The organism is Promicromonospora sukumoe (genome assembly GCF_014137995.1).
GTDB classification, from domain to species: domain Bacteria; phylum Actinomycetota; class Actinomycetes; order Actinomycetales; family Cellulomonadaceae; genus Promicromonospora; species Promicromonospora sukumoe.
In genome coordinates this window covers 285759-341933 of record NZ_JACGWV010000002.1, presented here as the reverse complement: position 1 = coordinate 341933, position 56175 = coordinate 285759, and the positions used below count along the sequence as shown (strand labels likewise).

Below are 56175 nucleotides of genomic sequence, written 5' to 3'. Positions count from 1 at the left end.
GTGGCCCATGGTCGCCGCCGGCGTCAGCAACGACGACATCCAGTACGCACGCGGCATCTCGCCGGCGTGGGAGCGAGAGGACTGACCCCCATGTCGAGGCACACCCTGTCCGTGCTCGTGGAGAACAAGCCCGGCGTGCTCACGCGCGTCGCCGGCCTGTTCGCCCGTCGCGCGTTCAACATCCACTCCCTGGCCGTCGGCCCCACTGAGCACGAGGAGATCTCGCGCATCACCGTGGTCGTCGACGTCGAGGAACACCCCCTGGAACAGGTCACGAAGCAGCTCAACAAGCTCATCCACGTGATCAAGATCGTCGAGCTCGAACCCGAGTCGTCGGTGCACCGCGAGCTGCTGCTCGTCAAGGTGCGGGCCGACGCCGCCACCCGAACCGGGGTGCTGGAAGTCGTCGAGATGTTCCGGGCGCGCGTGGTCGACGTCGTGCCGGACTCCGTGGTCATCGAGGCCACGGGACCGGCGGCGAAGCTCGACTCGCTCCTCGCGGCGCTGGAACCGTACGGCGTCCGTGAGATCGTCAAGTCCGGCACCCTGGCCATCGGCCGGGGCGCCCGGTCCATCACCGACCGCGCGTTCGAGCGCGCGGTCAGGTCCGCTTGAGCGCGCGACCCACCGATACGTCTTTCCACCCGAGTAATCAACTGAGGAGCAAGAACCGTGGCTGAGCTGTTCTACGACGACGACGCTGACCTGTCGATCATCCAGCAGAAGAAGGTTGCTGTGGTCGGCTACGGCAGCCAGGGCCACGCGCACGCCCTGAACCTGCGTGACTCCGGGGTGCAGGTGACCGTCGGCCTGCGCGAGGGCTCCGCCTCCCGCGTCAAGGCCGAGAACGAGGGCCTCGCCGTCGCGACCGTGCCGGACGCCGTGCGCGACGCCGACGTGGTCGTCATCCTCGCCCCCGACCAGGTGCAGCGGCACCTGTACGCCGAGGACATCGCGCCGAACCTCAAGGAGGGCGCGGCGCTCGTCTTCGGGCACGGCTTCAATATCCGCTACGGCTACATCAAGCCGGAGGCCGGCCACGACGTCCTCATGGTCGCCCCCAAGGGCCCGGGCCACATCGTGCGCCGCGAGTTCGCCGACGGCCGCGGCGTGCCCGTGATCGTCGCCGTCGAGCAGGACGCGTCCGGCGCGGCCTGGGGCCTGGCCCTCTCGTACGCCAAGGGCATCGGCGGCCTGCGCGCCGGCGGTATCAAGACGACGTTCACCGAGGAGACCGAGACCGACCTGTTCGGCGAGCAGGCCGTGCTGTGCGGCGGTGCCTCGCAGCTGGTCCAGTACGGCTTCGAGACGCTGACCGAGGCCGGCTACCAGCCCGAGGTCGCGTACTTCGAGGTGCTGCACGAGCTCAAGCTGATCGTCGACCTGATGGTCGAGGGCGGCATCGCCAAGCAGCGCTGGTCCGTCTCGGACACCGCCGAGTACGGCGACTACGTCTCCGGCCCGCGCGTCATCGACCCGCGCGTGAAGGAGAACATGAAGGCCGTGCTGGCCGACATCCAGAACGGCGCCTTCGCCGAGCGCTTCATCGCGGACCAGGACGCGGGCGCCCCCGAGTTCAAGGAGCTGCGCGCCAAGGGCGAGCAGCACCCGATCGAGACCACCGGGCGCGAGCTGCGCAAGATGTTCTCGTGGATCAAGCCGTCCGACTCGGACTACGTCGAGGGCTCGGCCGCTCGCTGAGCCGTGGCCCACGGGCCGTCGGCGCGCTGAGCGCGTAGCGCGAGACAGAGCGGCGCCCCACCCTCCGCACGGAGGGTGGGGCGCCGCTCTTCTTGTCCGGTTGCCCGACGGCGGTCCGGGTCAGCCCTTGAGGGTCTCGACCCAGTCCTGGTTGTCCGCGAGCCAGGCCTCGACGCCGGCGGCCGGGTCGCCCTCGTGCTCGTTGACGACGAGGTCCTCCAGGCTGCCGTACTGCTCGTCGTCCAGCTTGGCCTTGCCCATCATCTCGGCGACCTCGGGGAACTCCTCCGAGAAGCCGAGCGTCGCGATCTCGTGCAGGCCCTCCGCTTCGCCGAGCGCGCCCTCGGGGTCCTCGAGGTCGCGCACCGGGAAGGTGTTGTTGGCCCAGAAGGGGCGCCACAGCGTGACGACGATGTCCTCCTGCGCCTGGACGGCCTCGTCGAGGGCGTTCAGCATGGCCGGCGTCGACGACGTCTGCAGCTCCCAGCCGTCCTCGTCCAGGCCGTACTGCGGGATGACCTGCTCCTGCGTGGCCTTCGTCAGGCCCGCGCCCGCCTCGATGCCGACGATCTTGCCGTCGTAGTCGGCGCTCTTGCCCACGAGGTCCTCGATCGACTGGAGCTCGGAGTACTCGGGGACGGCGATGGTCAGCTTGGCGCCGTCGTAGTAGGTGCCGAGGTCCTCCAGGTCGTCGCCGTACTCGTCCATGTAGGCGGCGTGCGTGACCTCGGGCCACGCGGACGGGAAGACGTCGATGTCGCCTTCGGCCAGTCCGGTGTACAGCGGTGCTGCGTCGTTGATCTCCGTGATCTCGACCGTGTACCCGTCCTCCTCGAGGACGTTCTTCCACAGGTATGCGGTGCTCAGACCGTCCGTCCACGACGGGATGATGCCGAGGGTGATGGTCTGGTCGCTGCTGCCGCCGTCCTCGCCCGAGGCGCATGCCGTGAGGCTGAGGCCCAGGCCGAGGGCCACTGCGGCCGCTCCGATCCGCTTGCCGGTCGTGCCGATCATCGGTGTCCTTCCGTTTCGTATCACTGGGGTTCGTTGTGTATGTGTGGGTACGTCTAGGGGTACTTCTTGGGGATACAGCTGGGTTACCGCTGGAGTTACCGCTGGGTACTTCGCTGGGGGGAGGTCAGGCCGCGGTGCTGGTCGCCGGGGTCCGCGTGAACCGCTCGCGCAGCTCGCGCAGGCGGCCGTGACCCGGACGGCGCGAGCCGATCGACGCCGTCAGACGGTCCAGGAAGATCGCCAGGATCACCACGGAGATGCCGGCGTCGAAACCGCGGGCGAGGTTGAGGGTCGAGATGGCGCCGACCACCTCGTTGCCCAGGCCGCCGCCGCCGACGAGGCCGGCGATCACGGCCATCGACAGGGCCAGCATGATCACCTGGTTGACGCCGGCCATCACGGTCGGCAGGGCCAGGGGCAGCTGGATGTCCTTGAGGATCTGCCGCGGGCCCGCGCCGAAGGCCTGCCCGGCCTCGACGACCTCGCCGTCGACCTGGCGGATGCCGAGCTCGGTGAGCCGGACGGCGGGGGGCAGGGCGAAGATCACCGTGGCGACCAGGGCGCCGGCCACGCCGATGCTGAACAGCTTGAGCACCGGCAGCAGCCAGACCATGCCGGGCATGGTCTGCATGAAGTCCATGACGGGCTTGATGATGCGGCTGACCACGGGCGAGCGGGCCGCGAGGATGCCCAGCGGGATGCCGACGACGAGCGCGACGACTGTCGCCACCACCACGAGGGCGAGGGTCTCGACGGCGGGCTCCCACATGTCCATCCCGATGATCAGGACCAGGCCCACCAGGGTCCCGACCCCGAGCTTCCAGTTGCGCAGCAGCCAGCCGAGCAGCGCCAGGATGACCGCGAGGACCAGCGGGTCCACGGCCAAGAGGGGGTCGGCGATCCCGTTGATCGCGCCGGTGATCAGGTCACCGATCACGTCGAAGAGGGCGTCGAAGGTCTGCTTGAACCAGGTGAACCCGGTCTCGAGCCAGGTGCCGATCGGGATGGACGGCACGATCGACAGGGGGGCGGCGCTCTCAGGCACGGGCGGCCTCCTTGGTCTGGTCGTCCTTGTCGGTCCGGTCGTCCGTGACGTCCGTGGGCTCGTCGTCGGTCGGCACGGGAGCGTCCGCGACGTCCGGCTCCGCGTGCGCGGCGAGCGCCGAGAGCAGCGTGATGCGCGGGACGACGCCGACGAGCCGTCCGGCGTCGTCGACCACGGCGATGGCCGGGGTCTCGGCCGCCGGGCCGAACAGGTCGGCGAGCGAGGTCTCCGCGGACACGCGGGCGACGTCGGGCACGGGGCGCAGCAGGCCGGTGAGGTCCTTCTGGTCCAGGTGCCGGCCCACCTCGTCCTCGGAGACGTACCCCTTCAGGGTGCGGTCACGTCCGGTGACGAACATGGCGGGGATCTGGTGCTCGCGCATCAGCTTGTGCGCGGCGCGCGGTCCCTGCTCGGCCCCGAGGACGGCGGCCGGCGGTTCCATGACGGACGCCGCCGTCAGCACGCGGGTACGGTCCACGTCGGCGACAAACTGCGCCACGTAGTAGTTGGCCGGGTCGGTGAGGATCTCCTCGGCGGTGCCGACCTGGACGATCCGCCCGTTGCGCATCATCGCGATCCTGTCGCCGATGCGCATGGCCTCGTTGAGGTCGTGGGTGATGAACAGGATCGTCTTGCCGAGCTTCTGCTGCAGCTCGATGAGCTGGTCCTGCATGTCCCGCCGGATCAGCGGGTCGAGGGCGCTGAACGCCTCGTCCATCAGCAGGATGTCCGTGTCGGCCGCCAGCGCGCGGGCCAGGCCCACGCGCTGCTGCATGCCGCCGGACAGCTCGCTCGGCAGGTGCTCGTCCCAGCCGGTCAGGCCGCACAGCTCCAGGGCTTCGTGTGCACGCGCGCGACGCTCCTCCTTGCCGACGCCCTGGGTCTCCAGGCCGTAGGCGGCGTTGTCGATGACCGAGCGGTGCGGGAACAGCGCGAAGTGCTGGAACACCATGCTGATCCGCTGGCGGCGCAGCCGCCGCAGGTCCTTGCCCGTCGCGGCGGTGATGTTCTCGCCGTAGAGCTCCACGTGCCCGGAGGTCGGTGGGTGGAGCCCGTTGATCATGCGGATCAGCGTCGACTTGCCGGACCCGGACAGGCCCATGACGACGAAGATCTCGCCTTCTTCCACGGTGAACGACGCGTCGATGACCGCGGGTGTGAGACCGGCATCCTTCAGCTCGTCGGTGCCGGCGCCGGCCTCGAGGCGCTTGACGCCCTCGCGGCCCTTTCGTCCGAACACCTTGTACAGGTGGTGTGCCTCGATAGCTGGCACAGAGCCCCCTCGTCTTGGCAGGAAAATTGGTCTCGGCAGGAAAATTCTCGAAAAAACACGCCTCTACGGCGTGAACCGTCCTTCACCCGACCATGACTGGTCACACACATGCAAACTGCGTAAGCGTTCGTTATCGGATCGTTCAGTTTTCGTCACTGGCCCCCGAGCGCCGCCCGACGGCGTCGTTAGGGCAGGATGTCCCCGTGACCAACGACGTGAATCCGCAGGCCGCGGACGACAGCGAGCCCGAGTCCGAGCACGGGTCCGAGCACGGGTCCGAGCCGGCGTTCGAACCCTCGACGTTCGACCCCGAGTCGGTGCCGGTGGAGGACGCGGAGCTCGCCGCCGAGGTCCTTGACTTCTGGGCCGCGACCCGCCAGTACGCCGGCATGGCGAAGGCGAGCGTCGTCGTCGGGCACACCGTGAGCGAGACGGTGCCGCCGCAGGCCTGGTCGTTCGGCGACGAGCCCGAGCTCGCGGAGACGCTCCTGGCGGCGGTCCTCGCGGGGGACAAGACGGCGACGTCGTCCGCGCTGTGGGACTACGACGACGAGGGCGTGCCGCTCCCGCTGGTCGGCGAGCTGTCGATCCTGCTGGACGGCGACCGCCACCCGCGCGCGCTGATCCGCACCACGAGCGTCGTGACCACCACGTTCGACGAGGTCGACGACGACTTCGCGGCCGCGGAGGGCGAGGACGACCGCACGCTCGAGTCGTGGCGTGCCGGGCACGAGGCGTACTTCCGCCGCACCCTGGGCGAGGGCCGCGAGTTCTCGGAGGACATGCCGATCGTGTGCGAGCGGTTCGAGCTGCTGTACCCGAAGCGCTGACCTACCTGGGGTTCTGACCTGGCTGGGTCTTGCGCGGCGCGATGTTGCTCCCCGTGTCAGACGTACAGGTCACCCGAGGGACCTGTACGTCTGACACGGGAGAGTGTCAGTGGCTCGTCCTACGGTGTGGGCACTGGTCCTGACGAGAGGTGAAGGCGATGGCGCTGCGCTGGTACTCGACCGTGGTGGAGTCCACGGACCACAAGACGCTGGCCCGCTGGTGGGCGGAGGCCCTGGGCTGGGCGGTCATCTTCGAGCTCGACTCGGAGTCGGTCGTGGTGCCGCCATGGGCGCTGGAGCTCTCGGACAAGCTCGACTTCCACCAGGTCCCGCCGGGCATGGTGTTCGTCCCGGTCGAGCACCCCAAGACGGGCAAGAACCGCCTGCACTGGGACTTCGCCCCGCACACGAGCGACGACCGGGACGCCGAGATCGCGCGGCTGGTCGAGCTCGGGGCGACGGTGATCGACGTCGGGCAGCCCGCCGACGCGACCTGGACCGTGCTGGCCGACCCGGACGGCAACGAGTTCTGCGTGCTGTCGGCCCGGGACCAGTAGCGGGGGACGTGCCGGGGGCGGCCGATGAGTTCGGGTCCGCGGGGTCGTCCACCGAGGTATGGACACTCAAGGTGTGAAGGCCAAGAATCTCGCGGGTCTGTACGACCTCCCGACGCTGGACTGGGCGCCGGTCGCCGCCGACCTGGTCGGGCTCACCCAGGCGCCGGGCACCGGCGGGCCGGACCGGCACTCGCACTGGCTCACCACGGTCAACGCGGACGGCAGCCCCCACGTCACCGGCATCGGCGCCATCTGGTTCGACGACGCGTTCTGGGTGGTGTCCGGCCGCTCCGCGCTCAAGGCCCGCAACCTCGAGCGCGAGCCGCGGTGCACCATCGCGGTCGCGACCAGCAACTACGACACCGTGGTGGACGGCACGGCGGAGCTGGTCACCGACCCCGAGGCCGTCGCGACGGTCTCGCGGCGGCTCAACGAGGGCGGCTGGCCGTGCGCGCCGGACGAGTCCGGCACGGCGCTGACCGCTCCCTACAGCGCGCCGTCGGCGGGACCCGCACCCTGGCACGTCTACCGGATGACGCCCACCCGGGCGACCGCCCTGTACGTGCGGGAGGAGGGCGGGGCGACGTCCTGGACGTTCGACTGAACGACGCTGCAACAAGTCGTCCATTGGGTGAGACCCGCGTCTCAGCACGACGGCCGCGCGCGTAGGCTCCGGACATGGCACAGGTGGGTACGACAGACGGCATCAACCTCGCGGTGGTCGCAGGTGACGGCATCGGTACCGAGGTCGTGGAGCAGGGTCTCTCCGTCCTCGAGGCGGCACTGGCGCCGTCGGGTACCAAGCTCTCCACCACCGAGTTCGACCTCGGTGCGCGGCGCTGGCACGCGACGGGCGAGACCCTCACCGACGAGGACCTCGGACGGATCAAGAGCCAGGACGCGATCCTGCTCGGCGCGATCGGCGACCCCTCGGTCCCGAGCGGCGTCCTGGAGCGCGGGTTGCTGCTCAAGCTCCGCTTCGCGCTGGACCACTACGTGAACCTGCGCCCGACCAAGCTCTACGAGGGCGTCTCCAGCCCGCTCGCGAACCCGGGCGAGATCGACTTCGTCGTGGTCCGCGAGGGCACCGAGGGCCCGTACGTCGGCAACGGCGGCGCGCTGCGCGTCGGCACGCCCGCCGAGATCGCCACCGAGGTCAGCGTGAACACCGCGTTCGGCGTCGAGCGCGTGGTCCGGGACGCGTTCGCGCGTGCCGCGGCCCGCCCGCGCAAGCACCTCACGCTCGTGCACAAGCACAACGTGCTGGTGCACGCCGGCCACCTGTGGCGCCGCACGGTCGAGGCGGTGAACGCCGAGTTCCCCGACGTCACGACCGACTACGCGCACGTCGACGCCGCGACCATCTACCTGACGACCAACCCGAGCCGGTTCGACGTGATCGTCACCGACAACCTCTTCGGCGACATCCTCACCGACCAGGCCGCCGCGATCTCGGGCGGCATCGGGCTGGCGGCGTCGGCCAACATCAACCCGGACCGCACCGCGCCGTCGATGTTCGAGCCGGTGCACGGCTCGGCCCCCGACATCGCGGGCCAGGGCAAGGCCGACCCCACCGCGACGATCCTCTCCGTCGCGCTGCTGCTGGACCACCTGGGCTTCACGGCCGAGTCCGCGCGCGTCCAGGACGCCGTAGCCGCCGACCTCGCGTCGCGCGGTGACGTCGTACGTACGACCGACCAGGTAGGCCGCGAGACCGACCAGGTAGGCCGCGACATCGCGGCCCGCGTGACCGGGTAGAGCACGCTGCACGACGGCGGCGCCCGGGTCTCGCAGACCGATCCCGGGCGCCGCTCTCGTATGTCGGGGGCCGTCCGGGCAAGTGCCCGGCTCGGAACGCTCCGCCGCCTTGCCGGGCGTGGAAGACTGACCACAGCATTCCGGTGAAAGGCATCGACATGACAACCACGACGGACCCCATCCTCCCGACCAGGCTCGAAGACCTGGTGGCCCTCTTCGACGTGCGGCCCACGGACGCGCCCACGCCGGACGACGAGCGCGTCGAGGCGCTCCGTGCCCCCAAGTTCGGGACCAAGTTCTCCGACCACATGGCGCGGATCTCCTGGACCAGCGCCGACGGGTGGAAGGACCGGCGGATCGAGAAGTACGGTCCGCTGCTGCTGGACCCGGCCACGGCCGTGCTGCACTACGCGCAGGAGATCTTCGAGGGGCTCAAGGCCTACAAGCACGCCGACGGCTCGGTCTGGACGTTCCGCCCCGACCAGAACGCCGCGCGCTTCGCCCGGTCCGCGCACCGCCTCGCCCTGCCCGCCCTGAGCGTCGACGACTTCATCGGGTCGCTCGCCGCCCTGGTCCGCACGGACATCGACTGGGTGCCCGACGGCGACGACTCGTCCCTCTACCTGCGGCCCTTCATGTACGCGTCCGAGGCGTTCCTCGGCGTGCGCCCGTCGCTCGAGGTCGAGTACCTGGTCATCGCCTCGCCGGTGGGCCCGTACTTCGCGGGCGGCGTGCGCCCCGTGTCGATCTACGTGTCGCAGGAGTACCACCGCGCCGGGCCGCCCGGAGGCACCGGCGACGCGAAGTTCGGCGGCAACTACGCCGCGAGCCTGCTGCCGCAGCTCGAGGCGCAGAAGGAGGGCTTCGACCAGGTCTGCTTCCTGGACGCCGCCACCAACACCTACCTCGAAGAGCTCGGCGGCATGAACGTCTTCCTCGTGATGGACGACGGCACGCTGCACACCCCCGAGCTCGGCTCCATCCTGGAGGGCATCACGCGCAGCTCGGTGCTCCAGCTCGCGGCCGACCGCGGGTACGACGTCGTGGAGCGGCGCATCCCGCTCGCCGAGGTCGTGGCCGGGCTCGAGTCGGGCGCCGTCAAGGAGTTCTTCGCCTGCGGCACCGCCGCCGTCGTGACCCCGGTGGGGCGCCTCGCGGGCTCGACGTTCGACCACGAGGTCAACGGCGGCGAGCCGGGCGAGCTGACCATGGCGATCCGCCAGGAGCTCACCGACATCCAGTACGGCCGCGCCGAGGACCGGCACGGCTGGATGCGCCGTCTGGCCTGAGCCCGGCCGGAGCACTGCCGCACCATAGCCGGTGCACCGCGGACGCGGTCGGTCAGCCCCAGAGGCGACCGACCGCGTCGCGGGCCACGAGGAAGCCCACGATCCCGACGACCCACGACGTGGTGGTCGCCGCGTTGCGAGTCAGCCAGCCGTCCAGCCGGCCGAGGGGGCGCTCCACGAGCCGCGACGCGAACACGCGCGCGGCCGTGAGCACGAGGGCCGGCGCGATCATGACCAGGCAGTACCCGAGGATCCACAGCCCCGACGTCGGCCACGCCGGACCCTGCGTCCCGATCAGGCCGAGCGCCGCGAGGTACGGCAGCATCGTCGCGACCTCGACCAGCCCGGCCCCGACCGCCAGCCCGGCGAGCGCCGTCCGGCTCCCGGACTCGCTCCCGAGCACCCGCTCGCGCCAGCGGCTCAGCCTGCCCGGACGCGCCATCGGCTCGGCCGCAGGGCTGTCCGCGCCGGTCGCTGTACCTGTTGCCGTTCCGCTCGCTACCGCGCCGCCCGCTCCCGCCGCGTTCGCTACTGCCCGGGCCGCCGCCGCGTCGGCCGCCTTGCGTTCCTTGGACGGTTCCAGCTTGAAACTCCACGCGAACAGCCCGATACCCACCAGGAGCTGCGCGATCAGGAACGGGCGTGCGGAGGAGAGGGAGGAGAGCGTGTCGCTCAGCGCTCCCGCCCCGAGGAGGATCGCCAGCCCGACCAGGGCGTAGAAGCCGGCGATCGACCCGAGGTAGACGACCATCCGGGCCACGCGCACTCGTCCGGGCGACATGAGCAGCCACACGGGGATGAGCAGGGTGCCGAAGCTCGTCGAGTCGATGAGGGCGAGCACGGCCAGCGCGCCGACCAGCGCGGCACCCGTGAGCTCCCCGGAGATGAGGTCCATGCCGCCCAGCATGGGGCGGGTTCCGCCGGGGCACATCGGCCGAACCGCCGAGATGCCGATACATCCTTCGGATGACCCGCGCGGCGCCGGCCCGTGCTGAGATGGAGCCATGCCCCGCCTGCTCGACGTCATCGCACCCGTCGCCAAGGTCGTCATGGCCGAGGACCGGCGCGGTGACGTCATCACGGCGGCGAGCCTCTTCGTCCTCGCCCTCGCCCTCGACGCGCTCGGCCTGATCCGCACCTCGTGGAGCGGCCTGCCCGACGCGCCGTCCTGGTGGTTCGTCATCCCGGCCGTCGTCGGCTGCACGGCGCTGGTCTGGCGCCGGGTCCACCCGCTCGGCGCCCTCGGGGTCGCCACCGTCGCCTTCGTCGTCGACATCGTGCTCGGCGGCAGCGTCGGCCTCGTCGTCATCGTGTGGGAGGCGCTGTACGCCGTCCACCTGCACGGCACCCGCACGGCCCGCCGGGTCGCCATCGTCGGCGTCACGATCGCCGTCGTCGGCCTCATGACCGCCATCGCGATCCTCATCGGGGGACTCCGGCCGACGGTCCTCATCGGGCTGCAGGCGGTCACCCTCCTGGTCATGCCGATGTGGTGGGGCACGAACGTGCGGCAAGGCCGTGAGCTCACGGCTGCTGCCCACGAACGCGAACGGCTCGAGCGCGAGCGCGGCAACGCACTGCTCCGGCTCGCCGAGTCCGCTCGGCACGACGCCGTCCGTGCCGAGCGCACCACCGTGGCCCGCGACCTGCACGACGTCGTCGCCTCGCACCTCTCCGCCATCGCCATCACTTCCGGCGCGGCGCTCGCGGGTGACGACGACCCCGAGCGGGACCGCGCCGCGCTGCGCAGCATCCGCGCGGAGAGCCTGGCCTCGCTGCAGGACATGCAGTCGATGATCCGGGTGCTGCGCGCGGACGCGCCGTCGGACGGGCAGGGGAGACCTGGGCGGGATGGCGCTGGGGCGGGTGCTGGGCCGGGTTTCGCTGGGTCGGACGCCGTGGGGTCGGACGCCGTCGGGCCGGGCGTCGCCAGAGCGGACGCCGCTGGAGCGGAAGATGCCGGGCCGGACCTCTCCGGGCTGGGCGCGGTCGCCGCACCCCGCGGCGCGCAGCTCGGGCCCGTGATCGAGCAGGCCCGGATCGCCGGGCTGGACCTGAGCATCACCGATCCCGTGGGCGTGCTGACCGGGTCCGCCGACCTGCCGGTGTCGGTGGACCAGGCCGTGTACCGGGTGGTCCGGGAAGCGCTGACCAACGTGCACCGGCACGGCGGCGGCAGCGTCGACCTGAGCTTCGCCGGAGGACAGGACCTCGCGATCGAGGTCCACGACCACGGGACCCACCAGGGCGGCGAGGTCCGCCGCGGCGCCGACGCCGCGGGCACCGGGCTGGGCCTCGTCTCGATGCGGGAGCGTGTCGAGGCGCTCGGCGGCTCCCTCACCGCCGGGCCGGAGCGGGGCGGCTGGCGGGTCCGTGCCGTGCTGCCGCTCCAGGGCTGGGTGCGGACCGCCACGCAACAGTCCGCCGTGGAACGAGGCGACGCGCGACAGTCCGACGCGCGACAGCCCGACGTCGGGCAAGCAGCCGGGAGACAGCCCGACGTCGGGCAAGCCGCCGGGGTTGCGGCTGACCAGCCGGCCCCGGAGGTCCGCGCGTGATCCGCGTCCTGCTCGCCGACGACCACGCGGCGATCCGCGCCGGCCTGCGCATGCTGCTCGCGACGGCCGGCGACATCGAGGTGGTCGGCGAGGCGGGCGACGGTGCGGTCGCCGTCACCAACGCGCGGGCGCTGCGCCCCGACGTCGTGCTGATGGACGTGCGGATGCCCGGCACCGACGGTGTGACCGCGACGCGGCAGATCGTCGACGAGGGGCTGTCGGAGGTCCTGGTGCTCACGACCTTCGACCTCGACGAGTACGTGTTCGGCGCGCTGCGCGCGGGGGCGGCGGGTTTCCTGCTGAAGACCGCGGAGGCGTCCGCGCTGGTGGACGCCGTCCGGCATGTCGCGGCAGGCGACGGAGTGGTGGCGCCCGAGGTGACCCGGCGGCTCATCGCGGAGCTGTCCGCGCCCCGGCCGGGTGGCAACGGCGTCGGCCGCCGGAACGGGAACGGGGCGGTGCCGCTCCCCGCCGACCTGACGCCCCGCGAGCGCGACGTGCTCGCGGGCCTGGGCTCGGGTCTGTCGAACTCGGATCTCGCCGCCGCGCTGACCATCAGCGAGGCCACGGCCAAGACCCACGTGTCGCGCGTGCTCGCCAAGCTCGGCGTGTCGTCCCGGGTCCAGGCCGCCATCGCGGCCCGCGACGCGGGCCTGGCCTGACCAGACCTGGCCTGACCGAACCCCGCCACGCTCGCCCCACCCACCCCACCCGATCCCGCCTCGTTGAGTGCTGGATATTCGCCCTTTCGAGCTGCTCAGAAGGACAAATATCCAGCACTCAACGAGTCGGGCGGGAGGGAAGGGGTCAGACTGTCGTGCGCTGGACCACCGTGCGGCTCAGGGTGCCGGTGAGCAGGGAGAACACGGCCGAGCCGATGATGATCCAGACCACGGCGGCAAGGATCGCCGGAACCAGGTCGGCCTGCCCCGCGAAGGGCACGGCGGCCAGGATCACGGTGGCGAGAGTGACCACCCAGCCGAAGAACGACCGGGGGCGCGGCGTGCTCAGCACCAGCAGGTAGAGCACCACCGCGGCCAGGAGCGCGAACAGGGCGCCCGCGACGACCCACGCCATGGTGTCGGAGCCGGTTCCGAGCAGGTCCGCCTGCGGCTGGATGTCGAGACCCAGGACCTGCTCGAGAATGACGCTCGCGGTGAGCCCGATCAGTGCGGCCACGAGCGTCGTCGCCAGCGCGCCGGCCCAGTAGCGGCCGACCTCCAGCGCGAGACGCGGGTTCTCGGTGCCGGTGGTGACGGGCTGTGCCCGCGCGTCGGCGGGCGGCTGGCCCACGGGCTGGTTCGGCACACCGGGGGTCTGGCCCGGCGGCGGATAGGCAGGTGGCGGCTGCTCACCGTAGTCGCCGTCGTAGGGGCGGTTCGGGTCGCTCATCGCGTTACCTCCCGTTTTGTGTAGCCCTAGGTCCACTAGACCACGAATTCGCCCGCGTCGCACGGCACATGTCAGACCCTCAGGTCCCCCGAGGGACCTGAGGGTCTGACACGTGCGGAAGCGTGCGGGGGGCGCACAGGGCGCTGGGGTCAGCGGGCGTCCTGGAGGTCCAGCACCAGGTTCTTCACGGCCGACGCCGGCACCTGGCCGGAGTCGTCGTCCACCCAGTGCGCCACCCCGGCGGGGATCTCCGCGGCCGAGCACAGCACGAGCGGCGTGTCCTCGGATGAGTCCGGCAGGCGGCCGTGGGTGCCCCGCACGTACGAGGCGTCGAGCGGCGTGGTGCCCATGGCGTACCGCAGGCCCAGCTTCTTGCGCACGAGGTTCAGGCCGGCCTTGGCCTTGGCGAGCGGGTCGGCCGGGTTGAAGAACAGCTCGGCGGGGTCGTAGCCCGGCTTGCGGTGGATGTCGACGCCGCGCGCGTACTCGGGCGCCTTGTCGTCGTCGAGCCAGAAGTAGTACGTGAACCACGCTCCCGGCTCGGCCACGACCACCAGCTCGCCCGCGCGCTCGTGGTCCAGGCCGTACTTGGCCTGCGCCTCGCGGTCCAGCACCTCGTCGACGCCGGGCACCTCGCGCAGCAGGCTCGTCACCCGGGCCAGGTCCGCGGGGTCGTCCACGTAGACGTGCGCCACCTGGTGGTCGGCGACGGCGAAGGCACGCGACGTCCACGGGTCGAGCTGCTCGCGCCCGTCCTGCACGTAGACCTCCAGGAGGCCCTCGCGGCGCAGGACCCGGTTGAGGTCCACCGGCCGGTTGGCCGGCCCGATGCCGTACTCCGAGACGGCGACGACGGTGATCCCCGCCGCCTCGGCGTCGTCCAGCAGGGGCGCGAGCGCGACGTCGAGCTCGGCCGCCGCGCGGTCCGCCTGGGGCGACTGCGGCCCGAACCGCTGCAGGTCGTAGTCGAGGTGCGGCAGGTACGCCGTCGTCAGGTTCGACGTCCTGGTCCGCAGCAGGTGACGGGTCACGTCGACGATCCACCTCGTCGACGCGATCGAGGCCGTCGGACCCCAGTACTGGAAGAGGGGGAAGTCGCCGAACCGGCCCACCAGGTCGTCGTGCAGCGCCGCGGGCCGCACGTACCCGTCGGGCGACTTGCGGCCGTCCGCGTGATAGATCGGGCGCGGCGTGATGGTGACGTCGGTGGACATGCCCATCGCGTACCACCAGCACACGTTGTCGGCCTGGTATCCCGGGTCGTGCCGGCGGGCGGCCTCCCACACGTTCTCGCCGCTGACCAGCTTGTTGTGCTGCCGCCACAGGTACACGTCGCCCAGCTCGCGGAAGTACCAGCCGTTGCCCACGATCCCGTGCTCCGCCGGCGTCAGCCCCGTGAGCATCGTCGACTGCACGCTGCACGTCACCGCGGGCAGCACGGTCGCCAGCTCGGAGTGCCAGCCGGAGTCCGCGAGCCGGCGCAGCCGCGGCATGTGCGCCAGGGCGCGGGCGGTCAGCCCGACGACGTCGAGCAGCAGGACGGGCTTCATGCGGTGACTCCCTCGGCAGCGGTTGCAGCGGTTGTGGCAGCGCTTGTGGCGGTGGCAGCATCGGCGGCGGCGGTAGCGGCGGCAGGCGCAGCGCTCAGCAGGTGCTCGGAGGCCCAGCGCAGCTCGGCGGCGATCCCCGCGACGAGCTCGCCAGTTCCGTTGGGCAGCGCGCCGGGCGGCAGCACCGACCACGTGTACGTCTCGACGTCGAGGTGCGCGTCGGTGCCGTGCGGCGCCGCGCGCACCGCCGCGACGGCGTCGCGCAGCACGTCGGTGGTCGCGGCCAGCGGGGCCGCGGGCTCATGGTGCAGCGGCACGTGGAAGTGCACGCGCCAGGGGCCCTCGCCCGGCAGGCCGGGCCGCCGGGCCTCGTCCCCGAGCGCCACGGGCAGGTCGTCGGAGGCCAGCACGTCGCCCGACGCCGTGAGCTCGCGCACCTGGTGCAGGTACCGCTGCTCCACGAACCGCCCGACGGCGTCCCGCGCACCCGGCGCGGACGGGTCCGCGACCTCCAGCGCCGCGGACGCCTGCACCTTGACCACCCGCAGGCCCGCGTCCGTGATCCTGCGGACGGCGCCCGCGGGGTCTGCGAACGAGACTGCGAGGTGGCAGGTGTCCAGGCAGACGCCCACGTGCTCCGGGTCGATCCGCCGGTCCTCGGGGTACTCGGGGCCGGTCCGGGGGGCGAGCCACGCGACGACGTCCTCGACCGTGTCGAGCACGCAGCCGGGCTCCGGCTCGACGGCGACCCGCACGGTCCGGCCGGTGCGCCGCCGCAGCTCGCGCAGCTCGGCGGACAGCGTGGCGAAGGCCCGCGTGGCCTCGTCGTCGTCGGCGCGGGTCCAGGGCGCGCGCCACGCCAGCGGCAGGGTGGAGATCGACCCGTCGGTGCCCTCGGGCAGCAGGTCGGCCAGCACCCGCGCGCACGCGAGCACGTACTCCAGCCGGGCCCGCTCCGCCCACGTGGGGGAGTAGACCGCCAGCTTGACGACCTCGCGGTGGAAGCCGCCGTACGGGAAGGCGTTCAGCGTGTGCACCTGGAGCCGGTGCTCGGCGAGCGCCGCGCGCAGGCGCTCGCGGTCCGCCGCGGACGCGTCCAGGCGGTGCGCCAGCTCGGCGGGCAGCCACAGCCCGACGCCGAGGGTGTCGAGGCCGGCCGCCTCGCGCACCGGCCCGGCGTACCGGGCGAGCTGGTCGATCACGCCGTCGAGGTCCTCGGCGGGGTGCACGTTGGTGCAGTAGGAGAGCAGCATCTGAGTCATCCCTTGTCCGGTCCCGTCCCAGGTCCCATCAGGCCCGCGCGCCGCGCAGCACGGACGAACCCTCGAACTCCACGCCCGGCGCCGGCGGCTCGTCCGCGCTGAACCCGGGGACCGGGTCGAGCACGAGGTTGCCGGACTGCCCGTAGAACGCGACGGGGTTGCGCCACAGCACCTGGTCGACGTCGTCGTCCGTGAAGCCGGCGGCCAGCATCGCCTCGGCGGTCCGTACTGTCTTGAGCGGGTCGGAGCGGCCCCAGTCCGCGGCGGAGTTCACGATCATCCGTTCGGTCCCGTACTCCTGCAGCAGCGCGACCATGCGGTGCTCGTCCATCTTGGTGTCGGGGTAGATCGAGAACCCGGCCCAGGCGCCGGCGTCGCGCACCAGGGCCACGTTGGTCTCGTTGAGGTGGTCCACGAGCACCCGCTCCGGCGCCAGCCCGGACTCGCGGACGACGTCGAGCGTGCGGTGCGTGCCCGCGAGCTTGTCGCGGTGCGGGGTGTGCACCAGGACGGGCAGCTCCGCCTCGTCGGCCATCTGGAGCTGGGCGGCGAACACCTCGTCCTCCTCGGGCGTCATCGAGTCGTACCCCACCTCGCCCACGGCCACGACGCCGTCCTTGAGCAGGTAGCGCGGCACCTCGGCGAGCACCTCGCGGCAGCGCGGGTCGTTCGCCTCCTTGGGGTTCAGGGCGATCGTCGCGTGGTGCCGGACGCCGAACTGGGCCGCCCGGAACCGCTCCCAGCCCACCAGGGAGTCGAAGTAGTCGGTGAACGAGCCCACGCTGGTGCGCGGCTGCCCCAGCCAGAACGCCGGCTCGACGACGACGCGCACGCCCGCGGCGTAGAGCGCCTCGTAGTCGTCGGTGGTGCGGCTCGTCATGTGGATGTGCGGGTCGAGGATGCGCAACGTCACTCCTTCGTGCTGTTGGTGCTGGTGCCGGTGTTCATCGGCGCGGGTTCGTTAGCGCGGTTTCAGGGGCGCGGGTGCGTGAGCCGGTCGAGGTCGTCGGGCACGGACCGGCCGGCCGCCCGGCGCTCCGCCGCGAAGTCGCGGGCCATGCGCGACAGCTCGTCGTCGGCCCGCCGGTCCAGGCCGCTCGCCGCCTCCAGGCTCACGCCCTGGAAGACGAGCTTCAGGATCGCGTGCCGCCAGGTGTGCTGGTCGAGGTACCGCGCCCCGAACGGGCCGACGGCGGCCGCGACCAGGCTGGGGTCGTTGGCTCGTAGCGCGTCGGCGGCCAGGTCGAGGCCCGCGGTCACGGGGACGGCGGGGTCGCTGGCCGGGCCGAGGTCGCCCCGTTCCGTCAGCGCGTCGAGCCCGCGCAGCACGCCGCGCCGCTCGGCGCCGTCGCCCTGCCGGTACAGGAGCACCAGGCGGTCCGCGTAGTCGCGGTCCGTGTCGACGCCGACGGCGGTGGCCCCGCCCATGCCCACGCCCACGGCGTCCGCCAGCCCGACGACGAGCGCGGCCCGGGCGGCGTCGTCCACCGTCCCGTGCACGACGCCGCCCGGGTCGCTGTCCGGGCGCAGCGGCGCGCGCCCCACCTTCCGGGCCGCGAACGCGAACGCGCGGGTCACGCTGTCGGGATCGCGCGCGACCCCGGCGAGCGCCTCGTTGAGCCAGGTGGCGCCGGGCGTGCCCGCGGGTATGCATGTGGTGACGGTCATGACAGAACCCCTTCGCTGCTGGTCGAGCCGGTGTGGGTCAAGTCGGTGCCGGTGACGTCCGCCCACGCACGCAGCAGGGCCGCCCGGCTGTCGCGGGCGAGCCGGGGCGCGTCGTGGGAGTGGCGGGGCAGCTCGACGGCGGCGACCCCCGAGTAGCCGATGTCGGCGAGCGTCGCCAGCACGAGCGGCAGGTCGAGGTCCCCCTCGCCGAACGGGCGGTGCTCGTGGTGGGTGCTCGGCATGTCGTCGAGCTGCACGTTGCTCAGGTGGGGCGCCGCGGCACGCAGCGCCCCCTCGACGCCGCCGGGCTCCACCACGAGGCAGTGCCCGACGTCGACGGTGATCCCCAGCTCCGGCGGCGTGCCCAGGTCGCCCAGGAGCCGCAGCGCGTCGTCGACCGTCTCGACGTGCATGCCCGGCTCGGGTTCCAGCGCCAGCCGCACCCCGCGCTCGCCGGCGAACTCGACCAGGGCGCCGACGCGGCCGCGCAGGCGGGCCCAGCCGTCGGCGGCGCTCGCGTCGTCGGGCAGGATGCCGGAGAAGAACGAGACGCACCGCGCGTCGAGGTCGGCCGCGATCTCGACGGCGCGCTCCAGGTACCGCATGCGCAGCGTCGCGTCCCGGTCCACGAGCGTGGGCCGGTGCTTGTGCAGCGGGTCGAGCAGGTACCGCGTGCCGGTCTCGACGACGGCGGCGCCGCCCCTGCCCCCGCGCATCCGCCCGAGGTGGGCGCGCAGGGCCGTGACGTCGTCGCCGGCCAGCGGCGCGAACGGGTCCAGGTGCGGGAAGCCGAGCGTGAACGCGACGGCGTCGTACCCGACGTCGTCGAGCACGTCGAGGGCCGCGTGCAGGGGATGGTCCCCGAAGCCGTTGGTGCCGTAGCCGAGCAGGAAGGGGGGTCTCACGTGATGCTCACCCCGGCCCGGCCGCGTGCGCGGCCCAGCAGGCGCAGGCCCTGGCCGACGGCGGCGACGCCCGCCAGGACCACCACCGTGCCCAGGCTCCCGGAACGGGCCGCCCACGCGGCCTGCAGCGGGACCATCGCCTGGATGCCGGACCGGGTGGCGGTCCGGGCGTTGGCGGCCGTGGGCCGGGCCGCCGCGCGGACCTGGCCCGGGAGCACGGCCGCCGCGTAGGCGGCCGCGGCGGCGACCGTGGTCCAGCGAGCGGCAACGGAGACGGTCCGGGCGACGCTGAGAGTGCTGGCGGGAGTGCTGGCGGGAGCGCCGGCGAGAGCAGCGACCCGAGTGGCGGTCGGGACCGTGGCGGCCACCGCGACGGCGCCCGCGACCGTCCCGGCGGCGACGACCCCCGCGACCTCCGGCGTCGTGCCGTGCACCTCGCCGCGCGAGAGCACGGTGACGCCCAGCGTGTGCGCGGTCAGGCCCGCGGCGGCCGGCAGCGCCGACCGCATCCGCCCGGGCGTGGCGCCGAGCAGCACGTCCAGCCCGCGGCACGCCGCCATGACGAACGGCCCGGAGGCACGGTCCTTGGCGACCAGGTCGTAGGTCCAGACGCAGGCGGCGAGCGGCAGCGCGACGGCGACCGCGCGGCGACCGCCCGCGAGGCCCGCGGCGGCCACACCGCCCGCGGTGAGCGTCGCGCCGACGGCGAGAGCCGTCCGCGGCGTCACCCGACCGGAGGGGATGGGGCGCTCGGGCCGCTCGACGGCGTCGACGTGCCGGTCCCCGTAGTCGTTCAGCGCCATGCCGCCCAGGTAGAGGCACGCGGACGCGACGGGCAGCAGCAGGTGGCGGGCCCGGAACGGGACCGCCGTGCCCGCGCGCGCGGCGGCCAGCCCGGCCAGGGTGTCGCCCACGACGCTGAGCGCGGCGGGGGCCCGGATGAGCTCGGCGAGGTCCGCGAGGCCGGGCGGCTGTGCCCGCTGCCGGACGTTCGCCGGCCGGGGCGTCATCGGCCGACCTGCGCCGAGGCGCCGAGCACCCACTCCTCGACCGCGCGGGCCTGCTCGGCGGCGTCGTGCACGTCCGAGCCCCACGGGTCCTTGAAGAAGAAGCCCAGCTCCGGCACGGGCCCGCTGATCCCGGCGGCGTGCGCCAGCGCGAGCAGCCGGGCCAGGTCGAGCACGAGCGGCGCGGCGAGCATCGAGTCGTGCGCGCTCCACGTGGTCTGCAGCGTCAGCCGCGACCCGAGGAAGCCCTCGACGTGCACGTGGTCCCAGGCCACCTTCGTGTCGCCCAGGTCGGGCACGTTGTCGATGTGCAGGGGAGTGGTGTCGCTGCCGGTCAGCGCCGTCAGCCCGCGGTTCTTGCTGGCGAGCTTGCTGCGCACGGCGTCCGGGTCGGCGAGGGTGGCGCCGTCGCCGCCGCCGAGCAGGTTGGTACCGGCCCACGACAGCACCTTCAGCCCGCGTGCCGCGAACGCGGGCGCGAGCACGGTGCGCAGCCACGTCTGCCCGGTCTTGCCGTCCTGTCCCGCGACCGGGATGCCGCGGTCGCGGGCGAGCCGGGTCAGCGCGGGCAGGTTCATGCCCGCCGACGGCGTGAACGCGGCGTACGCGGCTCCGGCAAGGATCGCCGCGTACGCCGAGACCGAGGACGCCGGCAGCACCGCGCGCGCCGGGTCGGCGAGCGCGCCGAGCAGCGCGTCGACGTCGTCGTGCTCGGGTACCGGGTCGACGGGCGGCTCGGTCGAGGACAGGTCGACGACGACGACCCGCGCGAGCTCGTGCCGTTCCTGGAACGACGCGATGTCGGCGGCGAGCCGTTCGGCGACCGCCTGCTGGGACTCGGGCTCCTGTCCGTCCTGGAGGTGAGCCGTGCGCGGGTCGTAGCCGGGGCGCACCTCGGCGTCCGCCCGTTCGAGGGCGTCGTGCGTGGCGGCGAGCAGGCGCGGCCCGATCATGCCGGTCTCGACCAGGCACTCCGCGCGCTTGGTCATGGTGACGGCGGAGATGTCGTGCCCGCCGACGACGAGGTCGGCGAACGCCGGGAGGCCCGCCGAGGCGAACGGCTCACGCGCGGTCACGCAGCCTGTCGGTGGTGACTGGCCCTCCGCGATGGCCGCGAGGCCCAGCGTGGCCGTGCTGGCCACGGAGCCGCGAGCTCCGACGAACCAGATACCGGTCCGTTCAGAGGGTTGGTGGCGTGCAGAGGCGTGGTGCATCATCGCTCCCCAGTCCGACGACGTCGTCGCGAGCACGCTAGTCCCACTTATGGCGATTGGCAAACAAAAGTTCTGAGATCGTCGGTTGAAGAGAGATTTCCGACATGGTCTGACAAGGGAACGTCCGACAGGAGACGGTACCCCGACCGGTTGCGGACCGGTTGCGGACCGGCTGCGGACCGGCTGCCGGACGGGCCGCGCACGGGATCTGGACGCCACTACCGCGGGCCATCATGCTGTGGCACTATGACCCGCATGACTGAGTGCCTCACCCCGAGCTCCACCCTGCGACAGGTGATCATCATTTCGTAGCGCGTCCGGCGACACCCCACCGGACGCGCAGACCTTCCACACCCGGAGGGTCTTTTTTTGTTGGCCTGAGATTTGTTGGCCCGATCGACCGGCTCCGGGCCGGGCCCTCGGACACATCGCCAGACACATCGTTGGGAGCATCGATGACCACCGCCTCGTTCCAGGTGTACGACACGACGTTGCGTGACGGCGCGCAGCAGGAGGGTATGAACCTCTCCGTCTCCGACAAGCTCGCCATCGCAGCACTGCTCGACGAGCTCGGCGTCGGGTACATCGAGGGCGGCTGGCCGGGTGCCGTTCCCAAGGACACCGACTTCTTCGCCCGCGCCGCCACGGAGCTCACGCTGAAGAACGCGGTGCTCGCGGCGTTCGGCGCCACCCGGCGGGCCGGCGTCCGCGCGGGCGACGACCCGCAGGTGCGGGCCCTGCTCGACGCCGCGACCCCCGTGGTGACGCTCGTGGCCAAGTCCGACGTCCGGCACGTGGAGCGCGCGCTGAAGACGACCCGGACCGAGAACCTCGCGATGATCGCCGACACCGTCTCGTTCCTGGTCGCCGAGGGGCGCCGCGTGGTGCTGGACGCCGAGCACTTCTTCGACGGCTACCGCTACGACGCCGAGTACGCGACCAGCGCCGTCCGCACCGCGTTCGACGCCGGGGCCGAGGTGGTCACGCTCTGCGACACCAACGGCGGCATGCTGCCGACCTGGGTCGGCGAGATCGTCGGCGAGCTGCGCGCCCGGACCGACGTCGGGCCGGAGCAGCTCCTCGGCGTGCACGCGCACAACGACACCGGCTGCGCCGTCGCGAACTCGCTCGCCGCCGTCGAGGCGGGCGCCACGCACGTGCAGGGCACGGTCAACGGCTACGGCGAGCGCACCGGCAACGCCGACCTGGTCACGGTCGTGGCGAACCTGGAGCTGAAGGCCGGCATGACCCTCCTGGCCGACGGCGGCCTGCGGGAGGCCGCCCGGATCTCGCACGCCATCAGCGAGCTCACCAACATCTCGCCGTTCGCGCGCCAGCCGTACGTGGGGGCGAGCGCCTTCGCGCACAAGGGTGGCCTGCACGCCAGCGCCATCCGCGTGGACCCGGACATGTACCAGCACACCGACCCCACGCTGGTGGGCAACGACATGCGGATGCTCGTGTCCGACATGGCGGGCCGCGCCTCGATCGAGCTCAAGGGCCGGGAGCTGGGCTTCGACCTGGCGGGCCAGGGCGAGCTGCTCTCCCGGGTCACCAACCGCGTGAAGGAGGACGAGGCCGCCGGCTACACCTTCGAGGCCGCCGACGCGTCCTTCGAGCTGCTGCTGCGGTCCGAGCTGGGCCAGCGGCCCGACTTCTTCACCGTCGAGTCGTGGCGAGCCATCGTGGAGACCGTCCCGGCGGGGTCCGCGCCGCCGTCGGTCCACGCGCCCGACGCCGCGGCCGTGGCGGAGGCGACCGTCAAGATCCGAGCGGGCGGCGAGCGGCACGTGACGACCGGGGAGGGCAACGGCCCGGTCAACGCCCTGGACCAGGCGCTGCGCAGCGCGCTGTCCCGGGTCTACCCGGAGCTCGCCCGGTTCGAGCTCATCGACTTCAAGGTACGCATCCTCGACACCGAGCTCGGTACGGACGCGATCACGCGGGTGCTCACCGAGACCAGCGACGGCGAGCGGTCGTGGTCGACGGTCGGCGTCGGCCCCAACGTGGTCGAGGCCGCGTGGGAGGCCGTGACGGAGGCCTACGTGTACGGGCTGCTCAAGTCGGGCGTGGAGCCGCGCCCCTGAGCGAGGTCAGCCGGAACCGCTCAGCCTGAAAACGCTGAGCCGGAAAACGCTGAGTGCGGGGTTCTTGCGGGTCCAAGGCTGTTGGACCCGCAAGAACCCCGCACTCAACGGGATGCTGGGAGAGGTCAGGAGACCGGGGCGGCGGGGGCCGCCGGCCGCTCCACCTTGGTGCTCCCGAAGTCGAGGCGCTGGTCGCGCACCGCGTCGTACGTCGCCTTGATGGCGATCGACGAGCGGTCGTAGGTGCGCTGCGCGACGCGGACGAACAGGTAGTCCACGACGGTGAGCTGCGCGATGCGGCTCGACATGGCGCCCACGCGGAACTGCGTCTCGCGGGCGGTCGTCGCCAGGACGACGTCGGACACCAGGCCGATCGGGGCGTCGGGGAAGTTCGTGATCGCCGCCGTCAGGGCGCCGCGCTTGCGCGCGATCTCCAGGGCCTGGTTGGTCTCGCGGGTCTGACCCGAGTGCGAGACCGCCACGGCGACGTTGCCCGGCTCGAGCAGCGCCGACGACGCGAGCTGCTGGTGCGGGTCGGGGGAGCTGAACACGAAGACGCCGATGCGCTGGAGCTTCATCGCGAGGTCGGCCGCGGCGAGGTTGGACGAGCCGACGCCGTAGACGTCGACCCGCTTGGCCTCGGAGATCGCCGTGGCGACCCGCTCGATCGCGTCCGTGTCGATCATCCGGGCGGTCTCTTCGATGGTGCGCGCCTCGTGGAACGCGATCTTGGAGACGACGGCCTCGATGTCGTCGGTCTGGTTGATCTCGCCCTCGGCGATGCCGGACCGCTCCATCTCGACCTCGCGGCGGCTCGTCGCCTGCGCCAGGTCGATCCTGAACTCGGGGTAGCCGGCGTAGCCGACGGCGCGACAGAACCGCACGACCGTGGCCTGTGACGTGTCCGCGTGCCCGGCGAGCTCGGTGATGGTCGACTGGACGACGGTGTTCGGGTCGTCGAGGACCGTCTGCGCGACTCTCGCCTCTGCCGGTCGAAGTGTCGGCAGTGCGCGCCTGAGTCGGACGAGGACGTCACCTGTCATGTCGCATCTCCCGGGATGGTGTGGTGAGGCTGGGTCGAGAACATACACCCGTACCGGGGCACCGGGCACAGCACGTCGGTGAAGGGCCGCGCGGGCGAACTGCCGTCAATCACGCAGCTCGTCACCCGGCAGGTCGGTCGCGGAGAGCTGGGCGGTGAGGATGTCCTTGCCGCCCACGTCCTCCGGGGTGTCCCGGCTGGTGTGGTGGCCGTCGACGCGGATGGTGAGCCACGGCCGGAACCCGGTCACGGAGTGCGGGGACTCGCGCAGCCGTCGGGCAAGGTGCAGCGCGCCGTCGAGCGGCGAGCCGCCGCTGGGCACCAGCGAGACGTCCGGGCGGTCCTCCGAGAGGTGCTTGGTGAGGGACACCGTGAGCGGCGACTCCTCCTGCACCAGGCGACCGGTCGTTGAGGCCAGCGGCGGGATGTCCCGGCCCAGCGCGCTCGCGAGCGTGTCGGCGAGGTGCCGGCCAGCCTCCTCGAGGATGCGGATCGACGTCTCGTCGCCCTCGCCCGCGGCGATCATCACCTCGGGGGCCATCGACGCGAGCTGCTTGGCGCGCTCGGCGTTCTTGTAGAACTGGTTGGGCCAGCTCTCGATCAGGCCGAACTTGGCGACCGCGGCCTCGAGCAGGCGCTTGGAGGCGCCCCGGCTCGCGCCGTCGTGGTAGCGACCGGCGGCGCGCAGAGCCTCGCCGCCGACCCAGACGCCCGCGCCCAGGTCGCCGAGCAGGTGTCCCCAGCCGTCCGCGCGGCGCCAGCGGTTCACGCCGTCGTAGCCGAACGCCACGGCGCCGGTACCGACCGACAGCACGGCTCCGGCGCGCCCGCGCAGGGCGCCGAGGTGGGCGGTGAGCGCGTCACCCGCGACGGCGGTGCGGTTGGTCCGCAGCTCGCGCGCCAGGATGTCGTGGACCTCGAGCGGCTTCTCGACCAGCGAGGTCAGGCCGGTGATACCGACTGCCGCGGAGGAGACGGGCGCTGTGCTGCCGTCGCTCATGCCGTGGTGCCCCATGCGGGCGGCCCACGCGTTGAACGACTGGCAGAGGGAGGCGACGACGGCCGAGGCGTCGCTGCCGTGGTGGTTCACCTTGACGGCGCGACCGCTGAGGCTGATGCGCTCGGGGTTCACGGAGTTGCCGAACTCTGCGACGAGGCGCGAGCCACTGCCGCCTACGTCGAGAGCAACGACCCAGGCGTCAACGGCCTCGACCGCCACTCCATCAATTCCCTGTGAGTGTTCCGACACCAGGTCATTCTGACATGAAACCAGGGCAAGGTTGTCTAAAGAGAAGAGGAAATTCTGGTCTGTTCTGCTGCCCCTTCTGCCCAAATATCGGACGTGCCCGACGTCGGACCCCACCTTCCGTACCCAAGGCGAGTTCCGACGCCGGACACCACAGGCACCGTCGCCTACTGTGAACACGTGCGAGGAGAGTTCAAGGTTCCACTCGGAAAGCTGGTTCGTGTCGAGACCGAGGTCGTGGCGGACGGGTCCGCCGGGCCTGCTGCACCCGGTGCTGCACCCACTGCCACACCCGCTGCCGGGCCGGGCGGGCAGGCCGCCCCGCCGGGGCGCCTGACGGGCACCCGCGTGAGCGGGGACTTCTTCCTCGAGCCCGACGAGGCGCTGGAGGCCATGGGCGCCGCCCTCGACGGGATGCCCGCCGACGCCTCCAAGGCGCAGCTCGCCGAGGCGGTGCGGACGGCGCTGGACGGCGCCACCGCCGTGGGCTTCGACGCCGACGCCGTGGCGGTCGCCACCCGGCGCGCGCTCGGCCACGCGACGGCCTGGGAGGACCACGAGTTCCAGGTGATCCGCACCCCCGCGGTCTCGCCGCTGCTCAACGTCGCGCTGGACCAGGTGCTCACCGAGGAGCTCGGCGCCGGGCGGCGCGGGCCGACCCTCCGGTTCTGGGAGTGGGACGAGTCCGCGGTGATCATCGGGTCGTTCCAGTCGCTGCGCAACGAGGTGGACTCCGAGGGCGCCGCGCGGCACGGGGCCCGCGTGATCAGGCGGATCTCGGGGGGTGGGGCCATGTTCATGGAGCCCGGCAACACCATCTGCTACTCGCTCTACGTGCCCGGCTCGCTCGTGGACGGGTTGAGCTTCGAGCGCTCCTACGCGTTCCTCGACGACTGGGTGATCGGCGCCCTGCACGGCCTCGGCATCGACGCCTCGTACGTGCCCCTCAACGACATCGCCTCGCCCGCCGGCAAGATCGCCGGCGCCGCCCAGAAGCGGCTCGCCGGGGGCGCCGTCCTGCACCACGCGACCATGGCCTACGACATGGACGCCGACAAGATGACCGACGTGCTGCGCATCGGGCGCGAGAAGCTCAGCGACAAGGGCACGCGCTCCGCCAACAAGCGCGTGGACCCGCTGCGGTCGCAGACGGGGCTGACCCGCGCCGAGGTCCTCGACGCGCTGGAGGCGTCGTTCCGCGAGCGCTACCGCACCGTGCCGGGGGAGATCACGGCCGACGAGTGGGCGCAGGCCCGGACCCTGGTGGAGACCAAGTTCGGCACGCCGGAATGGACCGCGCGCGTTCCCTGAGTGGGCTGAGTGTGTCCTTGCGGAGCGGGTGAAAGAGGGCGTGCCATGATGGGCAATCACGGTTTGGTAACACCCCTAGCAGATGTTTCACCCGGTCAGTAATCTCCACGCAATGCCGCGTATTGGGAAGTTCATTTCTCAGAAATAACATCTGGCTACTCTCGCGGCCCTCAGCAAGTCCAGCGGAAGGAAGCCGAAACGATGACTCGAGCGATGCGACGGCCCCTGGTGGCGGCCACCGGAGCACTGCTTCTCGCGGCCACGACGACCGCCTGCGGCAGCGGTGGCGGCGAGGGCGAGGGGGACGGCACCCTCAGCGTCTGGATCATGCAGGGCACCAACCCGGACGCCGAGGACTTCTTCGCCGACGTCTCGACCGCCTTCGAGGAGGAGACGGGCGCGACGCTCGACGTCGAGTTCGTCGAGTGGGCCGACGCCCACGACCGGTTCGTCACCTCCATCGCCGGCGGCACCACCCCGGACGTCGCCGAGACCGGCACCACCTGGACCCCCGAGTTCGCCGACGCCGGGGCGCTCGCCCCGCTCGACGAGTACGTGGACGGCGCCGGCGTGACCGACGACCTGGTCGAGGGCCTGGTCGACGCCGGTACGTACGACGAGCAGCTCTACGGCATGCCCTGGTACGCCGGCGTGCGCTCGCTGGTCTACAACACGGAGATGTTCGAGCAGGCCGGCGTCGAGCCGCCCACCACGTGGGCCGAGCTGGAGGACGCCGCGGCGGCGCTCAAGGAGGAGTACCCCGACAAGATCGCCGTCGCCGTGCCGGGTGACGCCGAGTTCACGGTCTACCCGTGGGTCTGGGCCGCTGGCGGCGAGGTCGCCGCGCTGGACGGCGACACCTGGACCTCGGGCCTCGACAGCCCCGAGGCGCAGGAGGGCATCGGGTTCTGGACCGGCCTGGCCACCGAGGGCGGGTACTCCTCCAGCGGCGCCACCACCTGGCGCGAGACCGACGTGCTCGACTCGTTCGCCGCGGGCGACGTCGGCATGGCCGTCATGGGGTCGTGGACCCCGGGTGCGATCGTCGAGGCCAACCCCGACATGGAGGGCAAGTTCGCCGCCGTGCCGATCCCGGGCCAGGACGGCGGCATCGCCCCGTCGGTGCTGGGCGGCTCGCACCTGAGCATGTTCGAGACGGCCAACGACAAGGACCTCGCCTGGACGTTCGTCGAGATGATGACCACCGGCGAGTTCGCGCAGCAGTGGGCCGAGCAGTCCGGGTACTTCCCCGGCCAGGTGTCGCTGCTGGACGAGACCCTGGCGAGCACCGACCCGCTGGTGGCCCCGTTCGCCCAGCAGTTCGTGGACGGCGGCGCGTCCGTGCCGGCCGCGCCCACCTACGGCGCGGTCCAGGCCAAGCTCACCACCAGCACGATGATGCAGTCGATCCTCTCCGGGGAGTCGGACGTCGCCACGGCGTCGTCCGCCGCGGCCGAGGAGATGACCACCATCCTGAACGGCGCTGGATGACGGCGCCGGCTCCGCCCACCCCGCAGGCCCACGGGTCGGCCCCCGAGGGGGCCGGCTCGGGCGCAGGCCCGGTCGCCCGCTCCGTGGCCGGCGGGTGGACCGGCCGCGCCAGGGCCGCCGCCGTGCGGCCCTGGCTGCTGCTCGCGCCCGCCCTGCTCGTCCTGGCGGTGCTGCTGCTGTGGCCGCTCGTGCGGGTGTTCCTCTTCTCCCTGCAGGACTACGGCCTGCGGGAGATCACCACCGGCGAGCCCAACTGGATCGGCCTGGGCAACTACGCCGAGATCCTGGCGACGCCCGAGCTGTGGACGGTGGTGCTGCCCAACACGGTCGGGTTCGCCGTGCTGGCCGTGGCGGGCACCGTCGCGTTCGGTACGGCCGTCGCGGTGCTGCTCGCGTCGCTCGGCCCCTTCTGGCGCACCGTCACCTCCAGCGCGATCATGGCGGCCTGGGCCATGCCCGCCGTCACCGGTACGTATGTGTGGGTGTGGATCTTCGACGCCGACCGCGGGGTCTTCAACGACGTCCTGATGAGCCTCGGCCTGCTGGACGACCCGACCAACTGGTTCACCAACCGCTGGACGTTCTACGCGATCGTGCTGCTCAACGTGATCCACCACGGCTTCCCATTCGTCGCGATCACCGTGCTCGCCGGGCTGCTCGGCGTGCCGAAGGAGATGCTGGAGGCCGCCGAGATGGACGGCGCCGGGTCGTTCCGCCGGTTCTTCTCGATCATCGTGCCGCAGCTCCGCCAGGTGTTCGCCGTCGTGATCATCCTGTCGACCATCTGGGACTTCAAGGTGTTCGCGCAGGTGTACCTGATGCCCGGCGGCGCCGGGTCCAACCGGTCCGTGCTCAACCTTGGCGTGTGGTCCTACGTCGAGTCGTTCGGGCAGAACAGGTACGGGTTCGGCTCCGCGATCGCCGTGCTGCTGACGGTGCTGCTGCTCGTGGTCACCGCCGTCTACGTCCGTACCGTCCTGGCGGAGGAGGAACGATGAGCGCGCGCCGGTCGCCCCTGCGCCAGCTCGGCAAGGGCGTGCTCGTGGCCCTGCTGCTGATCTTCACGCTGTTCCCCGTCTACTGGATGCTGAACAGCTCGCTCGACGCGCAGGCCGGGCACACCAACAGCTTCTGGCCCTCCGAGCCGACGCTGGAGCACTACGTGTTCGTGCTCACCGAGGGCGGGTTCGGCACCTTCCTGCGCAACTCCCTGCTCGTGGCGCTCGGCACGGTGCTCGTCTCGTCAGCGCTCGCGCTGCTCGCGTCCGTCGCGGTGGCCCGCTTCCGGTTCCGGATGCGCACCCAGATCCTGATGATGGTGCTCATCGTGCAGATGGTGCCGCTCGAGGCGCTCGTCATCCCGCTGTTCGTGCAGGTCCGCGACCTCCAGCTGCTGGAGACGCTGACCGGGCTGATCGTCGTCTACGTCGCCCTGGCCGTGCCGTTCGGCATCTGGATGCTGCGCGGGTTCGTCGCGGCGGTCCCGGTCGAGCTGGAGGAAGCCGCGTACCTCGACGGCGCGAGCTGGGGCCGCATGTTCTGGTCGGTGCTGCTGCCGCTCGTGGCGCCCGGGCTGGTCGCGACCAGCATCTTCGGGTTCATCACCGCGTGGAACGAGTTCATCTTCGCGATGACGATGCTCGGCGGCGCATCCGAGAACTACACCGTGGCGATCGGCCTGCGCTCGTTCTTCGGCGTCCACTCCAACGACTGGGGCGCGATCATGGCGGCGTCGACCATCATCACGGTGCCCGTGATGATCTTCTTCGTCCTGGTCCAGCGCCGCCTCGCCTCGGGCCTCACCTCCGGGGCCGTGAAGGAATGACCGACGCGCCGACGGCGGGGGCGGACGCCGGTCCGCAAGCGGGGCCGGAAGCAGGGCCGCAGGCCGGGCCCGGTCGCACGGAACGCGCCGTCAACGGCGTGCTCCTGCCGGGGTTCGAGAACGCCGTCGGGCCTGACGGTGTTCGGCCTGACGGCGTCGGGCCCGACGGCGCCGGCGTGCCGGACTGGCTGGCCGACGCCGCCCGGGCCGGCCTCGCCGGCGTCGTCTACTTCGCGCGCAACACGCCCGACGTCGCCACCACCGCCGCGCTGTCGGCGGCGCTGCACGAGATCTCGCCCGACCTGGTGATCGCCGTCGACGAGGAGGGCGGCGACGTGTCCCGGCTGGAGGCGGCCGACGGTTCGTCGCTGCCCGGGGCCGCGGCCCTCGGCGTCCTGCCGGGCGGCGCCATCTCGCTGGACGCGGGCCGTGCGCTGGGCCGCGTGCTCGCCGCCACCGGTATCGACCTGCTCCTCGGGCCCGTGCTCGACGTCGTCTCCGAGCCCGAGAACCCCGTCATCGGGGTACGGGCCTTCGGCACCACGCCCGACGTCGTCGCCCGCCACGGCATCGCGTTCGCCCGCGGGGTGCGCAGCGCCGGCGTCGGCGTGTGCGGCAAGCACTTCCCGGGGCACGGCGCCACCACCGTGGACTCCCACGTGGGCCTCCCGGTCGTGGACCAGCCGCTCGACGTCGTCCGGGCGCGCGACCTCGTCCCGTTCGCGCGGGCCCTGTGCCCGGAGGGCGTGCCCGACCCGGGCCAGGCTGTGCGTGACCAGGGGGCGCCTGACCAGGTCGTGCGTGCCCAGGCTGTGCGTGCTGAGGCTGTGCGTGCCCAGGCCACGCCGAACCAGGTCGTGCGGGCTCAAACTGTGCGGGATCAGTCGCGGCTCGACGCGGTGATGACCGCCCACGTGCTGTTCCCCGCCGTCGGGCCGGCGCCCGCGTCCGTCGAGCCCGCGGCGACCCGACTGCTGCGCGAGCTGGGCCACGACGGCCCGATCATCACCGACGCCCTCGACATGGGCGCCTTGCGGCAGCTCACCGGCTCGGTGGGCGAGGCCGCCGTCCGCGCCGTCGAGGCCGGCGCCGACCTGCTCTGCCTCGGCCTCGACCCCGCCCTCTACACCGAGGCGTACGACACCCTGAGCCGGGCCGTGGCATCGGGCCGAGTCCGGGTCGAGAGGCTGGAGGAGTCCGGCGCACGCACCCGGGCCCTCGTGGCCGCCGTCCGCGACCGGCGGTCGGTCGTGGGCGCGGTGACCGACGCGGCCGTCGCGCAGCAGGCGCTCGCGGAGCTGGCCGACCTGGGCGCGGCCATCGCGGACGCCGTCGTGCACGCGCGGGGGCACCTGGTGCCGCTCGCCCCGGATGCCGCGCCCGACGTCGTCGACCTGCGCCTCCGGCTGGACCACGCCGCGGGCCGGACGGCGCGTCACGTCCAGACCGCGATCGCCGAGGCTTGGCCTGGATCGAGGGACTGGCCTGGATCGAGAGACTTCCCCGAGGCACTGTCGAGCGGGCTCGGACTGGACGATGATGGACTTGCAGTGCTTATTGCCCGATTCACCCGGTACGGTGTATCGGCGGATCTCGACAGAATCGGTACCGAACGTGGCGCAGAATTTCCTGACGACGCTCCGCGCGAGGCCGAGCCGCTCGTCGTGATCACCCGTGAGCCCGTCCCGGGTTCGGCCGAACGAGCCCGGCTGGAGCAGCTCTGGGCGGTGCGCCCGGACCTGGTGGTGGTGCACACGGGGCTGCCCGGACCGGTCGAGGACTGGTTCGGGACGCTGAGCGGTGGTGGCCCGGCGGTCGTGGTGGCGTGCGGTACGGGTCGGGCGAACGCCGCGGCGGCCGTCGAACGGCTCCGGGGCGTGGCAGCGGGCACGAGAGCAGAACACCGAGAACCCCGGCAGTGATGAGCAGTCATGAGCGATGACCAGCAGTTGTCTGACCAGCAGTTAGATGTGCAGCAAGAAGTCCATGAGCACAGCGCAAGCAGAACGAAGGGGGCTCGCTGATGATCGCCGAGGCGGGATTCGAACGGCACGCACAGTCGGCGCCGCGCCCGGTCTCACCCACCGAGGAGCGCAACCCGCGCACCCGTGACATCGACGTGGTCTCCACGGCGGACATGGTGCGCATGATCACCGACGAGGACGCCGCCGTCATCGCCGCGGTACGCGCGGCACACCCGCGCATCGTCGAGGCGATCGACCTGGCGGTGGAAGGTATCCGCGCGGGCGGGCGGGTGCACTACGTCGGGTCGGGCACGTCGGGCCGCATGGGCCTGCTCGACGCCGCGGAGCTCCTGCCCACGTACGGCGTGGGCGAGGAGATGTTCGTCCCGCACCTCGCGGGCGGGCTGGGCGCCTTCAAGAAGGCGGCCGAGGGCGCCGAGGACGACGTCGAGGCCGGCGCCGCGCTCGTGTCCGACGTCGGGCCGGCCGACGTCGTGTTCGGGATCGCCGCCAGCGGCAACACCCCGTACGTCGGGGGAGCGCTCGACATGGGCCGCTCCCGCGGGGCGCGGACCGTGCTGCTCGCGTCGAACCCGTTCGCCGCCCTGGCACCCAAGGCCGACGTACCGATCCTGGTGAACACCGGGCCGGAGGCCATCACGGGGTCCACCCGCATGAAGGCGGGCACCGCCCAGAAGATGGTCCTGAACACCTTCTCCACCGCGGTGATGGTGCGGCTCGGCAAGACCTACTCGAACCTCATGGTCGAGGTGCTCGCGACCAACGAGAAGCTGCGCAAGCGGCTGGTGCGCCTGCTCACGCAGGCCACCGACCTGGAGGCCGACGTGTGCGCGAACGCGCTCGCGGCGACCGACGGCGACCTGCGGGCAGCCCTCGTGATGCTCGTGGCGGGCGTCGACCGGTCCGCGGCGGTCGCGGCGCTGGCCGTCGAGCCGGGCCGGTTCACCGGGCCGTCGGTCCGCGAGGCGCTGGCGAGGCTGGGCATCGAGCCGGCCTGACCAGCTCCGTCAGCAAGGTGTGAGTTCGGCAGTACGAAGCAGGGTCGGCAGTTCGCGGTGAGGTAGGCAGTTCGCATCGAGGTCGGCAGTACGCATTGAGATCGGCACAGGTCTGTGCCGATCTCAATGCAAACTAACGAACTCGCTGCCTGACCGGCCGGATCAGGAGGTCAGGCCGCGACCGGGCGGCGGGAGCCCGCCTCGCGGACGTCGGCCGCGAGCTTCGCGACCAGAACGTCGCCGCCCTTGGTGAGCTGCTGCCCGCGCTCGGAGAAGCCGAGCCTGCCGTGGAAGCGCATCGACCCGGGGTTCGGCGGGTCGAGGTTCACCTCGCAGGTGACGACGTCGTGGCCCGCGGTGCGGGCGGCGTCGAACACGGCGTCGTAGAAGAGCTGGCCGATGCCGCGGCCCCGGGCGCCCTCGCCCACGACGATGCGGTCCACGTACAGGTGGTCCAGCCCGCGCTCCTCGAACCAGGCGTAGTTCTCGCCCTCCCAGTCCTCGCCGCCCTCGAGCGCGACGACGAAGCCGAGCGGTCGCGCGGGCGTCTCCGCGTCGACGGCCACCAGGGCGAGGGATGCGGCGCCGAGCAGCTCGGACATGTCGTCGGCCGGGGTGTCCGGGACGGCGGGGATCGCTGCGTTGTTCAGGCTCACCAGCTCAGAGATGTCGGCGTCAGTGGCGGGTCGCAGCACGGTGACAGTGGACATGGCTCTATCACTCCAAGGAGTACGCAGGGGAGTCGGGGACCCGAAGACATTAGCCGCCGGGCCCCACGCACGTCTGTGACCTGGGTCAAAGAGTGGTGGCGGTCACTGGCCCTGCCGTCTTCGGGCTCTGCGGGGTGCGCTCAGGGCGCGGCGCGCGGGCCGAAGACCGCCGTGCCCACCCGGACGATCGTCGCGCCCTCCGCGATCGCGAGCTCCAGGTCGCCGGTCATGCCCATCGACAGCTCGGTCGCGGTGCCCGTCCCGGGTGCGCCCGACGCGAGGACCTCGTCCCGGACGGCACGCAGCCGCGCGAACCCCGCACGGACACCTCGCTCCGACGTGTCCGCCAGCCGCGCGCCGATCGTCATGAACCCGGTCAGGCGCAGCCCCGGCAGGGCGGCGACGGCGGCGGCGAGCTCGGCGGCGGCGTCGGGCCCGACGCCGGACTTGCTCTCCTCGCCCGTGACGTTGACCTGCACCATCACGTCCAGGGCCTGGCTGCCGGTGCGGTCGTCGCGCACGCAGCGGTCGGAAATCGCCCGCGCGAGGTCGAGCGAGTCGAGCGTCTCCAGGCCCGTGGCCGTGGCCAGCACCTGGTTGATCTTGTTGCGCTGCAGGTGACCGATCATGTGGACGGCCAGCGTGCCGTCCGCGACCCGGTCGGCCACCGCGGGCGCCTTGGCGACGAGCTCCTGCACCCGGTTCTCGCCGATCAGGTCGACGCCCGCGGCCAGCGCCTCGAGCACGGCGTCCGCCGTCTGCGTCTTGGTCGCGACCAGCAGCCGCACCTCGTCCGGGCCGCGCCCGGCGGCGTCGGCGGCCGCGGCGATGCGGCCCCGGACGACGGCGAGCCGGCCGGCGACCGAGCCGGGCGACTGCTGGGCGGCGTTGGGCTGGACCTGGTCGGGCTGGGTCTGGTCGGGCACGGGCCGAGTCTATTTCGGCGTGCCGGGGCAGACGGACGTCGGCAGACTGGACGGAGGGCGCAGCCTGCGGAACCGGTGTTCAGGGTCGGATCAGGGAGGTGCCTGGTTCCGTGACCTGCTGCTCTACGGAAGGATGGGTCCCATGAGAACGCTGCTGAACATCATCTGGGTCATCTTCGCGGGGTTCGGGCTGTGGCTCGGGTACATGCTCGCGGGGATCATCTGCTGCCTGCTCATCGTCACCATCCCGTTCGGCGTCGCGTCCTTCCGCATCGCGGGGTACGCCCTGTGGCCGTTCGGGCGCGAGGTCGTCGAGAGCCCGCGCTCCGGCATCTTCTCCCTGATCGGCAACGTGATCTGGGTGATCGTGGCCGGCTGGTGGCTCGCGCTGGGCCACGTCGTCACCGCGATCCCGCTGGTGATCTCGATCATCGGCATCCCGATGGCCTGGGCGAACCTCAAGCTCATTCCCGTCTCGCTCATGCCGCTCGGCAAGCAGATCGTCCCCAGCGACGCCCTGCTGCCGACCTACCGCAAGCAGGTCGCCGCGTCCTGACGGGCTGCTCGCGAAGGACTAGTCGCGGGCGATCGGGGCCGTCGTCCCGCCCGTGAGCGTCAGCAGGTCGGCCGGTGCGAGGCCCACGTCGAGCCCGCGCCGGCCGCCCGACACGTAGACGACGTCGAACGCTTCGGCGGACTCGTCCAGCACCGTCGTGTGCCGGGCCTTCTGCCCCAGTGGCGAGATGCCGCCCACCACGTACCCGGTCGCGCGCTCGGCGGCCGCGGGCTCGGCCATCGCCGCCTTCTTGCCGCCCGCCGCGCGGGCCAGGGCCTTGAGGTCGAGCTTGCGGTCCACGGGCACGATGCCCACGACGAGCTTCCCGTCGACGTCGGCCAGCAGCGTCTTGAACACCTGCGGCGCGTCGACGCCGATCGCCTCCGCGGCCTCCATGCCGTAGCTCAGCTCGCTCGACGGGTCGTGCTCGTAGGGGTGCAGCGTGTGCGCCGTACCGGACTTCTCCAGCGCGACGACGGCGGGCGTCCCGTGGCTGGCGCGGGCGGACTTCGAGTTCTTGGCCACGACGCGATTGTGCCGTGCGGGCCGGGTCGCGGCGCAACGGTTTTGCGGTGCGGACGACGTCGTCGGGCCGGGCGGGGCTGCGCCGTCGGACGGGGCTGCGCCGTCGGGCGGGGCGCCGTCGTCGGACGGGGCGCCGGACCGAATCCCCGGGAGTCCGGTCGGAAACTACGTGGCTAGCGTAGGGGGCGTGCTTGCCCTCCTCGTCCTCGCCATCCTCGTCGGGGGCTCCCTGCAACGCGTGGCGGGGATGGGCTTCGGACTCGTCGCCGGGCCGTTCATCGTGCTCCTGATCGGCCCGATCGAGGGCGTCATGTTCGTCAACCTCGTGGGGGCGCTGATGGCGCTGCTCGTGCTCGGGCGCACGATCCGGCACGTGAACTGGCGTCGCTACGGCTGGCTGGTGAGCGCGTCCGTGGCGGTCAGCGTGCCGGCGGCGCTGGTCATCCGGGAGGCGAGCGCGTCGGCCCTGGAGATCGGGGTGGGCGGCGTCGTCGTGGTCGCGATGACGCTCGCGCTGGTGACCTCGCGGCTGCGGGGCGCGGAGCGGCCGTTCGCGCCGGAGGCCCGGCTGCCGCTGCTCGTCACGGGTGCCGCGGCCGGTTTCGGCAGCGTGGCCGCCGGGATCGGGGGCCCGCCCATCGCCGTCTACTCCGTGCTCGACCGCTGGGACCCCCGCGACTTCGCGGCCACCGCCCAGCCCATCTTCCTCACCAACGCGATCGCCGCGATGACGGCCAAGCTCCTGGTCGCCGACGTCACGTTCCCCGGCTTCGCCGTCTGGGAGTGGGTGGCCGTCGGCGTCGCGCTCGTGGCCTCCATCGGGCTGGGCGAGCTGCTCGTCGGACGGATCTCGGCGAGCGCCACGCGCAAGGTGCTCGTGACGCTCGCCTACATCGGTGGGTTCGCGACGCTCGCCCGGGGCCTGCTCGGCCTGGCGGCCTGACCCACCCCGCACCTGTCCCACCCCGTACCTGTCCCACCTGCACCTGTCCCACCTGCACCTGTCCCACCCCGTACGTGTCAGACGTACAGGTCCCCGGGGGGACCTGTACGTCTGACAGGGCTTCTTGCGGCGGCTACTCGAGCGGGCCCAGGACCATCGACGGTTCGCCCGACGGCGCGAGCATGGCCGTGCCCAGGTTGCCCACGGTGCAGCTGCCGCTGCGCGGGTCGCCTGCGTTCCAGACCTGCCGCAGGCAGTTGCGCATCGCGAGCTGACCCCAGTAGCTCGGGTGCAGCGACTCCTGGACGTAGTACGGCGAGTCGCCGATGGTGCTGACCGTCCGGATCTGGTTGACCCACTCGGTCCGGTCGGCCGCGCCGGCCGACTGCCAGTTCGGCAGGCCGATCTCCTCGTACAGGCCGACGCCGCGCTCGCACAGCCGCTTGCCGTCGAACGCGTGCGTCATGTCGAGGGTGCGGACGTTCGGCAGCCCGACGTCGGCGGCCGCGCCCAGCAGCGCGCCGTTGATGGTGGGCAGGACCGTGGAGTTGGCCCAGTCGGCGTCCTGGTTCCACAGGCCGCAGCCGCCCGTGGACTGGCGGGTGTACCCGGACTCGGAGTAGCGGATGCCGGAGCCGTTCGGCACCGGCGACGGGTAGGTCTGGACCACGAGGGTCCACTGGCTGGTGTCGTACCCGGCGTTGCTCATCGCGGTCGCGACGTTGTCGAGCGCGGCCACCACCCGCGCCCGGACGGCGGCGACGTTCGAGGGCGTGAAGTTGGCCGTGACGGAGCTGTCGTCGTGGCAGTAGTTCTTCCACCAGGTCGGCGACGTGAGGAAGTTGACCACGCAGCTCTGCACGACGCTCGCGAACTCGAAGTCGTTCCCGCCGATCGAGACGACGACCATGCGGACGTTCCGGGTGGCGGCGGCCTCCTGGAGCATGCGGGCCTGGCCCTGGCCCGCGGAGCCCTCGTAGAAGTCGATGCCCGGCTTGAAGTTCGATCCGGTCGAGGTGGCGGTCGTGGCGCCGCTGCACGCGAGGTTGAGGCCCTCCACGCCACCGCCGATGTAGGCCTCGGCGGAGGAGGCGCGGTGGCAGCGCGGGATGGTCTCGCCCGTCCCGCCCGCGTTGTCGAAGTAGGCGGTCGGCCCGAGTGCGTCGGCCCGGTCCGAGTCGCTGTTGGAGGCGCCCGCCCAGCGGCCGGCCTCGCCGGAGATGTAGGAGTCGCCGAGGGTCACGACCCACGGTGTGCCGACGCCGGGGCCGTCGGTCGGGAGGGGCGCGGCGGTGGGAAGCGGGGCGGCGGTGGGGAGGGGCGCTGCGGTGGGGAGGGGCGCGGCGGCCGCGGGTGCGGCTGCGGCGACCGCGGCGGCGAGGCAGGTCGAGAGCAGCAGGGCGAGGGGCCGTCGGGCGAACGAGCGTCGGGTGAACGGGCGTCGATAGGGATGGGTGGAGCGGTCGGGCGAGGGCAGGTGCGTCGTCATTGGCACTCCTGTGTCCAGGCAGCGCTCGTGCGGCGCTGCTGACCGGATCTTCAATACCGGAGTTTATGGCACGGCCGAACTTGGGTAAATAGACGGTAAATCACCCGGGAAATCTTCCCGTGGCCGGTTGTGCCCGGCATGCGCACCGCCCGCCGTCCGAGGTGGACGGCGGGCGGCGGTTGGCAGGGCGTGGGTGGGTCAGCTAGATCTGCCCGGCTGGATCTGGCCGGCTAGATCTGGCCGACGGCGACCACCGTCAGCACGACCTCGCCCGCCTCGTCACTGGCCGCCAGGTCGATCCGGGCGGTGATGGCCCAGTCGCGGTTGCGGTCGGCGTCGTCGAGCACCTGCCGCACCCACCAGGTACCGGGCTCGACGCGGCCGGTCTCGCCGTCCTGCCCGCTGGTGCTGGTGCCGCTGGTGCCGCTGCTGCTGGGCAGCTCCGCGCCCGGCTCCAGGATCGTCAGCAGCGCGGCCGAGCGGGCCTCCGGGCCGATGCCGACGGCGTCGTCGCCCTGCTCCTCGAACAGCGGGTCGAGGGCGTCGCCCCAGGCGTCGGCGTCCCAGCCCTGGTCCAGCGACGCCAGCGCCGAGTAAGCCTCGCGCGCGACGAGCTCGACCCGGCGGAACATCGCGTTGCGGACCAGGCGCCGGAACGCACGGGGGTTGCCGGTCACGGGCCGCACGGGCGCCTCGGCCCCGGCGTCGGCCAGCTCGCCGTCCGTCACGAGGTCGGCATCGTCGTCCACAGGGTTCGCCAAGCGCTCCCACTCGTCGAGCAACGAGGAGTCCACGCCGCGCACGAGCTCGCCGAGCCACTCGATGATCTCCTGCACCTCTTCGGTGCGGTGCTCCTCGGGGACCACCTGGCGCACGGCCCGGAACGCGTCGGCGAGGTAGCGCAGCACCACGCCCTCGGTGCGCTCCAGCCCGTACACGCTCACGATCTCGGCGAACGTCATGGCCTTCTCGACCATGTCGCGCACCACGGACTTGGGCGACAGCTCGGCGTCCGCGACCCACGGGTTGGTGCGGCGGTAGGTCTGGAACGCGGGCTCCAGGAGGTCGGCCAGCGGCTTGGGCCACGTGACCTCCTCCAGCAGCTCCATGCGCTCCTCGTACTCCAGCCCCTCCGCCTTCATCGCGGCGACGGCCTCGCCGCGCGCCCGGTTCTGCTGGCCCATGAGCACCTGGCGTGGGTCGTCCAGGGTGGCCTCGATGACGGAGACGACGTCGAGCGCGTGCGTGGGGCTCTCGACGTCGAGCAGGTCCATGGCGGCGAGCGCGAACGGCGACAGCGGCTGGTTGAGCGCGAAGTCGCGGGGGAGGTCCACCATCAGGCGTGCGGACGGCCGCAGGCCGCCGTCGCCGTCGGGCACCCGGACCTTCTCCACGACGCCCGCGAGCCGCAGGGAGCGGTAGATGCGGAACGCCTGCCGCACATGCGCGGCCTGCTGCGTCTCCGAGTCGTGGTTGGCGGTCAGGAGGTGGCGCATGGCGTCGACGGGGTCGCCCGCGTCGGCGTGGGCCGCACCGCGCGCCGTGCCGTGGGCCGTGCCGCGCGCCAGGACGTTGAGCACCATCGCGTGGTTCACGCGGAACTGGGAGACCAGCGGCTCGGGATCGGCGTCGCGCAGGCGCTCGAAGGTGGCGTCGGTCCAGTTCACGGAGCCCGACGGCGCCTTCTTGCGGACGATCTTCTTGAGCTTCTTCGGGTCGTCGCCGGCCTTGGCCAGGATCTTGCGGTTCTCGATGACGTGCTCGGGCGCCATGACGAGCACCTCGCCCACCGTGTCGTACCCGGCGCGGCCCGCGCGCCCGGCGATCTGGTGGAACTCGCGGGCGCTGAGGTGGCGCATGCGTTCGCCGTCGAACTTCACGAGGCTGGTCAGGAGCACCGTGCGGATCGGCACGTTGATGCCGACGCCGAGGGTGTCGGTGCCGCAGACGACCTTGAGCAGGCCCTTCTGCGTCAGGCGCTCCACGAGGCGGCGGTACTTGGGCAGCATGCCCGCGTGGTGCACGCCCACGCCGTGCCGCAGGAACTTGCTGAGGATCTTGCCGAACCCGGTGCCGAACCGGAAGGCGCCCATCTCCGCGATGATCGCCTCCTTCTCCGACTTGCTGGAGACGTTCATCGACAGCAGGGACTGCGCGCGGTCCACGGCGTCCTTCTGCGTGAAGTGGACCACGTAGACCGGGGCGCGGTGCGTGGTCACCAGCTCCTGGATCACCTCGGTGAGCGGCTCCACCACGTACGAGAAGGTGAGCGGCACGGGGCGCTCGGCGCCCGCGACCTCGGCGACGGGCCGCCCGGTGCGCTCCTCGATGTCCTCGCGCAGGCGGGCGGTGTCGCCGAGCGTGGCGCTCATCAGGATGAACTGCGTGTTCGTGAGCTCCAGCAGCGGCACCTGCCACGCCCAGCCGCGCTGGGGGTCGCCGTAGTAGTGGAACTCGTCCATGACGACCTGGGCGATGGCCTCGTCGTCCGCGGCGGTGTCGCTCTCCTCCGCGGCGTCGCCGCGCCGCAGGGCGAGGTTCGCGAGGATCTCGGCGGTGCAGCAGATGATCGGGGCGTCCGGGTTGACGGCGGAGTCGCCCGTCATCATGCCGACGTTCTTCGAACCGAACGCGGCGACCAGGTCGAAGAACTTCTCGCTGACCAGCGCCTTGAGCGGGGCCGTGTAATAGGTGCGGCCACCGCGCCCGGAGCGGTGGGCGGCCAGCGCGGCGAACTGCGCGCCCATGGCGACCATCGACTTGCCGGAGCCCGTGGGCGTCGCGAGGACCACGTGGGACCCCGTCATGACCTCCAGGAGGGCCTCCTCCTGGTGCGGGTACAGCGCGCGCCCGCCCGCCGCGGCCCACTCGCCGAACTTCTCGAACAGGACGTCCGGGTCGGGGTCCTTGCCCGTGGGCGCGGGCAGGTAGGGAATCAGTGTCCCTGCGGGCTTCGGGGCGCCCGACGACGAGGCGGGCCGGTCGGTGGACGGGGGAGCGGTCGAGGTTGTCGACGTTGTCGAGGAGGGCGCGGTCATGGTGCTGCCCATTCTTGCAGGCGGGTCTGGCAGGCGGGGTGAAGCGTGGTGGCGGGGGTCGGTGTTGCCGGGGAAGTGGTCGGTGTTGCCCGGGCAGTGAGAGCCCCTCGTGCCGTGGTTGCACTGAGGGAGTGCGACCACAGGCGACCTTTTCGAAGGGTTGTGCACAGATCTGATTTCTGGACTCCACTGCGGACGTCTGTTCCCTACGGTGGGGGTCATCGATCAGGTTTCGGGATTGTTGTGGCCGAGGTGCGGAAGGGGGTGACGGCCGTGGTGGTCGAGGCGGAGCAGCGGGTGGGAACGGAATCCCCGCGCGGGTTGGTCGACGTCGTCGCCGACCTGGGCCGGATCGTCGACGAGCTCGTCGAGGTGGGCGGTCCGGCGGTGCTGGACGCGCAGGAACTGGCTGGTGCTGGTGCTGGTGCTGGTGCTGGTGCTGGTGGTGGTGGTGCCGGCGCCGGTGCCGTGGCGGATCGGCTGACGTCGCTGTCGCCGGCGATGCGTGCGGCGGTGCACCGGCTCGACGTCCTGCGCGTGTCGTGGCTGCCCAGGATCGAGGCACATGGCCTGTGGGCGACCGACGGATCACGGACCTTCCCGGCGTGGCTCGCCCGGCGGGAGCACGTGCGCTTCGGCACGGCGAGCCGCGACGTCAAAGCCGGACGGCGGCTCGCGGCGTACCTTCCGGCGACCCTCGCGGGGGCACTGGCCGGCCGCGTGGGGCCTGAGCAGGTGCGCGCGATGATCGACAAGGCGCCGACGTCGGACATGCGTGCCGAGGCGCTCGCCGAGGAGATCCTCGTGGACCCCGGCGTGACCGAGTTCGAGGTGATCGGGAGTGGCGGGCCCGGAGGCGACGACGGCTCCGGCGAAGGTGCTGCCGGTGATGGAGTTGGTGACGGCGGGCTTGATGACGGTGGGAATGGTGGCGGCGGAGTTGGTGACGGCGGTGAGACGAAGCGGAAGCGCAGGCTGCTGACGGGCGAGGAACTGCTCCTGACCCACGTCGACCTGAACACGCCGGACGGCTTCCGGCGCATCGTCGACCGGTTCGCCGACCAGGCGGACCCCGATGCCGACGAGCGCGGCTACCGGATCGCCAAGGAGCGCGAGCACCTCGAGCTGGCCCAGACACTGGGCGGGTTCCACATCAAGGGATTCCTCACCGACGAGCACGGCCACGCCCTGAGCGCTGCGCTCGGGTCGGTGATGGGCAAGCCCACCCCGGGCGACGACCGGACCCCGACCCAGCGCCGCGCGCAGGCGCTCGCGGACCTGGCGCGTACGGCGCTCGACAACGGCCGGACGGGTTCCGGGTCGGCGGTCCGACCGCAGATCAGCGTGCTGGTGTCGCTCAGTGAGATGGACCGGTTGGTCAAACGGTCGAGCCGCAGCGGAGGCGCGGGTGTGGGTACGGGCGCCGGGCCAGGATTGGCTGGTGCTGGTGCTGGTGCTGGTGCTGGTGCTGGTGCTGGTGCTGGTGCTGGTGCTGGTGCTGGTGCTGGTGCTGGTGCTGGTGGCTCAGCTCTGCCCTCGCCCGTGCGGTCGGGTGCGGCTTTCGACTCGGTCCCGCCCACACTGGTCGGGGACGGTCGGGACAGCGTCGTGCCGAGGAGCCTGTTCCGTCGGCTGGCCTGCGACAGCGCCGTGACGCGGGTGGTGTTCGGCCCGGACGGTGCGGTCCTCGACGTCGGACGGGCGCACCGGACGGTGACCGGCCAGATGCGCAGGGCGGTGATGGCTCGCGACCAGCACTGCGTCTATCCGTCGTGCGACCAGCCACCGTCGCGGTGCGAGGTCCACCACGCCGTCCGGCACTGGGCCGACGGTGGCGAGACCTCCGTGGCCAACGGCGCCCTGCTCTGTTACCACCACCACGACCTGGTCGACACGACCGGCGTCACGATGCGCTGGCGCGAGGGCGTCGGAGGATGGGCGTTCACGGACCGGCACGGCAGGACGATCGCCGATCCGGCGGCACCGGCCGATCCGGTGATGCTCGGTGATCCTGGCGGTGCTGGGTGACCCGGCCGACCTGGGTGACCCGGTGGTGCTGGTGGTGCTGGTGGCCGGGCGGTACCAGACGGCTCGGCGGCATCAGATGATTCGGCAGCAGGGTCGCCGCAGGTGCCTTCGTGACAGCCCGTCGGCTAGAGCGGGGTCGGCTGTGCGGGGTCCGGCTGCGCGAGATCCGGCTGCGTCAGATCCGGCAGGGTGAGACCCGGCTGCGCGAGATCCGGCTGGGTGAGATCCGGCTGGGTGGGATCCGACCGGGCCAGGTTCGGCCGTGCGGTGTTCGGCTCCATGGGCGTCGGCAGTGCGAGCCCCGGCTGTGCGGTGTTCGGCTGTGCGTCGTTCGACTGGACGGTGTTCGACTGGACGGGCGTCGGTCGAGTCGTCCCGGTGGGCTCCTCGTCGGCGGATCCGGGGTCGACCCGCTTCTCGCCCGCCTGGACCGCGATCACGCCCGCGAGGATCAGCACGCCACCGACCAGCTGGATGGGCTGCGGCAGCTCGCCCAGCAGCAGCCAGGCGAAACCGATGGCAGAGACGACCTCGAACAGCCCGACGAAGGAGGACAACCGGGGGCCGAGCAACCGCCCCGCGGCGATGCCGGCGACGTAGGCGAACGCGGCGGTGATGACGCCGAGGCCGACCACCGGCAGCCACCACGGCACGGCCGTTCCGGCGTAGACCGGCGACGTCGTGTTGTACTCCAGCGGCATGAGCCCGGTCACGCCGAGCAGGCCGAGCGCCACGGTCGCGGTCAGGAGGCCGCCGGCGGCCAGCGCGAGCGGCGGCAGACCGGTCTCGACGTTCGCGTTGATGACGAAATACGTGGACACCCCGAGCATCGCGACCAGGGCCCAGGCGATGCCCACCGGGTCGACGGCTGTCGCGCCCGGGGTGCCCGAGACGAGGTTCAGCACCAGTACGAGTCCCACGGCGGCGAGCAGCGTTCCGCCGATCGTGGCCGCCGTCGGACGTTGGCCGTGCCGGAGCCAGAACCAGAGGACCACGGCCGCTGGTGCCGTGTACTCGATGAGCAGCGCCGGGCTGACGGGCATGTGCTGCACCGCCGAGAAGTAGGCGAACTGGCAGCCCGCGACCGACACCGCCCCGTAGACCGCGATGAGCCCGAGGTTCTTGCGGACGGGGCGCCAGTCGCCGCGCAGGGACACGATGCCCAGAGGCAGCACGACCAGGGTCGCGATCGCCACGCGGACGAGGACCATGGCGCCAGGGCTCCACCCCGTGTCGAGGAGCCCGCTGGCGAACACCCCGGACAGGCTGAACGCCACGGCCGAGGCGCCGGCGAACACGAGGCCCAGGGTGAGGTGACGCGGCAGCCGAGTGCTCGGCTTGTTGGTGTCAGGTGTCACAGGGCCCATGGGTCCTGACGCTACGGGCGGGCGAGGTAATGTGTCAACGTGGTTTTCACTCATGACACCGAGGAATCGCTCCAGGCCGCCGTCGTGCTCGTGAACGCGAGCGAGCCCCCCGTCACGATCACCACCGTGGCGGACCTCGACGCGTTCTTCGCCGGGCAGGGCTACACCGGTCGGCACGACAGCACCCAGGTCGAGCTGGACGAGGTGCTGGGGCTGCAGCCGCGGCTGCGCGAGCTCCTCACCGCTGACCGGGACTCGGCTGTCGGGCTGGTGAACGACATGCTCGCGGCAGCCGGAGCCGTCCCGCAGCTCGTGCGGCACCCGCCGGCCGACTGGCACATCCACGCCGTGCCCAGCGACGCGCCGCTCGCGACGCGCATCCTGGTCGAGACGGCGATGGCGATGATCGACGTGATCCGGGACGACGAGCTGTCCCGCCTCGCGGTGTGCGCCGATGACGACTGCCAGGGGATCGTCCTGGACCTGTCCCGCAACCGCTCGCGCCGCTACTGCTCCACGACCTGCAGCAACCGCAACGCGCAGGCGGCCCACCGGGCGCGCCGCGCGGGTCAGTCCGCGACCGTGTAGCGGGAGCGGCCCGAGGCCATCGCGGCGATGATCGCGTCGGCTACCCCGGCGACGTCGTCCGGCAGGTCCGTCAGCACCACCCCGGGCGGGCTCGCGGCCCCCGGGTCCGACGTCGTCGCCCGGACGAAGTCGTCGTGCATGTGCCGGGCGGCGTCGAGGTCGGTGAACCCGTGGCCGATGCGGGTCTCGACGCGCTTCAAACAGGTCTCGACGGGCGGCAGCAGCACCACGTAGTCGATCACGTCGAGGCCGGTCAGCCGCGTGAAGGCGGGCAGGAACCACGGCCCGATCACGCCGTCGTACACCACGGCCATCCCACCGGCTGCGAAGCCGCCCGCGGAGGCCGCGGCGGCGCGGACCGTCGTGTCGTTCTGGGCGTGTGCCTCCGGCAGCCACGGCGGGATCATCCCGCGGCGCAGGAACCGGAAGAACGCGTCGCCCTCGACCAGGACGCTCGGCTCCCAGCGGTCGGCCAGGGCCTCGCACACCGTGGACTTGCCCGAGCCCGGCGGCCCCGTCACGACGAGCAGGCCGGGCCCAGGATCGTTCGCGCTCATCCGAGGTCCCACAGGAGGCGGTAGTAGGCGACCCGGTCGGGGTCCTCGTCGATCCCGTACCCCTCGTACACCAGGTGGTCGTAGCCGGAGCCGTAGTTCCATCCGAGGCTGTAGGTCGCGACGGCGAGGTCGGCCCAGCGGTCGCCGACGCCCAGACCGCCGAGGTCCACGTGCCCCGCCCAGGTGCCGTCGTCGGCGAGGAGGGTGTTGGGCGCGCAGGCGTCGCCGTGGCAGACGACGAGCCGGTCGTGCTCGGGCGCGTCAGCGAGACGCGCCCGGGTCTCGAGCGACCAGCCGTCGGCCGCGTGGCCGCGGGCCGCCCGGTCCTCGGCGACGGCGATCCGGTCCTCGACGCTCCAGGTCCAGGGGCACTCGTCGACCGGCAGGACGTCGTGGAGCGCCCGGAGCCCGGCGCCGATCGCCCGCGCTGCGGTCTCCGGCTCGGCCAGCCAGCGGGGGTCGACGGCGGAGCGTGCGGGCATCGCGGCCGTCACCAGCCACTTCGCCTCCTCGTCCGAACCCACGTCGAGCACGTGCGGCACCGGCGTGTACGGCGCCGCCCATCGCATCCGTGCGGCCTCGTTGGCCAGGTCCACACGTTCGGTCGTGGCGCGGTCCGAGTAGGGCATCCACTTCACGTAGTAGGCCGCTCGCGGCGTCGGTTCTGCCGCATCTGCCGCGTCCGCCGTGGGGTCGACCCGGAAGGTCAGGCCGCCCAGCTCGTTGCGCCAGGCCGGCGTGACGAGTCCGTCACCGGCGAGCTCGGAGACGACGTCAGGCACCGAGACGGCTTCGATGGGGATCGTCATGGAGCCACAGTGGCAGACCGGGCGCGGCATGCACGAGGTGAATTCCGTGCCGTGCGCGATGCTCCTCTGCTCGGAGCCTCTGTTGGGAGTGCTCCGTTCGGCGTCCTCCGAAAGATGTATGTGCGGCGCCGGAGATCGCCCGGACGGCGGACGCCGTCGCGCGCCGGCCGCGACAGGCTCGGACCATGCCCGCCGACCCGTCCGTGCCCGCCGTCCTGTCCGTGCCCGCCGTCCCGTCAACGAGCAAGCCCCTTCCGGCGCGGACCCCTCCGGCGCCGACTCCTGCAGTGCCAGCTCCTGCGGCGCCAACTCCTGCAGTGCCGACCCATCCAGTGCCGACCCTTCCGGCGCCGGCATCGTCGTCGGCAGGGATCGTCTCCGGCCCGAGGGGCGCGACCGGGCGGATCCTCGCGCTCGACGTCCTGCGCGGGATCGCGATCCTCGGCACCCTCGCCAGCAACATCTGGCTGTTCAGCACCCCGGGCGGCCCTGCGGCCTGGATCTCGGACGGCTTCGCGACGGCGGACCCGGTGCGAACGGTGCTGCAGGCGTTGTCGAACGGGAAGTTCCTCGCGCTCCTCACGCTGCTCTTCGGGGTGGGGCTCGAGCTGCAGTACCGCTCGATGGTGCGCCGCGGCCTGCCGTGGCCCGGTCGGTACGCGCTGCGGGCCGCGATCCTCTTCGTCGAGGGCCTCCTGCACTACGTGCTGGTCTTCGAGTTCGACGTGCTCATGGGGTATGCGATCGCCTCCCTCCTCGCCGCCTACCTGGTCGGGCGCAGCGACCGGGTCGTGCGGGTCTGGGGCGGCGTGGTGGCCGGCGTCTACGTCGTGCTGGTCGTGGCGCTCACGGCGCTGCTCGCGATGACCTCTGGCGTAACGAGCGACCAAGGCGCAGCGAGCGGGCAGGACGGATCAAGTGGGCAGGGCGACGGCGCCGCCGGCCTGTCGACGGCGAGCTGGCTGGACCAGGTCCTGCTGCGGATCACGCACATGGACGTCTTCCGCATCGAGCTGCTCCTCATCGTGCCGTCGGCCACGGTGCTGTTCCTGGTGGGGTCGCGTCTGGTCCGGGCCGGGATGTTCTCGATGACCGAGGAGGGCGCGCGCCTACGCCGTCGGCTGGCCTGGGTCGGGCTGGGGGTCGGCGTCCCGCTGAACGCGCTGACTACCTGGGCCGGGCCGAGCTGGGTGCTCGTGGACCGCTACCTGGTGCCGCCGCTGGTCGCGCTCGGCATCCTCGCGCTGGGCACGACGCTCGTCGCCCGCACCCGTCCGGGAGCCACCCCGAGCCTGCTGCGCCGGGGGATCGAGGGCGTGGGGCGGACGGCGCTGTCCTGCTACGTGCTGCAGAACGTCCTCGCCTCGGCGATCTGCTACGACTGGGGTCTCGGCCTCGCGGGCGGCGACCCGTGGCAGGTCGCGCTCATCTGGGCGGCCATCTCGCTGACCCTGATGGTGGCGGCGCCCCTGTGGCTCCGGCGGTGGCCGCGCGGACCCATCGAGCTGGTGATGCACCGGGTCTACGACGCGCGCCGTAGGTGACCTCTGCCGTTCGGGTCGGGGTAGCGCGGTTCGGCCCGCTGCGCGACCCGCCGCACGCGGACCGCCTCCTCGGCGTCCCAGAGGGCCCGGTAGTACCTGGTCCGTACAGGGTCAGGCGCGACGCCGTAGGCGGCCAGGACCAGCGGCTCCAGGCCAGGGCCATAGCGCCGGGTGACGCTGCGCGTGGTGACCGCGATGTCGGACCACCGGTCGGCGACACCCAGGTCGCCGACGTCGACGTGCGCCACGAAGCGGCCGGCCCGGTCGAGCAGCGTGTTCGGCACCGTCGCGTCGCCGTGGCACACGACGAGCCGGTCGACGGACGGCGGGTCACCCAGGGGCGTGCCGCACAGGGCGACCGCGGCGCTCCTCGTGAGGGCGGCCACGCGCAGCTCCGCCGTCCGGACGAACGAGCAGGTGTCCACGGGGAGCAGGTCGTGGAGCTGGCGCAGGCCGAGTCCGATGGCGATCGCGGACCGCTTCGCCAGGGAGCGCCAGCGGGGCTCGATCGCGGACGTCGCGATCGCTCCGTCCCGCTCGACGGCCTCGGTCAGCAGCCAGGACCCGTACCTGTTGCGGCCGACGTCAAGAACGCGGGGGAGCGGGGCGAACGAGCCGGCCCAGACCAGCCGGTCGGCCTCTGCAAAGGGGTCGGGGCAGGCCGAACCGTGGGGGACCCACTTGAGGTACGAGCTGCGCCCGGCGGCTCGCGGCGTCGTCCGCCCGGGTGCGTTGGTGCGGTCCTCAAGCCGGGCACTGTCCTCGAGCCGGGCGGTGAAACCGCCGTACTCGTTGCGCCACACGGGAACGACCGTCGCCACGGGCCGCAGTCGTCCGGCCAGGTTGTGCACGACGGGCGGTACTTCGACGGGTGTCGGACTGATGCCGACCAGCGTGCTCGACACGGCACCATCGTCCCACGGAGCGGGTGAAAAAGGGCTCCCGGTTCGTGGTGCAGGTGGGCACTGGGCGACACGGCGAGGCCGGGTGTCGGCGCACGGATCGGCGTCGGCACCCGGCCTCGTGACGGGTTGGACAGAGGTCGGACAGAGATCGGACAGAGGCCGATCAGGGAGCGATCGGGGAGCGAGCAGGGGTCAGACGGCGCTCAGGGTCCCTCGCGCGCTGAAGGCGGCCGGTGCCTGCGTGCTGGAACCGGCGTCCACCGCGGCTGCACCGGAGACGGTCACGTCGACGCACTGGTAGAACGCGTTTATGGTGTCCGCGATGTTCCAGCGGGCCAGGATGGTGTGGTCGCCGGCCGGCAGGCCGCTCAGCGTGTGCTCGACGGTCGCGCCGGGCTGGGCGCCGCCGTCGTCGAAGGTCTTGAAGAGCTGGCCGTCCACGAAGTACTCCCAGGTGGACGTGGAGTGCCGGGCGGTGATCTGCCAGCGGAACGTGGTGTCGCCGCTGATGGTGGTGCGCGGCCAGGCCAGCGAGTCGTCGTCGAGCACGCTGAAGCCGCTGCCGCCGGAGCACTGCGTGGAGCCCTTCGGCGCCTCGACGCTCTGCGGCTCGTACTGGAGGCCGCCGCAGTCGAAGCTGACGTTGCCGGTGGCGCAGTGGTCCGCGCGGCTCGGCGGGCTCGTGATCCAGCCGTGGGCCTGGGCCTGCGGCAGCAGCGCGCTCGGGGCGGCGACGAGGAAGGCCGCCGCGACCGCCAGGGCCGCGAGCGCGGAGAGCAGGAGTCGGATCTGCGGGCTGGTGCTGCGTGCACGATTCACGGTGAAGCCTTCCGTAGGTCGAATGCTGCGGGTCGAGCGGGTGAAATTTCTTGGTAGGCCTCGAACCTAGGAAATGGAAGCTTTCCTGACAATGAGGGTGAATTCGTACGCGGTTCCCCGTATTTCACTGTCGATTGCCTCTGAATGCGTCCTCGGGACGCCAGAACAGCCGGTGTCCCGAGGTGGGACACCGGCCGTTCTGGCGCTCAGTTCTGGTGCTCAGGGCCCGTCACAGGCGGGCGGCCACCAGGCGTCCGCCGGTCGCCTGCTGTCCGGCGTCGACCGCCGTCTTGCCGGCGCTCGCGCCGCCGCCGACGTTGACGTCCATGCACGCGTAGAACGCCATGGCCGTGTCGTACACGTTCCACCGGGCGAGGATCGTGTGGTTGCCGCTCGGGAGGCCCGAGAGCGTGTGGGTGACGGTCGCGGGCGGCGTGGCCCCGTTGTCGTTCACCGTCTTGAAGAGCCGGCCGTCCACGAAGTACTCCCAGCTGGCCGTGCGGTGGAAGGCCGTCAGGGTCCACTGGAAGGTGTGTGTGCTGCTGATGCTGGTGCGCGGCCAGGCGAGAGAGCCGTTGTCGAGGGTGGTGAAGCGGCTGCCGCCCGAACAGAGCATGGACCCCTTGGGCGCCTCGACGCTCTGCGGCTCCCATTCGACGCCGTTGCAGGACCAGCTCACGGTCCGCTTGGCGCAGTGGTCCTGTCTGCTGGGCGGCGAGACGACCCAGCCGTGTGCCTCGGCCTTGGGCGTCAGGGCGCTCGGCGTGGCGACCAGCGCCGTCAGGGTCAGGGCCAGGACGGCGAAGATGCCGAGCACGACTCTGGCGACGGGTGTGTGCGGTGCGGACTCTCTCATGGCGCTCACCTCGGGTTCTGAAGTTGGGAATTTCCTGAAGTGCTCCTGAGTGCTGGGGTGCGACAGGACTGACGCTAGAAAAGCGCGGGATCGGCGACAAGTAGGGCAACTACGTACTCGCGAATGACCGAAATGCGTAGATCAGACGCGCGTCTGGGCAGGGAGGGCCGGCCAGGGAGGGCCGGGCAGGGGCGAGCCGCGGTACGACGTCGGGCTATGCGTGCCGAGTGAGAGCGTGCCGAGTGAGAGCGTGCTGAGCGAGAGCGTGTTGAGTGAAGAGCGCGCCGGGTTACTGCGCGCCGAGCAGTGCGTCGCAGACTCGCAGCAGACGCTCGCGCAGCGCGTTCGACCGCTGCGCGAAGTCGCGCTGCCGCCGTACGTACTCCGCCTTGCCGTGGGGCGTCTCGATCTGGACGGCGGCGACGTCGTACGCGGAGACGTCGTACGGGGAGGCCGCCATGTCGGTCCAGCGGATGTCGCGGGCCAGCTCGAACGCGTCGAGCAGCAGGTCCCCGGGCACGGCCGGACCGAGCTTGAGGCACCACTTGTACAGGTCCATGTTGGCGTGCAGGCACCCCGGCTGCTCCATGCCGACCTGGGTGGCGCGGCTGGGCTGGAGCTGGTTGCGCGACGTCGCCTCAGGCGTGAAGAACCGGAACGCGTCGAAGTGGGAGCAGCGCACGGGGTTGGCCTCGACCACGGCATCGGTGCCCTCGTGCCCAAGCCGGAGCGGCAACGGGTGCCGCTGGTCGCGGCCCGCCTCGCGGTCGCGGTAGACCATGGCCCACTCGTGCAGCCCGAAGCACCCGAAGGTCCCCGCGCGGGACGACGTCGCCGACAGCAGCCCGCGCACGTACCGCACGGTGTCGCCGCGGTCGGCCAGGAACGCGTCGGGGTCGAGCGTGACGATCTCCCCGTCGGTAGTGCGGTGCCAGCGCCACGTGGTGCGGTCGTCCGCATGGGGTGCATTGGTTGCACTGGGCGCGTTGGGTACATCGGGCGCATCGCCGTCGGGCGTCGCTCCGGGAGCCTCCGCCCCGCCGTCGGGCAGCACGAGCGCGACGCCGGCTCCCGGGTGCCAGCGGCGCAGGTGCGCGACGCGGGTGGGGTAGTACGTGAAGAGGAAGTCCTCGATCGCGTGCTTGCGGCCGGCCGCGCGGGCCGCGCGCCAGACCGCGGTGAGCGCGTCCGCGCGCTCGGCGTGCGCGGCGGCAAGGGGCAGCCACTCCTCGGGAGCCAGCGCCCCGTCCGGCTCGTGAGCTCTGTCCGCCCCGTGTGTCTCGCCCTGGGGTACGACGACGTCGCGCGCACCGTGCGCGGTCGGCTCGCCGAGGACTGTGGTCACCGCTCCAGGGTACGGCTGCGGTGACACCTGCCCGGGCGACGTCAGCCGTGTGCGGGCGGCGTCGGCAGGTCGCGGGCGGCGTCGGCAGGGTCGGAGCGGCACCGTCAGGGCCGGAGCGCCGTCAGCCCGGCCGGACCGACGTCGTAGGGTGCGACCATGTCCGACCTTCCCCTGCGCCGTCTCGGGCGCTCCGGCCTGTCCGTTCCCGTCGTCGGGCTGGGGTGCAACAACCTCGGCCGCGCTGGCACCGTCACCGAGACCGCGGAGGGGGCGACGGCCCTGGTCGACGCCGCGATCGACGCGGGCGTGACCTTCTTCGACACCGCGGACGCCTACGGCGCGCGGCCCGGCCTGTCCGAGGAGCTGCTCGGCTCCGCCCTCAAGGGGCGCCGCGACGACGTGCTCGTCGCCACGAAGTTCGGGCTGGACGTTCAGGGCGCGAACGGTCAGGACTTCGGGTCGCGCGGGTCGCGCCGGTACATCGTCCGGGCCGCCGAGGCGTCGCTGCGCCGGCTCGGCACGGACTGGATCGACCTCTACCAGCTGCACGCGCCCGACCCGGCGACCCCGGTCGACGAGACGCTCGCCGCACTGGACGACCTGGTCCGCTCCGGGAAGGTCCGCTACGTGGGCCACTCCAACTTCCGGGGCTGGCAGGTGGCCGACGCCGAGCACGTGGCTCGCGCCCAGGGCGGCCTGAGCGGCACCCGCTTCGTCTCCGCGCAGAACAAGTACTCCCTGCTGGCCCGAGGGCTGGAGCGGGAGGTGCTGCCCGCCGCGAAGGAGTACGGGATCGGCATCCTGCCGTACCACCCGCTGGAGAACGGCCTGCTCACGGGCAAGTACTCGGGCGGCGCCCGGCCCGACGGCTCCCGCCTGGTCACGACCAAGCCCCAGCTCCTCGACACGGCGCCCTGGGCTGCGCTCGACCGGTTTGGCGCGTTCTGCCGCGAGCGCGGCGTGACCGAGACCGACGTCGCGTTCTCCTGGCTGCTGACGCGGCCCGAGGTCTCGTCGGTCATCGCGGGGGCCACCCGGCCCGAGCAGGTGCGCGGCAACGCCCAGGCCTGGACCTGGACGCCGACGGCGGAGGACCTCGCGGAGCTCGACGAGATCTTCCCCGCCTGACCTTCCCCGCCTGACCTTCCCCGCCTGACCTTCCCCGCTCGAACTATCCCCGCCTGATCGCCTGTCAGCTCCGCCTGTCAGCACGACCAGTCAGAAATCCCCGCACGTGTCAGACACACAGGTCACCCGAGGGACCTGTGCGTCTGACACGTGCGGCGGTGTCTGACAGGTGTGCCGCTGACACGTGCGGCTGCGGTCGACATGCGCTCCGGTCCGCTCTGGGGTGCGGTCTGGGTAGCGTGGGCCGCATGAGTCTTCCGCTGCGCCCGTTCCGGCAGGTCAACGTCTTCTCCGCGCACCCGACAGGCGGCAACCCGGTCGCCGTCGTGCACGGCGCCGAGGGCCTCACCGACGAGCAGCTCGCGGCCTTCGCCCGCTGGACCAATCTCTCGGAGACCACGTTCCTGCTCGACCCGACCGAGGCCGGGCGGGACGCCGGCGCCGATTACCGCGTGCGGATCTGGACCCCGGGCGGCGAGCTGCCGTTCGCCGGGCACCCGACGCTCGGCACCGCGCACGCGTGGCTGGAGGCGGGCGGCGAGCCGCGTGGGCAGGACGTCATCCAGGAGTGCGGCGTCGGCCTGGTGCGAGTGAGGGTGCAGGCGCCGCGCGAGGGCACCGGGTCGGGGCAGCGGCTCGCGTTCGCCGGCCCGCCCCTGACACGGTCGGGCGCCGTCGACGACGCGGACCTGGCGCAGATCGCGCGGTCGCTGCGCCTTGACGTGTCCGACGTCGTCCGCTCGGCCTGGGTCGACAACGGCCCCGGCTGGGTCGCGGTCCAGCTGCGCAACGCCGACGTGGTGCTCGGTCTGGAACCCGACCTGGTCGCGATGGGCGACCTCAAGCTGGGCGTGGTGGGCGAGTACGCCCCCGGCACGGGCCCGACCGGAGACACCGGCACTGTTGCTGGTAGCACTGGCGGCACCGACGCCAGCACTTACGCAGACCGGCCCGCCGTCGAGGTGCGCGCCTTCGTCCCGTCCATCGGCGTCGGGGAGGACCCGGTGACCGGCAGCCTCAACGCCGGCCTGGGCCAGTGGCTCGCGGGCGACGTGCTGCCGTCGTCGTACGTCGCGTCGCAGGGGACGGCGCTGGGGCGCGCCGGCCGCGTCCACGTCGAGAAGCGGCCCGACGGCGAGGTGTGGGTCGGCGGCGACACCGTCACCACGATCGTCGGCGAGGTCGCCCTCTAGCCGGGTCCCGGGCGCGGGCCCCGCCGTCGGGCACAACCGGACCCGCACACCCGGACCCGCACGCCCGGCCCAGCGCACCCGGCCCAGCGCGCCCGAACTAGGGGAACGCCTTCCGGGCGACCCATCCGAACAGGCGCTCCAGCGGGCCCCGGCCCAGCAGCGCCCGCCACAGCGTCGCCGCGACGAGGGTGATGAGCACCATCCAGGCGAGCGGGGTGTTGGTCGCGGGGTCGAGCAGGTCCCAGTAGGTGCGGGTCCACCACCAGATCGTGACGATCTGGAGCGAGTAGACGGTCAGAGCCAGGGCGCCGACGGCGGCCAGCGGCGTCACGAGCACCAGGATCACCTTCCGCGCGACGTCGAGCGGCACACGCAGGCCGTTTCCTGTGCCCGAAGCTGTGCCCGAACCTGTGCCCGCACCCTTCCGGGCCACCGTCCCGACCAGCAGGCAGAGCCCGATCACCCCGAGCGCGAAGCCGCCGGAGCCGAGGGCCTCGAACGTCGTGTCGTCGTGCGGGCCCTCGAGGTAGAGCCCCGCCGTCGGCGGCCACGGGTCCGACCAGGTGGGCGGCGGCGTGACGTACTGGGACGACGTCACGGAGACCTGGCCCTCGATCGAGAGCACGCCCCCGGCGCCGGCCACCAGGACCGCCGACGCGACCGACGTCAGGGCCGCCATCCCGAACCCGCCCGCGACCAGGCCGAGCTGCAGCGTGGGCGACCGCAGGTCGCAGCGCCCCAGCGCGAGTCCGGCGAGCACGTACGCCATCCAGACCAGGCCGGGGTAGTGGCCCGTGAGCAGGAAGTCCGTGGCGGCACCGGACCCGTCGTGCGGCGCTCGCAGGCCGGCCCGGGCCAGCGCCTCCGGCCCGTAGTAGACGAGGAACGGACCCACCACGGCGAGGAGCGCGGCGATCGCCGCCAGCCGGCCCGGCGGCATGCGCAGGAACGGCAGCGCGAGCACGAAGTACGCGGCGTAGAAGCCCAGGATGAGCAGCACCCGCGTCCCGAACAGGTCGAGCACCGCGACCAGTGCCAGGAGCAGGACGGCGCGCACGAGGATCCGGGCCCGCGCGGTGCGCATCGCGTCGCCCGTCAGCGGTCTGGACCCGCCCGTGACCAGCGCGAGCGAGAGCCCGGCGACCGTCGCGAACAGGATCGACGACCGGCCGTGCGCCAGGCTCAGCCAGCCCTCGAACGTGCTGAGGTCGTCGGAGGTGACGCCCACGTGCGCCGTGAACATGCCGAGCACCGCGACGCCGCGCGCGATGTCGGCGCCGAGCACGCGGCCCGGTCCGCCGAGCAGATTGTCGCGCAGGTTGTCGCGCAGCCTGCGGCGCGCACCCCCGGAGGCCGCGGCGGGCTTCCCGGCCGGCTTGTCGGACGGCTTGTCGGACGGCGCCTCCGACGTCGGATCCGGAACCGCCTCGGACGACCGGCCCGACGGCCCCTCGGACGACGCGCCGGACGGCTGAGCAAGCGTGGACATGCGCGCATCCTCGCGCGTCCCGGGGCCCGACGCGCGAGGACCCGCCGGGGCAGGCTTGTTGGACAGCCGTCCCGAAGGATGAGAACGCAGATGTGCAGCGTGGCGCGGCACACATACAGTGCGGCCATGACCGGCAGCGCCAACGAGCACGACATCGCTCGCATCGACACGGCCCGAACCGACGCGCCCAGCCACAAGCTCGGCGACACGTTCGGCGGCAGGTTCCCCTCGAACGAGGGCAACGGCGGCTCCGCCCGCGACCGTTCCAAGCCCGCGGGCACCGACCCCATCGACGCGGTCGACGCCCCCAGCAGCCTCTCGAGCCTGACCGGCAACGGCCCTGGTAGCAGCG

General features: G+C 72.2%; 51 protein-coding genes (1 of these 51 cut by a window edge). 24 read left to right on the top strand and 27 right to left on the bottom strand.

The window, feature by feature from the left end; translation table 11 throughout:
• The 3 genes in view from FHX71_RS18795 to ilvC are tightly spaced (at most 57 nt apart) and all read left to right on the top strand, a layout consistent with a single transcriptional unit that may run on beyond the window.
• Positions 1 to 85: the final stretch of an acetolactate synthase large subunit gene (locus tag FHX71_RS18795; protein WP_182619023.1), read on the top strand. The gene continues 1793 nt to the left of window position 1, outside the view; the window shows 85 of its 1878 coding nt (coding positions 1794-1878); the start codon falls outside the window, past its left edge; it ends in the stop codon at positions 83 to 85.
• A 5-nt stretch (positions 86 to 90) separates the two neighbouring features.
• Positions 91 to 615 (top strand): acetolactate synthase small subunit, encoded by a 525-nt coding sequence (gene ilvN / locus FHX71_RS18790; protein WP_020013644.1) that lies wholly within the window; start codon positions 91 to 93, stop codon positions 613 to 615.
• A gap of 57 nt (positions 616 to 672) precedes the next feature.
• Positions 673 to 1701 (top strand): ketol-acid reductoisomerase, encoded by a 1029-nt coding sequence (ilvC, locus tag FHX71_RS18785; RefSeq protein ID WP_182619022.1) that lies wholly within the window; start codon positions 673 to 675, stop codon positions 1699 to 1701.
• Between the two features lie 120 nt (positions 1702 to 1821).
• On the opposite strand, the gene FHX71_RS18780 is transcribed toward ilvC, so the two are convergent.
• From FHX71_RS18780 to FHX71_RS18770, 3 genes are all read right to left on the bottom strand, one after another.
• A complete protein-coding gene (locus FHX71_RS18780; RefSeq protein ID WP_182619021.1) occupies positions 1822 to 2715 on the bottom strand; it encodes a glycine betaine ABC transporter substrate-binding protein in 894 nt (297 codons plus the stop codon).
• A gap of 124 nt (positions 2716 to 2839) precedes the next feature.
• Entirely contained in the window at positions 2840 to 3760 is a 921-nt protein-coding gene (locus tag FHX71_RS18775; protein ID WP_182619020.1) for an ABC transporter permease, read from the bottom strand.
• On the bottom strand, positions 3753 to 5033 hold the full coding sequence (locus FHX71_RS18770) for a quaternary amine ABC transporter ATP-binding protein (protein WP_182619019.1): 1281 nt from the start codon (positions 5031 to 5033) through the stop codon (positions 3753 to 3755). The genes FHX71_RS18775 and FHX71_RS18770 overlap by 8 nt, the downstream gene beginning before the upstream one ends.
• 203 nt (positions 5034 to 5236) lie before the next feature.
• On the opposite strand from FHX71_RS18770, the gene FHX71_RS18765 reads away from it, so the two are divergent.
• The 5 genes from FHX71_RS18765 (at position 5237) to FHX71_RS18745 (ending at position 9467) form a co-directional block, all read left to right on the top strand.
• A complete protein-coding gene (locus FHX71_RS18765; RefSeq protein WP_312877120.1) occupies positions 5237 to 5863 on the top strand; it encodes an ASCH domain-containing protein in 627 nt (208 codons plus the stop codon).
• 158 nt (positions 5864 to 6021) lie between these two features.
• Positions 6022 to 6420 (top strand): VOC family protein, encoded by a 399-nt coding sequence (locus FHX71_RS18760; protein WP_182619018.1) that lies wholly within the window; start codon positions 6022 to 6024, stop codon positions 6418 to 6420.
• Positions 6421 to 6493: 73 nt separating this feature from the next.
• A complete protein-coding gene (locus FHX71_RS18755) occupies positions 6494 to 7024 on the top strand; it encodes a pyridoxamine 5'-phosphate oxidase family protein (RefSeq protein ID WP_182619017.1) in 531 nt (176 codons plus the stop codon).
• Between the two features lie 74 nt (positions 7025 to 7098).
• Positions 7099 to 8178, top strand: a complete 1080-nt coding sequence (locus FHX71_RS18750; protein ID WP_182619016.1) for a 3-isopropylmalate dehydrogenase — start codon at positions 7099 to 7101, stop codon at positions 8176 to 8178.
• A gap of 158 nt (positions 8179 to 8336) precedes the next feature.
• Positions 8337 to 9467, top strand: a complete 1131-nt coding sequence (locus FHX71_RS18745) for a branched-chain amino acid aminotransferase (protein ID WP_182619015.1) — start codon at positions 8337 to 8339, stop codon at positions 9465 to 9467.
• A 52-nt stretch (positions 9468 to 9519) separates the two neighbouring features.
• On the opposite strand, the gene FHX71_RS18740 is transcribed toward FHX71_RS18745, so the two are convergent.
• Positions 9520 to 10362, bottom strand: a complete 843-nt coding sequence (locus FHX71_RS18740) for a GAP family protein (protein WP_182619014.1) — start codon at positions 10360 to 10362, stop codon at positions 9520 to 9522.
• A gap of 109 nt (positions 10363 to 10471) precedes the next feature.
• Here FHX71_RS18740 and FHX71_RS18735 point away from each other — a divergent pair, with 109 nt between their 5' ends.
• Both FHX71_RS18735 and FHX71_RS18730 read left to right on the top strand, forming a co-directional pair.
• Entirely contained in the window at positions 10472 to 12025 is a 1554-nt protein-coding gene (locus tag FHX71_RS18735) for a sensor histidine kinase (protein WP_182619013.1), read from the top strand.
• Entirely contained in the window at positions 12022 to 12687 is a 666-nt protein-coding gene (locus FHX71_RS18730) for a response regulator (protein ID WP_182619012.1), read from the top strand. Before FHX71_RS18735 ends, FHX71_RS18730 begins: the two co-directional genes overlap by 4 nt.
• A gap of 145 nt (positions 12688 to 12832) precedes the next feature.
• Here the strand turns inward: FHX71_RS18730 and FHX71_RS18725 are convergent, their stop codons facing one another.
• The 8 genes from FHX71_RS18725 to FHX71_RS18690 form a co-directional block, all read right to left on the bottom strand.
• Positions 12833 to 13417, bottom strand: a complete 585-nt coding sequence (locus tag FHX71_RS18725) for a DUF6069 family protein (protein WP_182619011.1) — start codon at positions 13415 to 13417, stop codon at positions 12833 to 12835.
• Positions 13418 to 13566: 149 nt separating this feature from the next.
• The gene (locus FHX71_RS18720; RefSeq protein ID WP_182619010.1) at positions 13567 to 14967 is read right to left on the bottom strand and encodes an alkaline phosphatase family protein; all 1401 of its coding nucleotides are present in this window, start codon (positions 14965 to 14967) and stop codon (positions 13567 to 13569) included.
• A complete protein-coding gene (gene eboE / locus FHX71_RS18715) occupies positions 14964 to 16229 on the bottom strand; it encodes a metabolite traffic protein EboE (protein WP_246403333.1) in 1266 nt (421 codons plus the stop codon). The genes FHX71_RS18720 and eboE overlap by 4 nt, the downstream gene beginning before the upstream one ends.
• A 28-nt stretch (positions 16230 to 16257) precedes the next feature.
• The gene (locus tag FHX71_RS18710) at positions 16258 to 17136 is read right to left on the bottom strand and encodes a TatD family hydrolase (protein WP_182619009.1); all 879 of its coding nucleotides are present in this window, start codon (positions 17134 to 17136) and stop codon (positions 16258 to 16260) included.
• A gap of 65 nt (positions 17137 to 17201) precedes the next feature.
• Positions 17202 to 17897, bottom strand: coding sequence for an EboA domain-containing protein (locus tag FHX71_RS18705; RefSeq protein ID WP_182619008.1), 696 nt, complete (start codon positions 17895 to 17897; stop codon positions 17202 to 17204).
• The gene (locus tag FHX71_RS18700; protein ID WP_312877118.1) at positions 17894 to 18802 is read right to left on the bottom strand and encodes a sugar phosphate isomerase/epimerase family protein; all 909 of its coding nucleotides are present in this window, start codon (positions 18800 to 18802) and stop codon (positions 17894 to 17896) included. The genes FHX71_RS18705 and FHX71_RS18700 overlap by 4 nt, the downstream gene beginning before the upstream one ends.
• On the bottom strand, positions 18799 to 19812 hold the full coding sequence (locus FHX71_RS18695) for an SCO3242 family prenyltransferase (protein ID WP_182619007.1): 1014 nt from the start codon (positions 19810 to 19812) through the stop codon (positions 18799 to 18801). Before FHX71_RS18695 ends, FHX71_RS18700 begins: the two co-directional genes overlap by 4 nt.
• Positions 19809 to 21023, bottom strand: coding sequence for an inositol-3-phosphate synthase (locus FHX71_RS18690; RefSeq protein ID WP_182619956.1), 1215 nt, complete (start codon positions 21021 to 21023; stop codon positions 19809 to 19811). The genes FHX71_RS18695 and FHX71_RS18690 overlap by 4 nt, the downstream gene beginning before the upstream one ends.
• 455 nt (positions 21024 to 21478) lie before the next feature.
• On the opposite strand from FHX71_RS18690, the gene cimA reads away from it, so the two are divergent.
• On the top strand, positions 21479 to 23110 hold the full coding sequence (gene cimA / locus FHX71_RS18685) for a citramalate synthase (protein ID WP_182619006.1): 1632 nt from the start codon (positions 21479 to 21481) through the stop codon (positions 23108 to 23110).
• 125 nt (positions 23111 to 23235) lie between these two features.
• On the opposite strand, the gene FHX71_RS18680 is transcribed toward cimA, so the two are convergent.
• Both FHX71_RS18680 and FHX71_RS18675 read right to left on the bottom strand, forming a co-directional pair.
• Positions 23236 to 24153, bottom strand: a complete 918-nt coding sequence (locus FHX71_RS18680; RefSeq protein WP_182619005.1) for a MurR/RpiR family transcriptional regulator — start codon at positions 24151 to 24153, stop codon at positions 23236 to 23238.
• Between the two features lie 105 nt (positions 24154 to 24258).
• Positions 24259 to 25401: an N-acetylglucosamine kinase gene (locus FHX71_RS18675; RefSeq protein ID WP_182619004.1), complete on the bottom strand. Its 1143-nt coding sequence runs from the start codon at positions 25399 to 25401 to the stop codon at positions 24259 to 24261.
• 177 nt (positions 25402 to 25578) lie between these two features.
• Here FHX71_RS18675 and FHX71_RS18670 point away from each other — a divergent pair, with 177 nt between their 5' ends.
• The 6 genes from FHX71_RS18670 to murQ all read left to right on the top strand — a co-directional run bounded on the left by FHX71_RS18670 (position 25579) and on the right by murQ (position 33008).
• Positions 25579 to 26709, top strand: a complete 1131-nt coding sequence (locus tag FHX71_RS18670) for a lipoate--protein ligase family protein (RefSeq protein WP_220490197.1) — start codon at positions 25579 to 25581, stop codon at positions 26707 to 26709.
• A 201-nt stretch (positions 26710 to 26910) separates the two neighbouring features.
• The gene (locus tag FHX71_RS18665; RefSeq protein ID WP_246403331.1) at positions 26911 to 28200 is read left to right on the top strand and encodes a sugar ABC transporter substrate-binding protein; all 1290 of its coding nucleotides are present in this window, start codon (positions 26911 to 26913) and stop codon (positions 28198 to 28200) included.
• Complete coding sequence (locus FHX71_RS18660; RefSeq protein WP_182619003.1) at positions 28197 to 29198, top strand: carbohydrate ABC transporter permease; 1002 nt, start codon at positions 28197 to 28199, stop codon at positions 29196 to 29198. Before FHX71_RS18665 ends, FHX71_RS18660 begins: the two co-directional genes overlap by 4 nt.
• Positions 29195 to 30025, top strand: coding sequence for a carbohydrate ABC transporter permease (locus FHX71_RS18655; RefSeq protein ID WP_182619002.1), 831 nt, complete (start codon positions 29195 to 29197; stop codon positions 30023 to 30025). The genes FHX71_RS18660 and FHX71_RS18655 overlap by 4 nt, the downstream gene beginning before the upstream one ends.
• Positions 30022 to 31947: a glycoside hydrolase family 3 N-terminal domain-containing protein gene (locus tag FHX71_RS18650; protein ID WP_182619001.1), complete on the top strand. Its 1926-nt coding sequence runs from the start codon at positions 30022 to 30024 to the stop codon at positions 31945 to 31947. The genes FHX71_RS18655 and FHX71_RS18650 overlap by 4 nt, the downstream gene beginning before the upstream one ends.
• 101 nt (positions 31948 to 32048) lie before the next feature.
• The gene (gene murQ / locus FHX71_RS18645; protein ID WP_182619000.1) at positions 32049 to 33008 is read left to right on the top strand and encodes an N-acetylmuramic acid 6-phosphate etherase; all 960 of its coding nucleotides are present in this window, start codon (positions 32049 to 32051) and stop codon (positions 33006 to 33008) included.
• 170 nt (positions 33009 to 33178) lie between these two features.
• Here the strand turns inward: murQ and FHX71_RS18640 are convergent, their stop codons facing one another.
• Together FHX71_RS18640 and FHX71_RS18635 are read right to left on the bottom strand one after the other, a co-directional pair.
• Positions 33179 to 33718 (bottom strand): GNAT family N-acetyltransferase, encoded by a 540-nt coding sequence (locus FHX71_RS18640; RefSeq protein ID WP_182618999.1) that lies wholly within the window; start codon positions 33716 to 33718, stop codon positions 33179 to 33181.
• A 140-nt stretch (positions 33719 to 33858) separates the two neighbouring features.
• Complete coding sequence (locus tag FHX71_RS18635) at positions 33859 to 34644, bottom strand: YggS family pyridoxal phosphate-dependent enzyme (protein WP_182618998.1); 786 nt, start codon at positions 34642 to 34644, stop codon at positions 33859 to 33861.
• Between the two features lie 142 nt (positions 34645 to 34786).
• On the opposite strand from FHX71_RS18635, the gene FHX71_RS18630 reads away from it, so the two are divergent.
• Entirely contained in the window at positions 34787 to 35200 is a 414-nt protein-coding gene (locus FHX71_RS18630) for a YccF domain-containing protein (protein ID WP_182618997.1), read from the top strand.
• 18 nt (positions 35201 to 35218) lie between these two features.
• Here the strand turns inward: FHX71_RS18630 and ybaK are convergent, their stop codons facing one another.
• Positions 35219 to 35725, bottom strand: a complete 507-nt coding sequence (ybaK, locus tag FHX71_RS18625) for a Cys-tRNA(Pro) deacylase (RefSeq protein ID WP_182618996.1) — start codon at positions 35723 to 35725, stop codon at positions 35219 to 35221.
• A gap of 187 nt (positions 35726 to 35912) precedes the next feature.
• On the opposite strand from ybaK, the gene FHX71_RS18620 reads away from it, so the two are divergent.
• A complete protein-coding gene (locus FHX71_RS18620) occupies positions 35913 to 36668 on the top strand; it encodes a sulfite exporter TauE/SafE family protein (protein WP_182618995.1) in 756 nt (251 codons plus the stop codon).
• Positions 36669 to 36801: 133 nt separating this feature from the next.
• On the opposite strand, the gene FHX71_RS18615 is transcribed toward FHX71_RS18620, so the two are convergent.
• Positions 36802 to 38157, bottom strand: a complete 1356-nt coding sequence (locus FHX71_RS18615) for an SGNH/GDSL hydrolase family protein (protein WP_182618994.1) — start codon at positions 38155 to 38157, stop codon at positions 36802 to 36804.
• Between the two features lie 230 nt (positions 38158 to 38387).
• On the bottom strand, positions 38388 to 41195 hold the full coding sequence (locus FHX71_RS18610; RefSeq protein WP_246403329.1) for a DEAD/DEAH box helicase: 2808 nt from the start codon (positions 41193 to 41195) through the stop codon (positions 38388 to 38390).
• Between the two features lie 264 nt (positions 41196 to 41459).
• Here FHX71_RS18610 and FHX71_RS29425 point away from each other — a divergent pair, with 264 nt between their 5' ends.
• Positions 41460 to 43223 (top strand): HNH endonuclease signature motif containing protein, encoded by a 1764-nt coding sequence (locus FHX71_RS29425; RefSeq protein ID WP_312877117.1) that lies wholly within the window; start codon positions 41460 to 41462, stop codon positions 43221 to 43223.
• A gap of 125 nt (positions 43224 to 43348) precedes the next feature.
• Here FHX71_RS29425 and FHX71_RS18590 read toward each other — a convergent pair whose 3' ends face one another.
• On the bottom strand, positions 43349 to 44590 hold the full coding sequence (locus FHX71_RS18590) for a DMT family transporter (RefSeq protein ID WP_246403327.1): 1242 nt from the start codon (positions 44588 to 44590) through the stop codon (positions 43349 to 43351).
• 39 nt (positions 44591 to 44629) lie between these two features.
• Between FHX71_RS18590 and FHX71_RS18585 the strand changes: the two genes are divergently transcribed.
• Positions 44630 to 45178 carry a CGNR zinc finger domain-containing protein gene (locus tag FHX71_RS18585; protein WP_182618993.1) on the top strand — a complete coding sequence of 183 codons (549 nt, stop codon included), beginning with the start codon at positions 44630 to 44632 and terminating at the stop codon, positions 45176 to 45178.
• Here FHX71_RS18585 and FHX71_RS18580 read toward each other — a convergent pair.
• On the bottom strand, positions 45160 to 45735 hold the full coding sequence (locus FHX71_RS18580) for an AAA family ATPase (protein WP_182618992.1): 576 nt from the start codon (positions 45733 to 45735) through the stop codon (positions 45160 to 45162). The genes FHX71_RS18585 and FHX71_RS18580 overlap by 19 nt on opposite strands.
• Entirely contained in the window at positions 45732 to 46544 is an 813-nt protein-coding gene (locus tag FHX71_RS18575; protein ID WP_182618991.1) for an aminoglycoside 3'-phosphotransferase, read from the bottom strand. Before FHX71_RS18575 ends, FHX71_RS18580 begins: the two co-directional genes overlap by 4 nt.
• A gap of 317 nt (positions 46545 to 46861) precedes the next feature.
• On the opposite strand from FHX71_RS18575, the gene FHX71_RS30150 reads away from it, so the two are divergent.
• Positions 46862 to 48088 carry a DUF418 domain-containing protein gene (locus FHX71_RS30150; protein WP_312877116.1) on the top strand — a complete coding sequence of 409 codons (1227 nt, stop codon included), beginning with the start codon at positions 46862 to 46864 and terminating at the stop codon, positions 48086 to 48088.
• Here FHX71_RS30150 and FHX71_RS18565 read toward each other — a convergent pair.
• From FHX71_RS18565 to FHX71_RS18550, 4 genes are all read right to left on the bottom strand, one after another.
• Positions 48067 to 48993: a phosphotransferase gene (locus tag FHX71_RS18565; protein WP_312877115.1), complete on the bottom strand. Its 927-nt coding sequence runs from the start codon at positions 48991 to 48993 to the stop codon at positions 48067 to 48069. The two genes, FHX71_RS30150 and FHX71_RS18565, sit on opposite strands and share 22 nt — an antisense overlap.
• A gap of 192 nt (positions 48994 to 49185) precedes the next feature.
• On the bottom strand, positions 49186 to 49812 hold the full coding sequence (locus FHX71_RS18560) for a lytic polysaccharide monooxygenase auxiliary activity family 9 protein (protein WP_220490195.1): 627 nt from the start codon (positions 49810 to 49812) through the stop codon (positions 49186 to 49188).
• 229 nt (positions 49813 to 50041) lie between these two features.
• Positions 50042 to 50668, bottom strand: a complete 627-nt coding sequence (locus FHX71_RS18555) for a lytic polysaccharide monooxygenase auxiliary activity family 9 protein (protein WP_182618990.1) — start codon at positions 50666 to 50668, stop codon at positions 50042 to 50044.
• A 289-nt stretch (positions 50669 to 50957) separates the two neighbouring features.
• Positions 50958 to 51908: a 3-methyladenine DNA glycosylase gene (locus FHX71_RS18550; RefSeq protein ID WP_182619948.1), complete on the bottom strand. Its 951-nt coding sequence runs from the start codon at positions 51906 to 51908 to the stop codon at positions 50958 to 50960.
• 261 nt (positions 51909 to 52169) lie between these two features.
• Between FHX71_RS18550 and FHX71_RS18545 the strand changes: the two genes are divergently transcribed.
• Both FHX71_RS18545 and FHX71_RS18540 read left to right on the top strand, forming a co-directional pair.
• Positions 52170 to 53141: an aldo/keto reductase gene (locus FHX71_RS18545; protein ID WP_182618989.1), complete on the top strand. Its 972-nt coding sequence runs from the start codon at positions 52170 to 52172 to the stop codon at positions 53139 to 53141.
• 248 nt (positions 53142 to 53389) lie between these two features.
• Entirely contained in the window at positions 53390 to 54334 is a 945-nt protein-coding gene (locus FHX71_RS18540; RefSeq protein ID WP_182618988.1) for a PhzF family protein, read from the top strand.
• A gap of 97 nt (positions 54335 to 54431) precedes the next feature.
• On the opposite strand, the gene FHX71_RS18535 is transcribed toward FHX71_RS18540, so the two are convergent.
• Positions 54432 to 55823 carry a heparan-alpha-glucosaminide N-acetyltransferase domain-containing protein gene (locus tag FHX71_RS18535; RefSeq protein ID WP_182618987.1) on the bottom strand — a complete coding sequence of 464 codons (1392 nt, stop codon included), beginning with the start codon at positions 55821 to 55823 and terminating at the stop codon, positions 54432 to 54434.
• Positions 55824 to 56175 lie beyond the last annotated feature (352 nt).

What these genes read in the sequence shown, in the direction of transcription:
- ilvN (WP_020013644.1), top strand. Translation starts at nt 91, where the DNA reads ATGTCGAGGCACACCCTGTCCGTGCTCGTGGAGAACAAGCCCGGCGTG.
- FHX71_RS18780 (WP_182619021.1), bottom strand. Translation starts at nt 2,715, where the DNA reads ATGATCGGCACGACCGGCAAGCGGATCGGAGCGGCCGCAGTGGCCCTC.
- FHX71_RS18760 (WP_182619018.1), top strand. Translation starts at nt 6,022, where the DNA reads ATGGCGCTGCGCTGGTACTCGACCGTGGTGGAGTCCACGGACCACAAG.
- FHX71_RS18750 (WP_182619016.1), top strand. Translation starts at nt 7,099, where the DNA reads ATGGCACAGGTGGGTACGACAGACGGCATCAACCTCGCGGTGGTCGCA.
- FHX71_RS18745 (WP_182619015.1), top strand. Translation starts at nt 8,337, where the DNA reads ATGACAACCACGACGGACCCCATCCTCCCGACCAGGCTCGAAGACCTG.
- FHX71_RS18740 (WP_182619014.1), bottom strand. Translation starts at nt 10,362, where the DNA reads ATGGACCTCATCTCCGGGGAGCTCACGGGTGCCGCGCTGGTCGGCGCG.
- FHX71_RS18735 (WP_182619013.1), top strand. Translation starts at nt 10,472, where the DNA reads ATGCCCCGCCTGCTCGACGTCATCGCACCCGTCGCCAAGGTCGTCATG.
- FHX71_RS18725 (WP_182619011.1), bottom strand. Translation starts at nt 13,417, where the DNA reads ATGAGCGACCCGAACCGCCCCTACGACGGCGACTACGGTGAGCAGCCG.
- FHX71_RS18720 (WP_182619010.1), bottom strand. Translation starts at nt 14,967, where the DNA reads ATGAAGCCCGTCCTGCTGCTCGACGTCGTCGGGCTGACCGCCCGCGCC.
- eboE (WP_246403333.1), bottom strand. Translation starts at nt 16,229, where the DNA reads ATGACTCAGATGCTGCTCTCCTACTGCACCAACGTGCACCCCGCCGAG.
- FHX71_RS18705 (WP_182619008.1), bottom strand. Translation starts at nt 17,897, where the DNA reads ATGACCGTCACCACATGCATACCCGCGGGCACGCCCGGCGCCACCTGG.
- FHX71_RS18695 (WP_182619007.1), bottom strand. Translation starts at nt 19,812, where the DNA reads ATGACGCCCCGGCCGGCGAACGTCCGGCAGCGGGCACAGCCGCCCGGC.
- FHX71_RS18690 (WP_182619956.1), bottom strand. Translation starts at nt 21,023, where the DNA reads ATGCACCACGCCTCTGCACGCCACCAACCCTCTGAACGGACCGGTATC.
- cimA (WP_182619006.1), top strand. Translation starts at nt 21,479, where the DNA reads ATGACCACCGCCTCGTTCCAGGTGTACGACACGACGTTGCGTGACGGC.
- FHX71_RS18680 (WP_182619005.1), bottom strand. Translation starts at nt 24,153, where the DNA reads ATGACAGGTGACGTCCTCGTCCGACTCAGGCGCGCACTGCCGACACTT.
- FHX71_RS18665 (WP_246403331.1), top strand. Translation starts at nt 26,911, where the DNA reads ATGACTCGAGCGATGCGACGGCCCCTGGTGGCGGCCACCGGAGCACTG.
- FHX71_RS18660 (WP_182619003.1), top strand. Translation starts at nt 28,197, where the DNA reads ATGACGGCGCCGGCTCCGCCCACCCCGCAGGCCCACGGGTCGGCCCCC.
- FHX71_RS18655 (WP_182619002.1), top strand. Translation starts at nt 29,195, where the DNA reads ATGAGCGCGCGCCGGTCGCCCCTGCGCCAGCTCGGCAAGGGCGTGCTC.
- FHX71_RS18650 (WP_182619001.1), top strand. Translation starts at nt 30,022, where the DNA reads ATGACCGACGCGCCGACGGCGGGGGCGGACGCCGGTCCGCAAGCGGGG.
- murQ (WP_182619000.1), top strand. Translation starts at nt 32,049, where the DNA reads ATGATCGCCGAGGCGGGATTCGAACGGCACGCACAGTCGGCGCCGCGC.
- FHX71_RS18640 (WP_182618999.1), bottom strand. Translation starts at nt 33,718, where the DNA reads ATGTCCACTGTCACCGTGCTGCGACCCGCCACTGACGCCGACATCTCT.
- FHX71_RS18630 (WP_182618997.1), top strand. Translation starts at nt 34,787, where the DNA reads ATGAGAACGCTGCTGAACATCATCTGGGTCATCTTCGCGGGGTTCGGG.
- FHX71_RS18615 (WP_182618994.1), bottom strand. Translation starts at nt 38,157, where the DNA reads ATGACGACGCACCTGCCCTCGCCCGACCGCTCCACCCATCCCTATCGA.
- FHX71_RS18610 (WP_246403329.1), bottom strand. Translation starts at nt 41,195, where the DNA reads ATGACCGCGCCCTCCTCGACAACGTCGACAACCTCGACCGCTCCCCCG.
- FHX71_RS18590 (WP_246403327.1), bottom strand. Translation starts at nt 44,590, where the DNA reads ATGGGCCCTGTGACACCTGACACCAACAAGCCGAGCACTCGGCTGCCG.
- FHX71_RS18580 (WP_182618992.1), bottom strand. Translation starts at nt 45,735, where the DNA reads ATGAGCGCGAACGATCCTGGGCCCGGCCTGCTCGTCGTGACGGGGCCG.
- FHX71_RS18575 (WP_182618991.1), bottom strand. Translation starts at nt 46,544, where the DNA reads ATGACGATCCCCATCGAAGCCGTCTCGGTGCCTGACGTCGTCTCCGAG.
- FHX71_RS18555 (WP_182618990.1), bottom strand. Translation starts at nt 50,668, where the DNA reads ATGAGAGAGTCCGCACCGCACACACCCGTCGCCAGAGTCGTGCTCGGC.
- FHX71_RS18545 (WP_182618989.1), top strand. Translation starts at nt 52,170, where the DNA reads ATGTCCGACCTTCCCCTGCGCCGTCTCGGGCGCTCCGGCCTGTCCGTT.
- FHX71_RS18540 (WP_182618988.1), top strand. Translation starts at nt 53,390, where the DNA reads ATGAGTCTTCCGCTGCGCCCGTTCCGGCAGGTCAACGTCTTCTCCGCG.
- FHX71_RS18535 (WP_182618987.1), bottom strand. Translation starts at nt 55,823, where the DNA reads ATGTCCACGCTTGCTCAGCCGTCCGGCGCGTCGTCCGAGGGGCCGTCG.